The following is a 57,671-nucleotide window of genomic DNA, read 5'->3' as shown; positions in this document are numbered from 1 at the left end:
CCCCAAAACAAATCTAATGAACCTAACAATCGATTTATCCTTACGCTATAAATCTGCTTTCGGAATGTTGGCAGCGGGCAAGGCCATAGAAAAAGTGTTCATTGATAAAACCAGTAAACAAAGTCCTTCTTTCGAAACCTATCCGCTTGTTAACTCAAGTGTTGAATATGTGAAAATGGAAATCCCTGGACTGGAGCCGATGGAATTTGATGCGATGTTGCACGGAGACCGAGGTCGAATTTTTGCACCGCCTTTGTTGATGGGCTTTTCCCAAGAGAAAACATTCATCGAAACGGAAGTCAATGACGATGATCCGGTAGTAGTGGAGCGTTGGGGTATGAAGCCGTGGGATATTACCATAAACGGTTTATTGATTGATGTCGATAACCGGGTTTATCCGAGTGACGAAATCAGGAGGTTAAACCAAAACTGGAAACGCCATGTTGTGGCCAAGGTAATTGGGAAGCAATTTGAAGAAAGGGACATCGATAGTTTGTATTTCAGATCAATCAATTTTACAAGTGTGGAAGGTTACCAGGACACGGTACAATTTACCATCCAAGCCAGTTCAATAAAAGCCGTGAATTTCACGCTTTTGAAACCGAATAGTTAAATGAATTACCTGTATCACAACATCAGTTTAAGGATTACGATTGCTGATAATTTACAGTTTACGGTTTGTCAATCTATTCACATCGAGTCGAGTGTTCAAGTTCTTGCAAATAATGCAAAAATTGAGTTACCAAGGGAGTTTAAAAATGCGGTTGACGAGGTGGGTAAATCCATCAATATTTCGGGTAAATCTATTTTAGATTTTATGAAACGTGGCGATGCCGTCAAAATTGAATTTGGATATGATGGAAAGCTTCAGACAGAGTTTGAAGGTTACATCGAAAAAGTAGGTGCAGAAACGCCTTTGCTTTTGGAGTGCGAAGATGAAATGTTTCAACTCAAGAAGGCTCCACGGATAACCAAATTTATCAAGTCCGGGAAACTGATTGACATTTTGAAAGCTGTAGTACCTGCCAAATACACGATTGAATGTAACGGCGATTACAGCATAGGAAAATGGCTTATTGAAGATGCCACTCCTTACAATGTTTTGGAGGAACTTCGAGACAAGGCAGGCATAAGAGCCTACTTCAAAAACCCAACGACATTGTGCGTGGGAATGATAGTGGACTTTAAAGCGGAAACGGTTCATAAATTCAATTTTAGTGAAAATGTTCGACGTGGCAGCAGTTTGAAGTTTGAGCAAAAAGAGAGCAAACCTTTGGAGGTTACGATTAAATCCAAGCAAAAAACAGGAAAAGAATTAACTTATTCTGTTGGCGAAAAAGGCAGCAATACAAAGATTATTACTATGCCTGATTTGACTCAAGAAGAAATGAAAGTTTGGGGTGACCAAACTTATAAATCTTTAAGTGTCGATGGCTTCGAAGGGACGTTGGACGGTTGGTGTGAGCCAAGAACCAAGCCCGGGGATGCAGCGCAATTGTATAGGCCATTTTATAAAGACAGGCATCAGGATGGCCGCTATTTTATTGAAAGTGTAACCATTGATATTAACGCTTCTGACGGCATTAAAAGAGCCAATAATTTAAGTTACAAGTTATGAGTGAATTCGATGAACTTTTTAAACTGGCTGTTAAAGGCGCAAGAGGAAAGAAAGGCAAATTTACCTTAACGGTTGGAACGGTTACGGCGGTTGAAAATGACACATGCACCGTGGATGCTTACGAAGATGTTCGCTTAAATGCCATCGTCGAAGAATTGGAAAGCCAGTTTACGGTTTACCCAAAAGTAGGTTCTAAAGTAGTCATTGGTCGATTGGAAAACGAAGACAATGCCTTTGTATTAGGGGTTTCGGAGATTGAAAAGGTGATCATTAAAATGGGTGATCAATTGTTCGAATTCAAGGAAGGAAATGTCACGATTAAAATCGGTGACCAGGTACTTGAAATGAAGTCCGGAAAGTTCAAGATAACCAATGGTACCGTAAGTCTTAAATCGATTTTGGACAAAGGTTTTGATCAACTGACTAAAGCCATCATAATGACACCATCGGGACCAGGGAAATTTTCCCCTGCAGATATTACGGTATTTACAGATTTGAAGACCAAAACGAATCAATTACTAAGTTAAAATGGCATTAAACGATAACGCATTCAAAACAAAAATAATCGCTCTCCAGGATGAAATGATTCAGGCAGATGATTATAACGCCGCAAAGGTTGTTTATGCCGAAAAGTTGATGCTGGCCATAAAGGAATACATAATGTCGGGAACTGTTTCCGTAACTGTAGCTACCACGGGAACGGCTGTGGCTCAAACAGGAACGGGAACCGGAACAATAAGTTAAAAATGAGACAGGATATATTGAGAGATGAAAGCGGGGATTTGGTATGTATCGATGGTGATTTATCCATAGGTCAAAGTGATCAACAACATGTTGAAGATATTATTGACTTGCAACCGGGCGAACTCAAAGAATTTCCTTTTGTGGGATTTGGAGCCATCAATTATATCAAAAAAACAATTACTGCAGACGAGTTTAAACGTGATTTAAAGATTCAGTTAAACTATGATGGTTATACCGATGCAACGATTGACACCAGTAATGGAATTGAAAATTTAAACATTGAAATATGATGAGAATAATAAATTATTTTTTTAAAGGATTTGGGTTTGTCGATTTGGATGAGTTTCTAAAGAGTGCTTTCGGATTCATTTACACCTCAATTCCAATTATCAAAATCGATTTACTCATGGCTTTTATGCTCTCATCTGTTAGTTTCTTGTTTGGTTTCAATCATTTGTTTTTAATCGCTTACGTAGTGTTGTTGGTTTCGGAATGGTACACGGGTGTACAGGCCTCATTGAAAAGAGGCGAACGCCACGAAAGCCGAAAGTTTGGCAGAATGATTTTGAAAATAGCGACCTATTTAGTGCCAATTTACATTCTGAACACCTTCGCCAAAAACTCGGATTTTCTTAAAATAATGGATGTGGAATTGGATCCTTTTGCGTGGTTGTATTGGGCAGTTTTACTCGGAATTATTTGGCAGTTATTGGTAAGCCTTTTGGAAAATTTGGACAGTCTGGGTGTAAAATATGCCAAGACGTTGATTCGCATTATCAATAAAAAGTTTTACAAACAATTTGAACTAGATGAAGATAATAGCACTACATAATCAAACCTTGTCCGATATCGCCATTAGGCATTGTGGAACGATGGAAGCGGTTGCTGAAATAGCAATTCTAAATAATATGAGTATTACTGATGATCCAATACCTGGACAACTCATTGCCATACCCGCAAAAGACTACGGAAATCAGGAAGTAATCAATTATTTCAGTGCGAACAAAGTGGACCCAGCAACGGCGATGAAAATTCCTCCAATTCCTCCGGGACTTGGAATAGGATTTATGAGACTTGGAATCAATTTTAAAATAGGATAAAATGGCACGAACAATAACGGAAATTCAAAATACAATGTTTACGGCCATTGCTACCGATGCTAATTTAGCATCACTTACTTCTACGAGTAGAGTGGCTATTTATCGTCTGTTTGTTTTTGTGGTGGCTTATGCCATTTGGCTATTGGAAGTGTTGTTTGATGTTCATAAAACCCAAATCGACACAGCACTTTACGAACAAAAATCAGGTACGGCAAGATGGTACCGTAATATGGCTTTGTCTTTTCAGTACGGTTTTGACTTGCTGTATGACAGTGATAAATTTGATAATGCCGGTTATACAATTGACCAAATTGAAGCTTCGCAAATTGTAAAATATTGCTCCGTCAAAGAAAGCTTTGAGAGTAATAAATTGACCATAAAAGTTGCCGGAGAGAATGGCAATCTATTGGCACCGCTGACGGCTCCACAACTTGAAAGCTTTAACGAATTTATGCAGGAAATAAAATACGCAGGTGTTAGGCTTAACATAGTGAATAATCCAGTAGATAAATTGGTTTTGATAATGGCAATTTATCGGGATGTTTTGGTAATTGACGAAAATGGAAATAGTATTTTGGACGGTGGCAAGCCTGTTGAGACTGCCATAAAAGCCTATATGAAAGCTTTGCCATTTGATGGTGAGTTGGTCTTGAATGATTTGATTGCGAATTTGCGAACTGTACCTGGTGTGGATAATGCCCATATTTTTAATGCTACATCCAGTCATTGGAATAGTGTTGGTTTAGGTTTTAGCGATTTTGCACCAATCAATGTCAGAACCACACCAACGTCCGGCTATTTTGAAATTGTGAATTTTGACAACGTGAGCTATGTGGTATGATATAGATTATAAGAAGTTAGCGGTATTGCTCCTCCCCACGTTTTTGAGGAAACCAGTACTTACGGCTTATTTGCAAGCTTTGCTCGTGCCTATTTCGCAATTACATTATACATGGTTGCAGAAAAGATTAGACGACTGGTATGTCTTGAATCATACAGGTAAGGTTTTTTCCTTGCGAAATGTTCTAAACGATAAACTAGATGTTGCCTCAAGGCGAATTTACATCACGGACGGTAATGCTTTTCCTCGAAAGTACATTTATACAAGAGCCGAAAAGAAGCCGGTATTTCTTGGTAAATTATTCATTTACCAAAATTCTGAATACTTGAATACAGGTGTTGATTTTATTGTTTTTGTGCCACAGGAAGTAATTGACACCAAAATAAATGAATTGCACTCACAGATAAGAAAATACAAATTAGCGTCGAAACGCTATCAAATACGACCTATATGAATAGATTCAATTTTATGCAAAGCATTGGTTTTCCAATTGAGTGTGATATTCTCGATGAAATGCAAAAGGCTTATACCCTTTTCAATGCACTGGGCTATATTTCGGGCAATTTTTCAATTATTTCAGGTTGCGGACTCGTTGGAACCACCGTTGCCGATGGTGTTGTTTTTATCAACGGCGAAGTGTTGGAGTTCATAGGAGGAACCGTTCAAACTAACGTGATAATTGTAGAGGCTATTGAGGCTTTGGAATTTGAAGATTTGAGTACACACGATGTTGTTTATCGCCGACACGCCACTTTTGGAACAGCAACCGAGCAATGGCTTTGGGCAGATTTTAAACCATCTTTCCCAACAAAGGATATTTCGGAAGCTCTCGCTTTGAAATTTGATGCAGCTGATTTATCTACTATTACAGATCGAATTACCGAACTCGAAAAGAAAAATGCTGTTTTCCAAGCGGGAGGCGGGATGGTTCTTTGGAACAAACCCGCCGCTGACATTCCTAATGGTTGGCACGAAGTTGTTAATTGGCGTGACCGTATGCCGTTTGGTTGGAATCCAGAAAATGAGGGTGAGAATGTTGGTGATGTTGGAGGCGCCGCCTCGGTTGCAGTTTCCGTTCCATTAAGTGGATATGGAGTTGGCGATGGAACCTCTGGAGGAACTTCGGGACTTTTGATTGTTTCCACGGGAGCCGCTGAAGTTGGCGAAAGCTTTGAGTCCGTTAAAAAAGTTTCAACCGCTCCGACAGCTGCCACCACTAATATTATGAATCCATATCGATTAGTAATGTTTATCGAATATATATACACCGCACCAACACTTTAATATTATGGGATTACAATCTTTAAATACGATAAAAAACTGGTTTAAAACCAATTTTATACCTACTCAAGCCCAATTTTGGGATATGTTTGATTCCTTCCGCCACAAGAGCGATAAAGTAGCCGCAACTGATGTGGACGGGCTTGATACCTTATTGGCTGCTAAAGCTAGTAATGCCGTTTTTCAGGCGCACACGACAGCTGAAAATGCTCACGCTGGGTTGTTTGGAGCGTTGAGAACTTGGGTTGAGAGTCAAATAGAAGGCGTAGTAGTTGATAGTGAAAACCTTGGGGCGTTAACACCTTTGAGTACTATTCCTGATACGATAAATGTTCACGGTTTTGCGGTTGAAGAGGGAACGTATGCGAATTGTGGCGGCGTGGTTGTTCCGGCTACTTCTTATGCTTTTATTTCAAGGGTTGCTGGAGTTTGGAAGATTACGGTTACGGAGTTGGATTTGGGGGGCTATGAAAAAACTATTGATACAAATAAAAAATTAAGTAGAAAGGCGAGCACTATTGTTGGTAAAAATAAATACAATAAAAACACGGTATATCTAAACCATTTTATGGGGGAAGATGGCACCATTTACGCAGGAGATGGTTTTTCAATATCTGACTTTATTGAAGTTAATCCGTTAACAACTTATACTCCAAGTGGTATGTTAAGATTTACGACATATTTTGATATAAATAAAAATGTTATAGTAGGTGGCGGCTCTTTTGTGAATTCATTTACAACTAGTGTTGATACAAAATATGTAAAAGTAACTTTATCACTAGAGGCGCAAATTCTTACTATGCAATTAGAAGAAGGAAATGCGGTAACTGCGTATGAAAATTACAAATACATTATAAAAAATGAGGAAAATATACCTATTGTTTTAGAAAAAGAAACCGTAGCACCTGAGCAAACGAAAGGAATATTGATACCTTCAAAAAACTTGTTTAATCCTGAAACATCTACGTTTAATTCGTTCATAAGTTGGTTGGACGGAAATATACAGGGAGGTTATCCTGATGGCGTTGCATCTGATTTTATATCTGTAATTCCGGGTAATATTTATTCTTGCAACTCAAATCAAACGTTCAAGGCTTTTTATGCTGCCAATAAAGTTTTTGTTTCCGGTTCACAATTCGGAACTTTTCCGGTGACAATTCCAGCAGGCTGTTACTACATTAAAATTACGGTAGGTTCTGGACAATTAAATACCTGTCAATTTGAAGAGGGAAGCACTCAAACAGAATATCACGTTCCGGGTTGGACATCTAAATACCCATATTATGGTACTTATACCCCTCCTGTTTTAAAAAAACTTGTAACAATCGGCGATAGTATAACTGAAATGAATGCGTGGCAGCCTAAAGTTGCAACTAAATTAGAACTTATACATACAAATTTAGGTATGAGCGGAACTTCATTAAGTGGTTTCGCGGATGGAGGTGCGCCCGGTCAAGGAATGTGGACAACTCAAAGAATAGCACAAATACCAGTTGATACTGATGTTATTATTTTAAATGGAGGTATTAACGATTATGCAAGAAGCTACGTTATTGGTAGTATTGATAGTACCAATACTGATGAGTTTTACGGAGCACTAAATAAATGGGTAGAAAGGGCTATGGAAAGAGCACCAAGTGCAAAAATTTTTATTGCTACGACTACATACGGAGAATATGGGGCTTTTTCGAGTAATCCAAATTACCAAGATAATAACGGTAAAACTAGTAAAGATTTTGCAGATGCAATGCGAAATATTGCTAATAAATACGGATTTCCGGTAATTGATTTCAGTAGAGAATGTATGGTGAATAAATGGAATAGACCTGCAATGGCACCAGACAATTTACATCCAAATGCTGATTATGCCGATAGAATGGCAAATGTTGCTATTAAAGCTATGACCAATTTAATATAGTTAAATAAATAATTCTCAGGAGGACAGGAAGTAAAAATAGTCCTCTAATAATCAAAACAAAAAGAATGAAACCACAATTATTTGTAGATAAATATCTACCACATGCAAGGAAAGTAGAGGAAAAAACAGGGCTTTCGGCCGTGGCCACATTGACACAGGCGGCACTTGAAAGTGCTTGGGGTGATGTTGCACCAGGGAATATGTTTTTTGGAGTGAAAGATACCGACGGAATCAACGGAAACGAACAGCTGATTACGACAACGGAGTACACTAGAAGCATCAATAACCCTATGCCTATTCCCATTTCTTCGACTCCTGTAGTTAGAAATGGCATTAAAATGTTTAAGCATAAAGGGAAAGATTATTTTAGAAAATATGCTACTCCTGAAGACTGTTTTAATGATCACGCCCAGTTCTTTTTCAAGAATAAACGATATGCCAAAGCTTTAAAAGTTTGTCGAGACTATAACAAATTTTTTGATGCCATTGCCGAAGCGGGTTATGCCACTGATCCAAATTATGCCGATACGCTAAAAGCCGTGTCTAAATCGATTGTAAAATTTGTAAAATAAAAGTATGAAAGCATTAGGATATATAGCGTTGGCGTTGTTGGTTCTCGGTTGTAAAACGAAAACCGTGACCCTTGAAACATCGAGACAAAAGGAACTGGAAGAAATGAAAAGGCACTTCGATTCGATGTTTCAGCAGTCGGTTAAACATCAATTGGATTGGCAAAAAAGCCAGCTGGCCATCAATAGTAATTTGGTTTTAACAAGTGTTTCGGAACTGGATAGTTCCGGTACCAGGAAACCATTTCATTATAAACATTTTGTTGATGGTGACCTGAAAGAAGAAATCTATTTAGAAGGTGGCGAAATCAACTCCCAAACCGAAAAAAAAGAGACTGCAGCAACCGAGAAAAAGGATGAAACCAAAGTCGAAAAAGGTAGAATTGAAGTTGATGTCGGCCAAAAGAAAGCGACTGATAAAAGCAAGGCAAAGAAAGCAAAAGTAGCTAAAGTAAAAGGCTTTCAATTTGGGTTTTACCTATGGTTGTTCGGCATTATAGTAGTGATTATAATTCTTGCTTGGATTGGTAAAAAGTTTAAACTTCCTGATAAGTTTATATCGCTTTTCAGTACAAAAGGAGGGTAAAAAAGCCTTCCAACATTTAAAAAAAACTCTCACATTCGTTTTAAATTAACACACCCAAGGTCGTTGGAAGGCATAAGTCTTCTAATGGTCTTGGGTGTTTTATTTATGAATGTGAGAGCAGCAAAGATACAATCATTAATCATCAATCAAAAAACGAATATGAATAAATATCATCAAATATTAGATCAGATTTTAAGTAAAGGCAAGAACCAGGATAACAATAAAGGTTCTATAAAATACTTATTGAATCAAACCCTTGAACTCAAACCAATTGACTTGCTTCAATTGTTCGAAGGGCATGCAGTGGCTCGGAAAAAATTAAAAGATGAGTTGGGCTTATTTATGGCCGGTGAACGTTCTACAAAAGCTTATAGGGATGTTGGAGTTTCGTGGTGGGATTACTGTGGTCCTATATTGGTCAATAGTTACCCTACTTATTTTGAGCAATTGCCAAAGCTTATTGAAAAGATAAATCGTGAAAAGCGCACATCAAAAAATTATGTACTGTTCTTGGGTTCTAACAACACCGAGAGCAATCAACAGCCGTGTTTAAGCCTGATTCAGTTCCAAATAGAGAAGGGAAAGCTTGTGGTTAGTGCTTATCAAAGGAGTTCGGATGCCAGTTTGGGATTACCATCGGACATCTACCATTTATACCTGATAAGCAAGCAAATAAACCTTGAATTAAAGAGTATTACGCTGTTCTTGGGGAACGTACATATATACGAGAACAACATCGAAAATACTAACCAATTATTAAGAGGAGAAACAGCAACTTTTACCCTAAATACCGGTATTTAGTCACTGCCCTATACACTATAAAGATAGTGTATAACAATCAATTACGCAAACATTTAAACAAAAAAATGCAAGAAAAAAGCAAAAAAATTACGCAGGCACCATTGCCATTTATGGGGCAAAAGAGACGATTTTTAAAACAAGTTAAGGCTGTACTGGACAACTGTCCGGATGATGCCACATACGTCGATTTATTCGGTGGTTCCGGGCTGTTATCGCATACAATAAAGCAACATTACCCAAAAGCAAACGTGGTGTACAATGATTATGATAATTATAGGTTGCGACTGGAGAATGTTGGTGCCACAAATAAGTTAATTAGTGACATTAGGACTATCTTGGTAGGCTGTCCAAAGGATAAAAAGATTGTGGAACCTCAAAAAAGTTTGATTATTTCAAGGGTGCTGCAGGAAGAACAAACAACCGGATATGTTGACTATATTACTTTGTCAAGTAACATAATGTTTAGTATGAAATATGTGCTATCCTGTGAACAACTGGCAAAGGAAACGCTGTACAATTGCGTTAGAATGAGTGAGTATAATACCGATAACTATTTGGATGGCGTTGTCATTGAATCACTTGATTATAAGGAATTGTTTTCGAAGTACCAGGACAGCACGAATGTCGTGTTCTTGGTTGACCCGCCATACTTGAGTACAGACGTTGGAACGTATAAGAATTACTGGAAACTAAAGGATTACCTTGATGTTCTTGACGTGTTGGACGGCACGAATTACATTTACTTCACATCCAACAAATCAAACATAATTGAGTTGTGCGAATGGATGGCCACCAAGCCGGCATTGTACAATCCTTTTGCCGGATCAACAACCAGTACGGTAAACAATCAAGTGAACTTCGTGTCGAGTTACACTGATATAATGTTACACAAGGTAAATTATGAGTTTAAATAGGTTTTAAACCACGTTTAAACTAAATGAAGAAAGCACTCGATATGAGTGCTTTCTTTTTGTATTTTTGCGGGCAAACCTGTTGCAAAATTCTGCATATTTGGTTTTGCCGATTATATTGGCTATTGGTTGATTAAAAAAATGGTTAAGTCAGTAAAATTGCTATTTATTAATACAGGAGGAATATGCTAGGTAGAAAACCATTTTTGTATAGTAAAGCTTCCACATAGGAAGCTTTTTTGTTTAAAAAAAAAATAATATAATACTGATAATCAGTATTATTTTGTAGTTTTAGAAAATGATAAAACACTACTTGCTTTTTTTATTTTTCTTATTTCAGGGTTTTACCTGTTTTTCCCAATCAGGTGCAATTGCCGAAAACAGTATGCAAAAAGGTGTTTTGGCTTATTCAAAAGGGGATTACAAAGAAGCTCTTGAGCTATTCCAAAAATGTGCCATCCTTTATAAAAAATCCAAAAATATAGAATTATTAGGCAAAACTTACAACAATCTGGGCAACACATTTTCAAGAATTGGAAAATCGGAACAGGCACTCACTAATTATTTGTCGGCAATAGCTTTTTCAAAACAAAGTCGTGACAGTCTGAATATTGCAAAAACATATAAAAATATTGGTACTGTATATGAGGAACAAAAAGATTTCAAAAGTGCCATGTATTATTATGATCTGGCCTATGATTTTGCCAAAAAAGTAAACAATGATTTGTTGATGGCTGATTGTGAAAACAATATGGGGATTGTTTACGAGCAACAGTACAATTATGTAAAAGCTTTGAAAATGTATTCCAATGCATTTGAAATTTACAAAGCCAAAAAGGATGAAGAGAAAATTGCCATGGTACTCAATAATCTGGCGATTGTTTACAAATATTTGAAAGACTACCCCAAAGCCGTAAAAAATTATGAAGCAGCAATTCTGTTGTCCAATAAGTTGGGTGACAAGTTTATGGTTGCAGCCAACCAAAACAATCTGGGCAATGTATATGAGCTTATGGGGAATCATTCAAAATCGCTTGAATTTTGTCTCCTTGCCAATGCCAATGCAAGGGCTATCCAGGCGCAAGAAGTGATCATTGAATCCTACGACGGTATTTCGACAGCTTATGAAAAATTACATCAATACCCGAAAGCCATTAAATACAGGAAATTATTCGAAGAGGAAAAATCCAGTTTTATAAATACGCAACGCACGACCCAACTTTCTGAAATGCAGGTGAAATTTGAAACACAAAAGAAAGTGGATGAAATTCTTGTATTGCAACAAGAGAGGAAAATTAGAAATCTAAAAATCAAGGAGCAGAATTTTCAGTTGACACGAAAAAACAACCAGATGATTGTTTTTTTTCTATTTGTATTTGGTCTTGTCGTAATTGCCTTGATATGGAAAAGCAGGCAGAAATTGAAATATCAATTGATACAGGAAAAAATCATTAGAGAAACTGAAGAGCAGGAAAGATTGCGGATTGCCAAAGACATCCATGATGATTTAGGTTCAGGTTTGTCCAAAATAAATTTTTTGAGTGAAATCATTTTCCAAAAGACGGAACACCTACCCGACATTAGAAATAGCAGTGAATCGGTAAAAGAAACGGCCAAAAAAATGATTGAAAACATGCGCGATTTGATATGGTCGTTGAATTCAGACAACAACACCATCGCCAATTTGGTTGCTCGAATGCGGGAATATACCACGGATTATCTGGAAGATTTTTCGATAGATTTAAAATATTCTTTTCCGGATGAATTGCCGCAAACCAATATTACCAAGGAAGCGCATCATGAATTATTCATGGTGGTGAAAGAAACCTTGAACAATATTGCCAAACATTCTAAAGCCACGGCAGTTTTTTTTGCGATAGAGATTTCATCGCAGAATCTGGTACTTTCCATAAAAGACAACGGAATCGGCTTAGATGAAAAGAACAAAAAAGGAAATGGATTGCGGAACATGAAAAGTCGGTTGGAAGCAATAGGAGGGACTTTTGATCTTGTTTCAGAAAAAGACCTTGGCACTGAAATTAGGGTTGGTGTGCCACTTCAAAAAATAGTGAAATAATGATTTGGGTTTTTAATGGTGATGATACATATACCATTTTAGTAGTAGTGTTGAATTTAGGGAAATAGCTAATTTTGTGTTGATGATAATACATGTTGGAATCGTTGAAGACGAAAAGGAAATAAGGGAAAGCCTTGCAGTTTTAATAAACGGCAGCGAAGGCTTTACTTGCGTGCATACTTTTGAAACTGCCGAAGAAGCCATAATTGCTATTCCGACATTGAATATAGACGTTGTATTGATGGATATTCACCTTCCGGGAAAAGATGGCATTCAATGTATTGCTGAATTAAAACCACAAGATGCTGCTGTTCAATATTTAATGTGTACTTCTTTTGAAGACACCGATTCTGTTTTCAAAGCGCTTAAAGCGGGAGCATCAGGCTATTTGACAAAAACCACCCAACCCTCCAAAATATTGGATGCCATTGTCGAAGTTTATAAAGGAGGATCTCCCATGAGCAGTCACATTGCCCGAAAAGTGGTTGACTCTTTCCATTCTTCCAATCGTGAAAACAGTGAAATGAAAAAACTATCCGAACGGGAGAAAGAAATTCTGCATCTTCTTTCGCAAGGACTTCGTTACAAAGAAATTGCCGACAAACTGTTTTTGAGCACGGAAACCGTCAGGACACACATTCGGAACATATATGAAAAGCTTCAGGTAAATTCCCGCACCGAAGCCTTGAACAAGACTTCTTCGAAATAATTCATTCTATTTTTATCTTTCATAAATTACTACTTTTTGGTTATTGTCTGGCTTGCGGTTCCAGTCTAAATTTGGCTATGCAAAAGTTGCAATGTCGGATTTAATTAATTGCTAACCAATAAACTAAAGTATTATGAAAAATTTAAAAAGATTAATTGCGTTATTGATTCTTCCTGTTTTTTTTACGGGAATGATTTCTTTACTATTTTCCTGTTCCAAGGACGACGATGCTCCTGCCGTAAATTATGTATGTGCAACTTGTAAAACTACACCCGATGCTTTGGCAGCAAATGATGCCAGTGTCAAAGGAGTTTATAAAGGAATTGTCGTGGGCTCCACAGGGACGATTTCCATCAACATCCAAAACGGAAGCAGTACCATAACAGCAACAATGGTACTTGATGGAGTTTCAGTTGCTTTGACCTCCAATGTTGCCGTGGTTAACGGTCAAGCTTATGTTGCGCCTTTTACGGGAACTTTCAACGGTAGTCCCATTTCCATGACATTTTCTGTTGGAATGAGTGGAGGCTCGCCTACAATGGTGTCTTCCAGTATTCCAGGACATCCCAACACTGTTTTTCAACTGTTTAAAGAAACGTCAACATCAATGATTGAAAGTTTTGAAGGTACTTATGCTGTTTCTGATGGCGAAAAAGGAACGTTCAACATCTTGTTGTCAAGATCATTGATGAAATGGGGATATGTTGTCAAGGAAAATGGTCAGACAAGTACGGATTCTGGATCTGGCACCATCAACGGAAGCAGTCAATTGATTCTTGATTCAAAAGTGATAGCAACAATTGCCGGAGACGCATTGGACGGTTCATTCAAGGATAGTAACAATAAAACGATAACCATAACCGGTAAAAGAACTTTATAATTGTTTTCACATCAGAAAAACCAAAAATTAAGCAAAAAGGCCTTTCAATCATGGAAGGTTTTTTTGTTTTGAATAATGTATAATGTATAATTTTGATATTTAATGGGGGTTGGAAAATGCTTTTTAGGCGCTAAATTTTGGAAAGAAATAAGTACAGTTATTAGCCTAATCAGGCACAAAATAAGCGTTGAAAATTATATGACATTTCTTTTAAAACCAAATCAAAATAAGGAATGTTTAGTTTTTGTTAACTCTAGATAATCAATCAATAATATCGAGTGGCTTAATTCTCATAATCTTCTAATTGTTAGTATTTTAACAAAATTACAACATTTGTAAGTTGTTGTAAATCAAGTAAATACGAAATCGATGTTTAATACGATTAATTGGCTTATTTTTTTTAAAAACTTTTCCCTTAATTTTACTTCAGGATTTAATTTTAAGGTTATGAAAAATATTATTATTTCCAATTTCCATCCCATTTTAGTTGGGAAATTATTTGACCAGACAAAGCTCAATCAATACACCAAGTTTTTATATTATCATTTCCAAAATCTTCCAAAATTTGATAGCACAGGAAGTGATTTTATGGACAATGAATTAGTTAATTTTGGGTATATATCTGATCAGGTCGACAAGTATTCTGTTTCATCCGAAAACATTAATTTCAGGCAATGCATCATTTTTGAAGAGGTTGAGGATTTCATTGAAAATATAATGGAAATTACGTCACCTTCGGAATATCATTTTCCCATTGGTTTTGAGGTTAAGAGAGGACATTCTTTTGGTCCTAAAATTGAGGTTCGAATGGAATGGTTTAAAAGAAAAATGGGGTATGTTTTTGATCAATTTTATTCCAAAACGGCCACCAGACCCGAGAATCTTGTTCATGTTACTTGTTCGGGCTATTCTTCTCCCAGTGTTGCGCAGGAAGCGGTAATAGAAAGGAATTGGGAAACGGTACAGGTTACCCATTCCTATCATATGGGATGTTATGGTGCTTTTCCGGCCATTCGCACGGCCAGCAGCCTCATTTGTGCCAGTCCAAACAATGGGAGGTCAGACGTGGTTCATACTGAATTATTGACGGCACACTTAAATTTGACTGAGTTTTCTCCCGGAAATACCATGATTTGTTCCCTTTTTTCGGATGGTTTTATAGGCTATTCTTTATATGAAGAAAAATCATTCATGGCTGATACTTCCATTAAGGAGAAAAAAGGATTGCGAATAATAGCTTCCCACGAGGTCATCATTCCAGATTCATTGGAAGACATGTCCTGGGATTTGGGAGAATACAATTTTTTGATGACTCTTTCTAAACGAGTTCCCGTTTTTATTCGTAAAAATATTAAATCTTTTTTATCCTTTCTTTGTGATAAAGCCGGACTAGATCTTGAAGAACAGAAGTCCAAGATGCATTTTGCCATTCATCCCGGTGGCCCCAAAATTATTGATTATGTGGTTAGTGAATTAGGAGTTGAAAAAGATCAGGCTCGATGGTCTTACGAAGTATTGCGTCTCCATGGCAATATGTCTTCTGCCACAATACCTCATGTTCTGGATGAAATTATAAATGATTCCACCATCGAATCAGGCACAAAAGTCGTAGCGATGGCATTTGGTCCAGGGCTTACGGCTACAGGATTACTGCTTGAGAAAATATAATTTTTCAAGATAAAAACTTATTATTGCAGCTATATGCCCATCGGTATGTAGCTTTTTATTTTACCCCCCTTTGATTCAGTATTTAATACAAAAAAAAATATTTAAATACTCCCTTCAAACTTGCCATTTTGGCTTTCCAAATAGATGCCGTGGTTTCGAATAGACTCCAAAAAATTCTCCCAAAAGGATTCCTTCTTCATCAGAATCGGGAATGACTCTTTTATGAAGGATTAGTTTTTAATCGACTTTTTCTGATGTGTTTTTAGCTTGGCTTAGATTTGTCCAAAAAGTTGTTTTTTAAGTTAAAAAGTTGTCTTTTTTTAGGTAAAACAGCGTTAAGGATAACAATGTCCACAATGGGCTGTTTTTTTTGGTTTTTTTTATAAAATATTTGTATGTAATTAATTGAAAATTAACAAGTTATGTTAATTTTTTAGTTTTAATTTTTCTCATTGATTATGTGCTTATATTCTTAATGACAGTGTTTTTTATCGTTTATAATTGACTTTAATCGTTATTTTTATTGTTTTTACAGCCTCGTTATTTTTAAATGAATTAATTTTGATTAGTCATTTTTTGAACAGGTTTTGATTGTTGAAAATGACGGTTTTAGGGTAAAAGAAAAGATTGGTTATTAACCTTAAATAACGAAATCTTTTGAAGATGTTCTACTTCAATAAGTTATTTTTTGAAGGTATTCTTGAGACTGAAAGTTGTATATTATATGGTATGAACTTTTAGTTTTTTATTCTAGTATTATTTTATTTTCTTCTATTTATTTTTGGACAAAATTTTACGCTTTTTAAAACTAATTTTTGTTATAAAAAGAATCTGATTGCTCCCCGCAATAGATTGTCTTTTTGAGGATAGTAAACTTCATAAGTTTGTTTATGAGGATGGTGTGTGAGTTTCCTTGATTTTATGCTCCAGTCTGTAAACTTCCAGTAATTTCTAATTTTATGGTGTTAAATTACATTATATGAAACAACTTCTTTTGGATTTCTCGAAAACCCAATTTCTATCTATTCTTCCTTTATAATACTATGGTCATAAAACCATATTATTATGAAAAAATTTATTTTTTATACGATAAAAAGTGTACAAGAAAATTGTGACACTTTTTCCTGCCGTTTCAAAGCAGGCTTCTTGTCAAGGCTATGGCTCCTAGTATTGGGAACAATTCTAATGACGGATTATACTGCCAAAGCCCAAAATATTTTAGGAACGGCGCCAGTTGTTGCCCCCAAGGGCGGTTTTGCCATTGATGGGAATGCATTTGTCAATTATTCCGGAGAAGCTGGCGGAGACTTTTTATTTCAGGTGGGCGTAACAGATGCATCAGCTAATCCCGGAGGGATATTTAAACCTGTACCACCCCTATTTAATGGTCAGCCTTACACTTACCCAGACGGACCATTACCAACACCCGGTCAAACAGGTGCGGATAGTTTCTATGTTTATCCCCTCACTACTTTTTTCAGGGATAATATCACAATTAATGATCCAACTATTTTCACCAGTACCAATAAGATCAATGATAATATTTCCTCTTATAGCTGGGGTATGGGTTCTTCACCAAACAAAAATGAAATTCAAAATGCAATTGCTCATTTTACTCATGGGGATCCAATTAATTTCCCAGGACAAAATCCCCCAGTATTAGCAACCGATTTATGGCTGATTTTCGCTGCAGACCGGCAAGTAACTGACGGTAGCAGTTATATCGATTTTGAGATTCTGCAAAAAAAATTAGAAATGACCGTGACAGGAAAGGACTCAAAAGGGTATGATAAGGGTGTGTTTACCTCTTATGCGGGTACTCCCAGCGGGCGTTTGCCTGGAGATCTTTTAATAACCGTTGAGTTTACCAAAGGTGGGGTATCTGCAAATGTTGTTGTTAGACGATGGACTGGAACTGCTTATGGCGATCCAATTACCCCTCCTACAGGTGCTGTTTATGGTACAAATAACACGGCTCAAACTATAGTGCCTTATCCTATTTATAATCAAGCTCCTTTTGCCACCAATCCTAATGTGTGGGCATATGAGCCAAATCAATGGGCAGAAGGGGCAGTTAATATAACTCGAATTTTTGCAGATTTTTCTACTCCTGATGCTTGTTTTACAATCAGTACCTTATTTGTAAGAACTAGAACTTCTGGTTCTTCCGGTCAATCAGAGTTAAAGGATTTTCCCGGAGCACCTTTTCAAGTGAATTTGTGTTCGGATCAAGTTAAGCCGGTGATTTCAACTACAGCCACCAGTGGAGCTTTAGAAGGTTGTAATCCAACCGTGACACCACCGACCTTTACGGGTTTGGATAACTGCGATGGAGTATTTACACCAGTTGTAACCACAACGGGACCAACTAATATTGGATGTGCATACACTCAAACATGGAATGCGAATTACACGGATAAATGTAATAATGTAGCTGATCAGAAAAGTATCACTTATACTTGGACAAGTGATACGACATTGCCGGTTATAGCCGACAAACCTGATTATACTTTAGCAGGATGTAATCCAGACTGGCCGGCAGTGGTGACCACCACCTACACCGATAATTGTGATGCAGGCGGAAGCATAAATGGTGTTGCGGGCGATGTACAAACCAGTCAAGACGGTTGTACCCAATACCGCGATTACACCTTTAATTTCACTGACAGTTGTTTGAATGTGGCATTGACACAAACCACCAGGGTAAGCAAACATTATGATTTGACTGCACCGGTTATAGCCGACAAACCCGACGTTGTCTTGGAAGGATGTAATCCAGCTTGGCCAACAGTGGTAACAACTACCTACAGCGACAATTGTGATGCAGGCGGAAGCATAAATGGTGTTGCGGGCGATGTACAAACCAGTCAAGACGGTTGTACCCAATACCGCGACTACACCTTTAATTTCACGGACAGTTGTTTGAATGTGGCATTGACACAAACCACCAGGGTAAGCAGACATTATGATGAAACTGCACCTGTTATAGTTGACAAACCCGACGTTGTCTTGGAAGGATGTAATCCAGCTTGGCCAACAGTGGTAACAACTACCTACAGCGACAATTGTGATGCAGGCGGAAGCATAAATGGTGTTGCGGGCGATGTACAAACCAGTCAAGACGGTTGTACCCAATACCGCGACTACACCTTTAATTTCACGGACAGTTGTTTGAATGTGGCATTGACACAAACCACCAGGGTAAGCAGGCATTTTGATGAAACTGCACCTGTTATAGTTGACAAACCCGACGTTGTCTTGGAAGGATGTAATCCAGCTTGGCCAACAGTGGTAACAACTACCTACAGCGACAATTGTGATGCAGGCGGAAGCATAAATGGTGTTGCGGGCGATGTACAAACCAGTCAAGACGGTTGTACCCAATACCGCGACTACACCTTTAATTTCACGGACAGTTGTTTGAATGTGGCATTGACACAAACCACCAGGGTAAGCAGACATTATGATGAAACTGCACCAGTGCTTATATGTGCAGCAGATAAAACTGTGGCTTGTGGAACAACTGTTGTATTCGAACCTCCAACAGCAACTGATAATTGTACTGGAAATATTACCATTAATGATTTAGGTGATGGTATACCAGTTACTAATGCAGATGGCTCAATAACATATAGCCATAGCTGGAGTGCTACAGATGAATGTACAAACATTTCTATTCCATGTATTCAAATGGTAACGGTTGGCGACTGCGGTAACGGATGTACTCCTGGATTCTGGAAAACACATCCAGAACTTTGGGATAATTGTAATGATCCTGTAGTGAAAGCAATTCCTGGCGATACATGTGGTGCTGCAGGAGGCGAGTTTACAACTAGTACAGGATTTGTAGCATACTTTGGCATTACTACTAATTGTGGGCAAGGTTGCAATATCAGTAATTTGCCTACCACAATGGGTGCTGCAATGGGTGCCGGTGGTGGAGGTTGTAAGAAACTGGCAAGAACCGGTGTAGCAGCATTACTGAATGCCTCAGCATTGGGCTCTAAGTATCTTGACTTCTTAGGCTTAGACTTCAACCAATTGTATATGGCTATCAAAGAAGGCTTTAATACCTGTAATTACGAACCGTTGGCAACTCAGCTTGATAATGCCAATAACCAGAATCATGATTTGTGTAGTGGTTTGCCGGGTACAATACAAACAGATGCCATTTCTCTGATAGAAGCAACTGCTAAAACCACAAGTAATGCAGTTTTCGATGCTTATCCGGTTCCTTTCAAAGACCAGTTTACCATTAGATACAAATTTGATTATGTATCTGATGTAAAAATCGAGGTGTTCAATGCGCAAGGGATATCAGTACTTACAAAAACTGATACCAATAGTTATTTGAACAAAGAAATAACACTGGATCTTAAAACAAGCAAAGGACAAGAGCAAGTGTATATTGTGAAAGTGACCACTAATAGAGGAAGCAGTACGAAAAAAGTAGTGTCCTCCAGATAATTTTCTATAATCGTCTAGTCCAAAAAATGAAAAGGATTGGAATTTAAAGACAAACCTCGGAAATGAAAATTTCCGAGGTTTTTTTATGAGCTCACAATTAAATGGAAATACCAGTATTTATAAGTCGACAATTCTGATAATTAAATTCATGATTTATTATAATAAAATGGAGGTTGGTGTTTGTGTAAGATAAAAAATTAACATATTTAATACTGATTTAATAGTCTTGATTGGATTAAAAGTGTATTTAATCGATAAAATCTGATAGTTCATGGGAAAAGTTGTTTGAATTCAAATGACTTGAATAACTTTAACATCCTCAAAGAATTTTTTGTTTAAACCTACGACAAATTCCCTCCAATCTACAAATTTAATTTCCAATAATGTGGTGTTAACTAACACTTTAACATTATGAAAAGATTTACGTTACCAGGTTTTTTAAACCTTTTCACTCCCAAAGACTTGATCTTTGAAACCAGTGAAGAAAGTAGCTTTAAGTTTGATTTTTCCAAAGACGACTTAAAGGAGAATGGGTACTCGAATCGGTCGAGTAGTGGCAGAGGTATAGGCAGTTTGATTTTACTGTTTATGCTTTTTTTGTTTTCCAATTTTTTATCGGCGCAAACAATTGTTCCGCCACCAACAATTGTTATTGATGGAAAGGCAAATGAATGGTCGTACAATAGTAGTGTTGTTCATTTTCAAGATCCATTTGGCAATGGTACAATCGACAATCAATTCACGGAAGGTTCCAAGGATTTCCTTTTTGCCAATGCTCAAGTATGGGCCGATGGCCAAACTAAAGCCAAAAATGATATTGCCAATGGTGCTGCCGGGTTGGTTAATACAGTTAGTTATTATGATCAAGCTACTAATAGTATTAAAACATTAACTGGTGGAAACTATTTGGTTTTTGCGGGTGATAGAACTTCCAATAATGGGGATGCCCAAATAGGATTCTGGTTTTATCAGAATGGCACAGGCCCAGTTGAAATAAATGGCAATAAAATATTCGATCCAGAACATTCTCGAGGAGATATTTTGGTTCTTGCTGATTTTACCGGTGGTGGTCGTTTAGGTACCGTAAAAGTATATAGATGGATAGGCGGAGGAGATGTTACTGATGAATCTAGCAGCATTGTTCCTAATACAAATGGCAACTTGGAAACTACAAATATTGCCAGTATCGTTGCTGAAAATAATACTGCAGGAGAACCTATACCCGAGGGTTGGGATTTTTTGTCAAAACGTGTTCCAAAACTATATGAGCAAAATGAATTTTATGAAGGATTTGTTGATTTATCGGCACTTGGGGATAATGTCAACAAATGTTTTTCAACAGTCTTGCTTGAGACAAGATCTTCACAATCTGTAACCGCATCACTTGATGATTTCATTGGTGGGAAATTAGCAGGTGTTCCATTGGTAACTGTAGATTCAGCAAATATTCTTTGTGTAGGGCAAAGTGCAACAATTACCGCCACTCCAAGCCCTGGTTCTCCTGGTGATTACACTTATTTATGGTCTCCTGGTGGTCAAACAACTCAAAGTATTACAGTAACTACAGCAGGAACTTATACTGTTACGGCATACAATAAAGACGGTTGTCCTACCGCTCCAGCCTCTGGAACAGTAACAGCAACTCCTTCAATACCTATTGTTGTTAATTGTTCTCCAGATGTTTCAAAAAGTGCCTGTGATTATGCAAGCCAAAATGCTTTAGATACAGCATTTGCTGCCTGGGTAGCTGGATTCACTGCTTCAGGTGGAAATGGCACATTAGTTCCTTCAGGATTATTGAACCTAAAAGCACCAAATTTATGTACTGGAGGTAGCGTAACCGTTAATTTCAGTGTAACGGATGCTTGTGCCAAGCAAGCTTCTTGTACTGCTACTTTCAGCATCAATAAAGGAGAAGCTGTTGCTGTTACAGGACCAGCAAGCATCAACAAAGCCGTTTGTGATTACACAGACCAAGCTGGATTGACGGCAGCCTACAATGCTTGGTTGGCCGAATTCAAGATAACCAATGCAGGTTGTAATGCAACAGGCGATTTCTTGACAACACCTCCAACAGTAGATTTCTGTGCAGGAGCCGACATCACGTTGACCTACAGAGCCGCTGACGCCTGTACCAATGCTTCTGTAACCAGAACATTCAAAGTAACCAAAGCTGACGCAGTAGCCGTTGCAGGACCAGCAAGCATAGACAAAAAGGTTTGTGATTACACGAACCAAGCCGGATTGACGGCAGCCTACAATGCTTGGTTGGCCGAATTCAAGATAACAAACGCAGGTTGTAATGCAACAGGCGGTTTCTTGTCAACACCTCCGACAGTTGATTTCTGTGCAGGAGCCGACATCACCTTGACCTACAGAGCCGCTGACGCCTGTACCAATGCTTCAGTAACCAGAACATTCAAGGTAACCAAAGCTGACGCAGTAGCCGTTGCAGGACCAGCAAGCATAGATAAAAAGGTTTGTGATTACACGAACCAAGCCGGATTGACGGCAGCCTACAATGCGTGGTTGGCCGAATTCAAGATAACAAACACAGGTTGTAATGCAACAGGCGGTTTCTTGACAACCCCTCCAGCCACAGTTGATTTCTGCGCAGGAGCCGACATCACCTTGACCTACAGAGCCGTTGACGCCTGTACCAATGCTTCTGTAACCAGAACATTCAAGGTAACCAAAGCTGACGCAGTAGCCGTTGCAGGACCAGCAAGCATCAACAAAGCCGTTTGTGAATACACAGACCAAGCCGGATTGACGGCAGCCTACAATGCGTGGTTGGCCGAATTCAAGATAACAAACGCAGGTTGTAATGCAACAGGCGGTTTCTTGTCAACACCTCCTACTGTTGATTTCTGTGCAGGAGCCGACATCACCTTGACCTATAAAGCCAATGATGCTTGTACCAATGCTTCAGTAACCAGAACATTCAAGGTTACAAAAGCAGCAGCAGTAGATGTAACTGGTCCAATGAACATTTCAAAAACATCATGTGATTATGCAATTCAAGATGATGTAAATACAGCATTTGGAATATGGTTATCAGAATTCAAAACGGTTAATGCAGGGTGTAACGGCATTGCCAAAATGAATCCTGCAACTCCACAAGCACCAATATTATGTGAGGGTGGTAGTGTAACCGTAACTTACAGCATTGAAGACAACTGTACTCAGGATAGTGTTAGTGCAACTTTCAGTATTGAAGCTGCAGAAAAACTGATTGTTTCATATCCTGGAGATGTAGTTGTTAAATGTGATCAAAATAAAGAAGAACTTTTTGCTCAATGGATTACTGGATTTACTTATACTGGAGGATGTTCTAATGCAGTTGTAACTAATTTGGCCCAGTATTCATTGCCAGCTGCAGGTGTTCCATTGTTAGTTGAATATGTTGTTACTGACAATTGTCAAACGGCTAGTCATAAAGCAACATTTTTGATTGATTTCTGTGATGCTCTTTGTACTTATACCCAAGGATATTACGGAAATGCAGGTGGTAAATCATGTGCTGGAGAAGAAAATGGTACTCTTTACTCAACAAAAGGATTAATAGCAAAAGCTTTAAGTTCTTATCCTTTAAATGCTGAACCTATTCCATCAAATATGATGAGAATTGGTTTGCCTGGAAAATCTGTTTTGTTGTCAAACACAACAGCTGATATAAATGCCATCATAGAAGTGTTGCCTGGAGGAGGAAGTAGTTATGTGTTGTCAAATGGTAATCCTCATATAAGTGCATTAACAGCAGCTACCTATTTGAAAAAAGGAAATATCAACAATACTTTATTGGCTCAAACCATTACTTTAGGGCTTAATTTGGGTATTAACGGTAAACTTGGAAATTTTGTTCTGCAATCAGGAAAACTGGCAACTGCTGCGCCATTAGGAGGTTGTGGTTCCAATATTCCTATGCCAAGAAGTTGTTCGTATGACATCTATACTCCAACAATTAACGAGTATAAATATTTTGACATACCAGCTTTTGTAAATGGTAAAACTGTTCAACAATTGTTCGAAATGGCAAATAAAGCATTGGGAGGAGAAGCACTCCCTGCTGGTGTGACATTGTCTGCACTTGCCAATGCAGTTGATGTGATCAATAATGCCTTTGATGGTTGTAGAATCTCAATGGGATACAATCAAACTCCTTTGACTTGTGTTGAAGAAAGAGCAGCTTTTATTGTTAATCCTGTTCCAATTGTTAGTCAAGCTACTGTTACCTATAAATTTAGTTATTCTTCACCTGTAAAAATTGAAGTGAGAAGTACTGTTGGAGGTGCCTTGTTGTTTACTTATAATGATCCTACTCCTAGTTCTTTGAACAAAGAAGTTCTTGTCCCTTATAATTTTACTGCATCGGGGTATTATTTCATAACAGTAATTACTAATATTGGGTCAACTACAAAACAAGTCATAAAAAATTAATTTTAATTTAATCTTTAATAAAAAAGCATCTCGAAAGGGATGCTTTTTGTTTTTATAATGGCTTTAAGCGGCTTGTTTTTGTTCCATTAATATCCAATATGGAATTTAGTATTCTTTTGGGAATGTTCATTTTATGGATTTATTTATCAAAGAGATGGACTGTTGAAAAAAAATATGGTGTTGCTTAGTAAGCTTATCTTTGGGCGTGAAGCCTTGTATTGCCATATATGATTTGCTTTTTTTGATGATTTGAAATGCAATTCAATTTATTTTCAATAAATTTATTGAAAATAATAATTTTGGTTTGGTTTTTGGAATAGCCTATACGAACCCATAAAAAAATAAAAAATTATGAAAAAAATATTTACACTTTTAGCCGTGATTGGAATGTTTGGTTTCCAAGGATGTACAGGACCAGAAGGACCTCCGGGTGCTCCGGGCCAGGATGGATTAATAGGTATTGTCTATGAGAATACAAGTAGTAACTACTATAATTTTACTTCGGGCAACAATTTTAAGGTTAGATTTAATTTTCCTAACACATTATATGATTCAGATGTAGTTTTGGTATATCGTTTAGGAGGAGTAGACAATGGTAAAGCAATTTGGGAGTTTTTGCCGGAAACATATTATCAACTTAACGATGCCCGAGATTTTTCATTTAATTTCAATTTTACCTATTCATACGTTGATATTTATTTGAGTGGAACAGATTTGATAACCGTTCCAAATGAATATAGATTAAATCAAATTTTTAGAATAGTTGTAGTTCCTGCTGATTTTGCTTCTACAGTTAATACCAATAATTATTTAGAAGTTATGAATGCTCTAGATTTAAAAGAAAGTCAAGTGCAAAAGATTAATTTCTAAGAAGTTTGACCCCCATAAAAAAAGGAAATCGAGAGATTTCCTTTTTTTATTTTATGATTTGAAGTTGTATTAGTTATTTTTCCTTGGAAACTTCGTCTTTGCCCAGTTGCAAAGAAACGACGACTCCCGTAATAAGTGAAAGTGCAATAAAACTCAACGATAACCATTCTGGAATTTCCAAAAAGTCTTTAAGCAACATTTTCAGTCCTACAAAAGTCAAAATGGCAATAAGACTGTATTCTAAATGGGCAAATTTCTCCAACATATGGGCCAAAAAGAAATACATCGAACGCAATCCCAAGATGGCAAAAATATTGGAACTGAATACTAAAAAAGGGTCTGAGGTAATGGCTAAAATTGCGGGAACACTATCCAAGGCAAATACGACGTCCATTACTTCAATAACGATTAGTGCCACAAATAAAGGAGTTGCAAAAGTTTTTTCCTTAATTTTTACAAAAAAATGTTCCTTCTCGACGTGATTGGTAATTGGAACTATTTTTCCCAATAGCTTGTAGATCAAGGAGTTTTTTGGTTTGAATTCTTCCTCTTCTTTGGTAAACAACATTTTTAGGGCCGTGAAAATCAAAAAAGCACCAAACAAGTAGGTTGTCCAGCTAAATTTATTGATAAGCATAACGCCAAAATAAATCATTAACCCCCTAAAGACAATAGCTCCCAAAATTCCCCAAAACAATACGCGATGTTGGTATTTTTGTGGTATTTTAAAGGAAGAAAAAATGATGGCAATCACGAATATGTTGTCAATACTCAATGATAATTCGATTAAGTATCCAGTAAGATATTTTATGGATGCAGCTGCAGGTTTTAGTCCATCGGGGTTGGCGATGTAATTGTTTTGATAGAGCCAAAAAATAACTCCAGAAAACAGGAAAGAAATTGTTACAAATACGGCAGTCCACTTACTGGCTTCCTTGGCGCCAATAACATGTGGCGTTTTGTTGAAAACACCTAAATCAAGTCCAAGAAATAGTATTATAGCTGCTAAAAATAGAGTCCAGACAATCATGAAAATAATAATTTTATAGTTCGGTAAAGATACTTTTTGATTGCTTAAGTTTAAAACTTATTTCTAAAATAAAGTATAAATTACATAATCTAGGCATAAAAAAAAAGTGCCTTCATTTCTGAAAGCACTTTTTAGTTATAATTGGATGCGAATTACAATGCTGATTTTACAGTTTTGATAATTCTTGCAGCAATTTTGTATGGATCACCATTAGATGCTGGTCTTCTGTCTTCAAGGTATCCTTTCCAACCGTGTTGTACAGTATATAAAGGGATTCTGATTGAAGCTCCTCTGTCAGATACTCCGTAAGAGAAATCATGGATAGAAGCAGTTTCGTGTTTACCAGTCAAACGTTGCTCGTTGTAAGCTCCGTAAACTGCGATGTGCTCTTCAACAACTGGACGGAAAGCTTCACATATTTTGTCATATACTGCTTTGTCTCCACATGTTCTTAGCACTTCGTTAGAGAAGTTGGCGTGCATACCAGAACCATTCCAATCGGTATCACCTAGTGGTTTTGGGTGGTATTCAATATAGTATCCGTATTTTTCAGTCAAACGATCTAGTAAATATCTAGCAACCCAGATTTCATCACCTGCTTTTTTAGCTCCTTTGGCAAACAATTGGAATTCCCATTGTCCACAAGCAACTTCTTGATTGATTCCTTCAAAGTTAAGTCCAGCAGCAATACATAAATCTGCATGCTCTTCAACTAATTTTCTTCCGTGTGTGTTTTTTCCACCTACTGAACAATAGTACATACCTTGTGGTGCAGGGTATCCACCAACTGGAAATCCTAAAGGCAATAATGTTTTAGTGTCCATGATGAAATATTCTTGTTCGAATCCAAACCAGAAATCATCGTTATCATCATCAATAGTAGCTCTACCGTTTGAAGGGTGTGGAGCTCCATCAGCAAACATAACTTCTGACATTACCAAGTATCCATTGATACGAGTTGGATCTGGATAAATAGCTACTGGTACTAATAAACAGTCAGAAGAACCACCTTCAGCTTGTTTTGTTGAAGAACCGTCAAAAGACCAATTTCCAATTTCTGCCAAAGTTCCTTGAAAATTTTCGTGTTCTTCTACTTTGGTTTTACTTCTAAGATTTTGTGTTGGTTCATAACCGTCTAACCAAAGGTACTCTAATTTAATTTTTGCCATGATATAAAATATATAAATTAATTTTTTGAAATTCTGATGCAAATATATATTAATTTAGTGATGGGTAAAAATAGAGGGGGTATTTTTTATTTATAAGAATGTTATTTTTGGTAAAATTGTAATATTAGGGGGGTATAACTAAAAAATTGTGATTAAAATAAGGTATAAAAATTAAATTCGTAATATGCGGGTTTCGAATAATAACAAATTGTTAAGTTTTTTATTGCTAAAAAATAGGGCTATTTGTTTTTGCGCTATTTGTTTTTAAATTAGATAGTTATATTTTGGGATTATGTTTCTTTAATGATGATTTTTTTTACGGTGTTTTGCCTAATGTTACCATTGTTATTGTAAATAAAACCGAAACCTATTAAATATATTCTATTACTTTTATATTTTTTATATTTGTCTTCTTGTATTTTGCAGGTAAAAATTAATTCAATAAAAAGCAATTATTATGTCAACATTACGTTTTCAAGCTTTGAAAGAAGCTTCGTCCAGAAAGGCGGTACCATTTGAAGAGACCGACAGGAAATCAATCATTTTTGGGTCAAATGTATTCAACGAAAAGGCAATGAAGCAATATCTGACTTCAGATGCTTTAAAAGGAGTACAAGGAGCAATCCAACACGGAACTAAAATTGACAGAAAGTTAGCCGATTATATTGCAATGGGAATGAAAGAGTGGGCTTTGTCAAAAGGGGTAACCCATTATACACACTGGTTTCAACCTCTAACGGGAACCACTGCCGAAAAACACGATGCGTTCTTCGAAACTTCTTATGACGGCAGCGATCCAGTAGAAAAATTTGGTGGTGGACAATTGGTACAACAAGAACCAGACGCATCCAGTTTTCCGCATGGAGGAATCAGAAATACTTTTGAGGCAAGAGGTTATACGGCTTGGGATCCAACATCTCCGGCATTTATATATGGAACGACTTTATGTATTCCAACCGTTTTTATTTCCTACACAGGAGAAGCATTGGATAATAAGATTCCATTGTTGAGAGCCTTGTCTGCCATAGATGAAGCGGCAACTGAAGTATGTAAATATTTCGACAAAAACGTGAAGAAAGTTACTGCCACTTTGGGTTGGGAACAAGAATATTTCTTGGTTGACAGTGGTTTGGCAAATTCTCGTCCTGATTTAATCATGACAGGAAGAACATTGTTGGGTCATACTTCTGCCAAGGGACAACAATTGGACGACCATTATTTTGGTTCTATTCCAACTCGTGCTTTGTCCTATATGAGAGATTTGGAGCAAGAATGCATGTTGCTCGGAATTCCGGTAAAAACGCGTCATAACGAAGTAGCTCCCAACCAATTTGAGTTGGCACCTATTTTCGAAGAAACAAATCTAGCCGTAGATCACAATTGCTTGTTGATGGACGTAATGCAAAAAGTGGCAGAACGTCACGATTTGAAAGTATTGCTACACGAAAAACCATTCAAGGGAGTAAATGGTTCCGGGAAACACAACAATTGGTCACTGGCAACAGATACAGGAGTCAATTTGTTGAGTCCCAGCAAAACGCCAATGAGTAATTTGCAGTTTTTGGCTTTCTTTATCAACACCATCAAAGCGGTAAATGATTATGAATCCTTGTTGAGAGGAGCCATTGCAACAGCCAGTAACGACCATAGATTGGGGGCCAATGAAGCGCCGCCAGCCATTATTTCAGTTTTTATTGGAGAACAATTGACCAAAGTTTTGGAAGAATTGGAAGGTGTAACCAAAGGGAAATTATCGCCAGAAGAAAAAACGGATTTAAAATTGAACGTAGTTGGTAAAATTCCGGACGTTCTTTTGGATAATACCGACAGAAACAGGACTTCGCCATTTGCCTTTACGGGGAATAAATTCGAGTTCAGGGCTGTGGGTTCATCGGCCAACTGTTCGAATGCAATGACGACTTTGAACACGATTGTTGCCAAGCAATTGAAAGACTTCAAAATTGAAGTGGATGCCTTGATTGAAAGCAAGGACATGAAAAAGGATGATGCAATATTCAATGTATTGAGAGAATACATCAAACAATCCAAAAAAATCCTTTTTGAAGGAGACGGTTACAGCGAAGCTTGGGAAAAAGAAGCTGCCAAAAGAGGTTTGAGTAATTTCAAAACAACTCCTGAAGCCTTGAAAGCCAGAGCTTCCAAACAAGCCTTGGATTTGTTCTCGGAAATGGGAATCATGAACCAAGTGGAAGTGGAAGCGCGTTACGAAATCGAATTGGAAGAATACACCAAGAAAATTCAAATCGAGGGTAGAGTTTTGGGCGATTTGTCACAAAATCACGTGATTCCAACGGCTATTCGCTACCAAAATACCTTGATCGAAAACGTAAAAGGGTTAAAGGAAATTTTTGGAGACGAGTTCAAAACGTTGGCCAAAGAACAAATTATTCTCATCAGGGAAGTTTCTGGGCATATCGAAGGAATCAATTCTAAAGTGGAAGCGATGACCAACGAAAGAAAGAAAGCCAATCATTTGGAGAGTGCCCAAAAAATGGCGGAAGCTTATTGCAATAAAGTGAAACCTTATTTCGAAGAAATCAGAAATCACTGCGACAAATTGGAGTTGTTGGTGGATGATGAAACTTGGACATTGACCAAATACAGGGAATTGTTGCTTACCAAATAAAACAGCAATTGTTGCTTATTTAAAGTGCCTATCCAGTTTTGGATAGGCATTTTTTTATGGTTTGATTTGATTATTCTGCAGTTATAGGGTCAATGATTGCAGAAACTGGGCTAACTGAATTTGCCGGAAAACCACCTAGTTTGGCATGTTCACGAACCATTTCTTCGTTTGCGGCATTGTAAATACAATAGATTTTGTCGTTTGTCACATAGCTGTGAACCCACTGGATTTCTGGTCCCATTTTGCTCAATACTCCGCAGGAAGTTTGCGAAATAGCTTTCAATTCATCCGGACCAAGTTTTCCTACGCCGGGAACTTCTCTTTCAATTACGTACTTAGGCATTTTTTATAGTTTTTTGATTTCCTACTCTTATGGCTTTTCGGTTGTGCCCCGTTTTTTTAAGTGGTCGCTGGATTCCACTTTATAAGTAGGTAGGGGTTTGGTTTAAATTAAGTTGTTTAAAGTCAAATACTTATATCAAATATAACGAAAAAAAATCGATTTTCAAGAATCAACCATAAAATTCCTTGCCCCCTTAAAAACTTGATGCATTAGTATTTAAAAATTAGTTTCTTCAATTATTTCTGATTTTACAAAATCTGCAAAAATCCGCAAAATCTGCGTGCTCAAATTTTACACAAATCTTTAAAATCTATAAGATTAAGAAATTTGTGTAATTAAAAACTAATTGAAATTTGTGTTTATTAGTGTAATTTGTGGCTAACTTTTTTTTAAAACAATGCTATGCAAAACCCAATAGGCAAAACCCAAAAAAATAATTATATTTGCGCCACAACTACACACCTATAAAATGAGTTCAGATTCTAGCAAACGTTATGCACAAAGAGGAGTTTCAGCATCTAAAGAAGATGTGCACAACGCCATAAAAAATATCGACAAAGGATTATTTCCACAGGCTTTTTGCAAAATTGTACCGGATTATTTAACCAATGATTCCGATTATTGTTTGATAATGCACGCAGATGGCGCAGGTACCAAATCGTCTTTGGCGTATATGTATTGGAAAGAAACGGGCGATATTTCAGTTTGGAAAGGCATTGCACAAGACGCTTTGATTATGAATATCGACGATTTATTGTGTGTGGGAGCAACCGACAATATTTTGCTTTCATCCACAATTGGAAGAAATAAAAACCTGATTCCTGCCGAAGTAATTTCAGCAATCATCAACGGAACCGAAGAACTGATCAAAGAATTGGATTCTTTCGGAGTGACTATTCATTCAACAGGTGGAGAAACTGCCGATGTAGGTGATATTGTTCGAACTATCATCGTAGATTCAACTGTTACGGCTCGTATGAAACGTTCTAAAGTTATTGATAATGCCAACATAAAAGCTGGAGACGTAATCGTAGGATTGGAATCTTTCGGTCAGGCGACTTACGAAAAAAGCTATAATGGCGGTATGGGAAGCAACGGACTGACATCAGCACGTCACGATGTTTTCGGTAAATATTTGGCAATCAAATATCCTGAAAGTTACGATGCTGCCGTTCCTGAGGAACTGATTTATTCCGGTCAGGTAAAATTGACCGATGCTGTCGAAAATTCCCCAATCGATGCCGGACAATTAGTACTTTCACCAACCAGAACATACGCGCCAATCATCAAGAAAATATTGGATAAATATTCGTCCAATGAAATTCACGGAATGGTGCATTGCAGTGGAGGAGCGCAAACCAAGATTTTACATTTTGTAAATAATCTACATATCATAAAAGACAATTTATTTCCGGTTCCGCCATTGTTTCAGTTAATTCAGGAACAATCCAAAACCGATTGGAAAGAAATGTATCAGGTATTCAATTGCGGTCACCGTATGGAAATTTACGTTCCCGAAGCCGTTGCCCAGGACATTATTTCGATTTCAAAATCGTTCAATGTCAACGCACAAATCGTGGGCAGAGTAGAAGCATCCGATGCTAAAAAACTAACTATTACCAGCGAATACGGTACTTTCCAGTATTAATTTTGTAGATAAATCCAATTGTCAGTTCGAGTGCAGTCGAGAACCCAGCATCTCGACTGCGCTCGATGTGACAAAAAAACAGTATTTTTCAATTCTTTAGCTTTTTCCAATGTACGAACTACTTTTTTGGCAATATCAGGACGGAATCTATCTCAACCATCACTTGGTTTATGAAGCTTTGGTCGAACAACAAGAAGTAGAAGGACTAGAAACACTTCCTGTTCAAGTTATTTTGAATCGTATTAATTCAGTTTTTTCAAATTGGGAAAAAGTAGATGAAAACAGCTGGAAAAACACCAAAGGAAAAGGTGCTTTTCACGTCAAAACCACTCCACAAAGCATCCAAATCGATTGCTACGGAACCGAAGGCAAAACGATGGATCTTCTTGCCGATACTTTGGAAGAATTCAAATGCCCATTATACGACCCACAAGTTCCGGTACGATACGATGAAATGAACGAATAGATTTTCTTCATTCCATTCAATCAAAAAATCCGTGTCCTGAGACCAAGGGTCGAACAGACGAAGTAAAATCAGTTTTATCTATGCCATCCGTGGCCCATTTTTAAAATTCCCGCAATGAAAGAAATTTTCGAAATCCCGCAAAATACAATCCTCGAAGACGACTTTGTCCTGCTTCGTCCATTACAGGAATCTGACGTTGAAAATTTATTGGAAATTGCCATCAACGAACCCGAAACCTGGAAATATTCGTTGGTTCCGGCACACGGAAAAGAAAACCTAACGAATTACATTCAGCATGCTGTAAAATCCAGAGAAAATAAAACCGAATTTCCTTTTATAGTTTTCGACAAGAAATCAGGGAAATATGCCGGAAGCACCCGTTTTTACGACATTCAGTTACCGTTCAAAACCCTGCAATTGGGCTACACTTGGTACGGAAAAGATTTTCGTGGAACAGGATTAAACAAGCATTGTAAATTCCTGCTTTTGCAATTCGCTTTCGAAACCCTTGGAATGGAACGAGTGGAATTCCGTGCCGACAACAACAATGAGCGAAGTATTGCCGCAATGAAAAGCATCGGCTGTAAAGTAGAAGGTATTTTTCGCAGTCACATGCCTGTGTTTTTAGGCGAAGAAAAAAGACGCGATAGCATAATATTAAGTATTCTTCGTGAGGAATGGTTCAACGAAGTGAAAGAAAATCTGAAAAATAAATTATAATCTACAACTGCTAATTTATGGGAACTTTCGTTATCAGTAAAAGATTTGATGATCGGTACAAATTTGTATTTACGTCCAGAAAAGGGAAAACGATTTTTACGAGTCCTTCCATGGAACTCAAGATGGAGTGCGAAGACAGCATCGAAGCGATAAAGGCCAACATCGAAAAATACACTTACGTGAAATCCAGGGCGGCAAACGGAAAGTATTTTTTCAAAATGATGCTCGAAGAAATCGTAATTGCCACCAGCCGAAAATACACCACGCCATTATTACTCGAAAAAGGCATCGACGAAATCATTCGCACCGCCGTAAAATCGGATGTTTTGGATTTTACGATGAATGAATTCGTGTTTCCGGATTAGATCATCGAAAAAGAATAATTAATTCTTGGATTTATTCAAGGTATAGATTCCTCCAAAAAAAAGAATGGCTGCCAACCCCAGAAACAGATAACCTTCTTGCTTTCCGGATTCATCGGATGCTTCGATTTTTAGGCCCAACAAATTTACTTCATTCGTGCTCTCTGCTATTTTATTGTAGCCAAGATATCCAACTCCGAAACTTGCCAAAATCAATAGTGTTGCAATTATTTTTGATGTATTCATTTTAACTTTTTTAATGTTAGTTAATCTAAATTTAGTCAATAAAATTCGCATAAAAGGAATTGGTAAATACTTTTGGGTAAAGTTTGTGATAACTGCTTAGGTCTTTCAATCATACCGCCGTAAAATCATATGTTTTAGATTTTACGATGAATGAGTTTGTGTTTCCGGATTTATATTTCTGTCGCGAAATCTTAAACTCCCATAGTGCCAGTTTTGACTTTTCCGGCTCGCTTGTAATGGGCAAGAAATACTCCGCTTGGGGTAATAGTGCTTTCTGTTAATGTAAATGCTGCTGGAATCGCATCATTGTCAAATAACTTTTTTCCTTTGCCAAGAATCAACGGGTGAATTTTGAGACTGAGTTCGTCCACTAAATCATTCTTGAGTAGTAGCTGAATAAGCTTACTGCTCCCCCAAACTTGAATATCAGGGCCTTCCGAATTTTTGAGTTTTTCGATATCTGCCAAGCTTTCGATAAATACGGTATTTTTCCAGTTTGTTTTTTTCAAGGTTTTGGACATAACGTATTTTGTGCCATCATTGATGCCTGGCCAAACGTCTTCATGTTCAGGCCAAAAGGCCTCCCAAATTTCAAACGTTTTTCTGCCCAAAAGATAATCTGCCGGTTGTTTTAACTCTTCTTGCACGACCTTACCACTGGCTTCGTCAGCATAAGGTGCGCTCCAACCACCATATTTGAAACCTTCCGATGTATCTTCCTCAGGCCCACCAGGTGCTTGCATTACTCCATCTAATGAAATAAATGACAAGATGATTATTTTTCTCATTGTCTTAGGTGTTTTTGTTTATCAAATTTACTAAAAATAGGAACCAAAAGTTAAGTTTATTAATGATGGAAATCTGAATGAAGTAGTGAGACTTCGCAAAGCAGGGGTTCATAACAACTGACAGCTAACGTTTCTTAGTAGTAGCTGCTATGCCTCGTTTTTTTCTAGCTTTTGAAGTTTGAAAAGCCATACTCCAATAACAGTTGTTATGGAATATACTATCACCCAAAGCATTTGCTGGAAACCACGCTCAACAAATCCTTTGTCAAAAATATAAAATGTAATCCAAACTGAAATAAATGAATACAGACTTAATATCAGTTTCACTTTGTTGTCATTTAAAGTAGTTGTTAGTTTTCGTTGAATTAACCAAAAAATCAATATGGCAGGTATCGATAGGACTAATCCATATACCATCATGATGGATAATATTAGCCAAGAGTCTAATATTTCATTCCATTGTGCTGAGTTTGCAGTTAACCCTAAAGTTAAAAATAGAAGTAAAGGAGAAATTGTAACTGTAAAAAGCCAAACTTTGATACTATATTTCATCATAGGTTTATTTGTTGTTTTAATTATGTAAAAACGTTTGATCGTTTGGATAAGTGATTGAAATCTTGGCATAAATATTCAGTTTCGCACAAAAGTTCAATCGAAGAAGTCCTGTTATGAGCTGGCTTTTTTAGTTACATTTTCTGTTTCTAAATCATTTAGAAAATCCAATTCATTAAGTAGACATGCTCCATTACCACCTTTTGGATTTCTATAACCAATCACAATTCCATATTTTGATTCTTCCGCTTGAATTGCTACGATTAATTCTTTTTCGTTTGTTTCTTCGTTTATCAAGTAAGCCATTTTCGGCAACTCAATTTCAAAAAAATTATGTTCGTCGCCAGCATTTTGTAAACAGAAAACCGCAATGCCTTTTCGGGCTTCTTCTTCGGTTGCAATTCGACGAGAAATTACTGGAATATGTTTCCAGTTTCTTATATCAAATTCAGGCCAATTATTTTTGGATTCCTTTTTCATATTTATTTTAAAAGGTTGTATTGAAGCTTGCTCATAACGTTGTAGTATATGTTAGCGGGTGCCGGAATATGTGGTTTAAGTCAGAATTCTAATTATAATCCAAAACACCAAAAAGATTCCTCCAATTATTAAAATTCGATTTCCCTGCTTTCTGTCATTTTCAGAATAGGCATAAATTCGGCTTCCATTTGGAAGTGTTTTTTTATAAGTTAGCAAGTGCCATCCAATAAAAATCCCCAATAATCCACCCAAAAAGGCGCTTAAATATCCTAAAATTATATAGATTTTTTGACCCTCTTCGGGTTTTGACAATTCTAAAATTCTTTGCTGTTTAATTACTTCGATTTCTTCGGGTGTAATTTCTTTGCCTTTTTCTTTAAGTAATTTTTTAGCAAGTGAAACGTCAAATTTATTCCATTCATCACTTTTTGAAATTACGTCAATTAATTCATCCTCAGAAAAACTCAATAAATAATAATCTTTATCAATGTCATTAATTTCGGTTTCCGATTTATCAGCTAATATTTTATTAGCTTTTTCAAAATCACTTTTTTTGAGTTTTATGCAATATTCTTTTTCAAAACCATTGTTAGCAAAAGTTGGGTCGAAACTCAAAGAATTGTCTTCTAACAAAAATTCAATGTTTTGTTCAGCTATTAATTCGCCTAATTCTTTTGCTGAATTTTGGTCATTAAATTTTTCAAATGTTATAAATTCTTCTTTCATACATACTTTGTTTTTCAACTGGTATCCGCTAACTTGCATATACTTGCTATAAAGTAGCAACTATATACCCAAAATCAGGTTGATTCTCGCTACTGAGTAGCGTTTGTGATTTATCAAAGATGACGATTTTTATTACAAATAATTAAAAATGAACTTGTTTCAAATCACCTAAACTTTCTCTGTTGAAAAACAAACAAATCCTGTAGTTGGATTAAAAAAGTTTATCCCAAGGATTATCGCTTCTGAAAGGAACGGCGGGTAGCCCTTCTTTGTTGATGAAATTGGATTGGGCAGCTTCGTTCCAACCAAAACGCACCGAAACAGGATGTGGAACTTCGGGAGCAGAAACGATTACCTTATTGTCGATTATTTCCGCTTTTGCCGATACGAATTTTCCATCAGCACCCGCTATGCTAAACCAGCTAAGCGGTTTTCCATTACGGCTTGCCAAACCACTTCCCGTGTTTGAAAAAGAGACTTCGATGGTATTGTTTACGACTTTCATTTTTTGATATGTGGGGCCGGAACAAACGACATTTTTTTGTCCGTAAGCCTTGTTGGCGGCCACTAGGCTCAAACGACGACCCACTTCCCATTTGTAACCCGGATGCAAATCGGCAATGCTGTCGACCAAATCGGTAATGGCAATCGTGTTGGTGTTCTTTAAATGCAAGGCCAGCCTTTGTGCTTCCCAGAATTCGGGAAGGTTTTCATTGCTGAGAGGACGATCCTTAGATGCAGAATAATTGTAGGGCGCAATTTGGACAAAATAAAAAGGCATTTTTTTGTCATTCCAATCGGTACGCCAACTTTCTATCAGCGTTTTTAACTTGTAGGCATAACGGATGTTTTCGTTCAGGAAACAATTGGATTCTCCCTGATACCATAGCATTCCTTTCAAGGCAAAAGGAATTAGCGGCTGTATCATCGTGTCGTAAAATTTACCGGAACCGCCATCATCGGCACTCAGTTTGTCCAGTGTTTTTCCGTTTTTCATTACAGGAGCCACATCCATTTTGGAAGCTTGAATCCATGGTTCAATCCTGCTGCCGGGCACTGCCGCAGAAATCATTCCAATGGGCACGTGTAATTTGGCATACAAGTCTTTCGCAAAATAATAACCCACAGCCGAAAAATCAACCAAAGGTCGTCCCATTGCCGCGTCCCAACCAAGGTGTTCCGGACTGGGTTCCATGTATTTTCGACGATCCAGAAAAATGCGGATATTGGGATTGTTTGCCGTGTTCAGGTCATCTTCGGGCGGTCTGTTTCCCTTTACCGCTGTTTGGAATTTGCTGTATTTTCGCATCGCATATTCCATGTTCGATTGGCCTGAACAAAGCCAGACTTCACCAACCAATATGTTTTTCAGCACGATGATGTTTGTCCCTTTAATGGTCATTTCGCGTGGTGTGAAGGATGCTTTCATCGAGCGGAGTTTTACCGACCATTTTCCGGACTTGTCGGCAACGGTTGTTTTGGTTTGTCCGGCAAAAGAAACCGATATTTTTTCGCCTGCACTGGCAGTTCCCCAAACAGGTACTTCTTTCTGTTGTTGCAACACCATGTTGTGTCCCAGAATTTTCGGAAGCGTGACTTGGCTAAAAAGATTGAAACTAAAGACAAGCAAAACGCTCAATGACAAGAAAGTCAGTTTTTTGGAACACATATTTTTATATTTTAAAAAATCAAGAGATGACTAAAACTGATGGAACACAATTTTGTTGTTATCGTTAAGAATGCATTTACTTGTTTATTTACTAAAAAATATACCCAATTCTTAAGTTCAAATAAGGAACATATTGAAGTTGATTTTCGGGGGAATCGTCTACATTTTGTATGTTGCCATTCTGGTAATTCGGTTTCAAATACACTATTCTGAGACCTAATCCTAATCCTGTTTCGTAAGTGAAATGATTGCCTATTTGGCGTTTTATGCCCCAAGTTGGAACAATAGCTAAATCTGCAGTTTTGGTTGTGTTTTCATCTAAATTTATAACAAACCAATCTGGATGATAACTTGTTTTTAGAGATAAATAATTTCCGCTATTGTTGGATATGTTTTTCCCTTTGGCATTTCTTTTTTTTAAATTATAGTAATATCTGGGTTCCAATGTTAAAACCGGTTGAAGAATAAACCCGGCACCCTCGTAATGGCTTCCTACTGAAAAGTCATTTTCAATTCCAATTTCGCTTCTTAAAGCTAAACTGTTTGTAAGTTTGATTTCATTGTTTAACCAAATTCCCATAAATCCAGTTTGTATTCCAAAAATTGATTTTTCAACGCTAATGTCTTGGGCGTTGGCATTAAAAAATAATCCCAAAAACAGGATTGCTAAAATGTTTTTCATTTAATTTTTATTTTTTTATTCGAAGAGTTTCTGTCTGATCAAATATAAGGATTTTTATTACAGAAAGGCCAAAATAATTACTTACCTATTCCAAATCTTCCAAGCTTTATCTGCTTGAAAAACAAGCATGTCCTGTCCGTTTTTGGTTTGTGCTCCTCTTGCTTTCGCTTTTTTGAGGAATTGGGTTTCCGCAGGATTGTAAATCAGGTCGTAAGCAATGTGTTTTTCGGTAAAGTATTCGTAGGGAATCAACGGAAAAGCATCGGTATTTGGGCTTGTTCCCACTGGAGAGGAGTTGATGATGATTTGGTAATTGTCAAAAGTGGTCGCATTGATGCTGTCGTAATCGATGATGCCTTCTTTGGCTTCCCTGGATACAAAAGTGTACAAAATCCCCAATTCTTTCAGGGCATACGCCACGCCTTTGGAAGCACCGCCAGTTCCCAGAATCAGTGCTTTTTTGTGATGCGGTTGCAACAAGGGTTCCAATGATTTCATGAAACCATAATAGTCCGTGTTGTAGCCTTTCAATTTTCCTTTTTTGGTGAATTTTAGGGTGTTAACGGCGCCAATTTCCGTTGCTTTTTTTGATAGTTTATCCAAATATGGAATCACGACTTCTTTGTATGGAATCGTCACGTTCATTCCTTTTAGATCCGGCGTGTTTTTTATGATTTCGGGGAAGGCGGTTATTTCTGGAATGTCAAAATTCTCGTAAGTGCAACCTTCTAATTTCTCGTTGTTGAATTTCTCTGTAAAATAACCTTTCGAAAAGGAATAACCGATGTTGCGTCCCAACAAACCAAAGCGTTTTCTTATTGTATCCAGCATTTTTGTATGTAGTTTATTAAAACACAAATTTCACGAATTTACACCAATTAATTAGTGTGAATTCGTGAAATTTATAGGAAATATTAATTTTTATTTTTTATGTTTTGCAATGTAGTTTTGAACCATTTTTCGAGTCCAAACCACGGGAAATAAATCTTCCAAAATGATGTAATTGTCAAAATTCAAACGCAAAGCATTGCTCAAATGAAACTTAGCTTTGGTAGTATCCTGAATTATGAAATACAATCCTGCCAAACGATATTCGATTTCGTTCTCTTCCGGAAAATATTCCGTTGCTTGCAACAAAGATTGAATGGCACTATCGAATTCACCCAAAAATTGCAGGATATCAACCCAGAACAACCAAGTGTCTAAAGCGTAATCGCCAAATTCCACCGCTTTTCGGTATCCAAATTCGGCTTCTTCAAAGAAGTTCATTTGTTTGTTGATGGTCGCGTATCGTTTCCAATACAAGCGATTTTGATTGTCGATGGCCAATGCTTTATTGACAAAAAACAAGGCCTTTTGGAAGTTCTTTTGACGAACGTAAAAATCGGTAATGGCAATCCAGCCTTTGTCCAAAAGCGGGTCTTCATGAACCGTTTTGTTGAAGTATTTCAAAGCCTGGACTTTGTTGCCCAATTTTTCATAACATTTTCCAATTCGAAGCAAAGCATAAGAAGTGGCATCGTCTAATTCGATGGTTCTATTGTAGCTTACAATGGCTTCTTCGTATTTTTTCAATCGTTCCAAAGCCTTGGCTCTTTCCATGAAAGCCCCCAGGAATTCGTCGTCGATAAGTGTGGCATAATCAAAAGCACGAATGGCACTTTCGTATTCTTTCACGCCATAATGCAGGCGTCCCAGCTGATGCCAAGCGATTTCGCTGTATGGATTTTTATCGATGTATTGGTTCAAATAGATGATGGCTTCTTGGTTTTGATCCAAAAATTCGAAGCAATACACCACGTTGTACAAGGCTGATTGGTCTTCGAAATCTTCTTCCAAACATTTGATGAAGCTTTCTTTGGCCATTTCGAGATTGTCCATAAACAGGTATTCCATACCAATCAAGTTATAGACATCGGCATAATCATCCGTGAATTTCAAAGCAATTCTGAGCAATTCGACCGCCTTTTCGTGTTGGTCTCTTTTGGAACAAATGTTTGCTTTCTGGATGTAGATTTCTTCGTTGTTGGGTTCGATGGCATACAATTCGTTGAGCAGCTTTTCAGCTATTTCAAGTTTGTCGTCATAGATTAGCATTTCAACTTGAACCAGTTTTAGTCCGGTTGATCTTGGGTGTTGTTCCAATGCTAGTTTCAATGCTTTTTTAGCCAAATTGGCTTTCCCCATATCGAGATAATGAAGGATGATGTCTTCGAATTCCTCGGAGTCAAAAAAGAGCACTTTGTTGGTTTTCAACATCGACTCAAATTTGGATAGGGATAGGTTATAGTCTTCTTCCTCGTTGCTTAATTGCATACTTTTGTTTTTTGAGTTTGCCCAAAATAAAATTAGGCAACCTTGTTGTTAATGTGAGGAAAAGTTGGAATTGTTGTGAACAATTTAATTAACAGTTTTTTAATGGGAATTTCAAATAACATTGACAATATCAGTCTGCAATCTAAATCCTTATTTCATTCATCACTTCAATTAGTATCGCACAACCTTCCCGAATTTCATCTTCCGAAATGGTTAATGGAGGTGTTATTCTGATGGCATTTGGCTCGAATAAAAGCCAAAATAAAATCAGTCCTTTGTCTTGGCATTTCAGGATCACTTCATTTGTAATCTCGGCACTTTCCGTCATTGCCGCCAACATTAATCCTCGTCCTCTAATTTCTTTTATCAAAGGATGTACCAAAAGTGATTTGAAGAGCTTTTCTTTCTCCAAAGTTTCTTCCATCAGTTTTGTTTCCGTAATTTCCTGCAAAGTTGCCAAGCAGGCTGCCGCAATGACAGGATGGCCTCCAAAAGTCGTGATATGACCCAGTTTGGGATCGTGGCTCAACAAATCCATCATTTCCGAAGAAGCCGTGAAAGCACCCACGGGCATTCCGCCTCCCATACCTTTTCCCATAACGACAATATCGGGAACGACATCGTAATTTTGGAATCCGAAAAGTTTCCCCGTTCTCCCAAAACCCGGTTGGATTTCGTCGAGAATCATCATCGCGCCCACTTCGGTGCAACGCTCGCGTACTTTTTTCAGGAAATTGTTGTGAGGCTCAATAAAACCGGCACCACCTTGAATGGTTTCGAGAATAATTCCGGCTGTTTTGGTGGTTATTTTTTCTAAATCGGCTTCGTTGTTGAAGGTGATGAAATCGACATCGGGGATCAACGGACGAAAGATTCGCTTGCGTTCTTCAAATCCCATCACGCTCATCGACCCCATGGTGTTGCCATGATAGGCATTGTGGCAAGAAATCAATTGGCTTCTTCCAGTGGTTCTTCGGGCTAGTTTTAAAGCACCTTCAATGGCTTCGGTACCGGAATTGACCAAATAGGTTTTGTCCAAGGGTTTGGGTAGGAGCGAAGCCATCAATTTGCAATATTCCACGGCTGGACTTTGCGAATATTCGCCATACACCATCACGTGCGAATATTTGTCCAATTGGTCTTTTATCGCCTGATTGACTCTTGGCGGTTGGTGTCCAAGTGTGCAAGCCGAAACGCCAGCCACTAAATCCAAATATTTCTTGTTGTTGGTATCGAAAATATAAGACCCTTTGGCGTGTGAAACCTCCATTCCCAAGGGATAGGGCGAAGTTTGGGCTTGGTATTTTATGAAATCGTTGTCCACGTTTTATGTTTTTAACCGAAAAGTTTACGGAGTTTTTTTTATGAGATTGCTCTATCCTACGTAATGACATCTGCAATCTGAAAACTGCGACTGAATACTGGGAACTGATTACTTCTTTTTCTTCTTTTTGTCGTAATTCAAGGTTTCCTTCCGGATTTTCATTGGGACATTTTCCTTGGCTGCTTCTTTTTTTCCTTCTTGGACCAGTTTGTCGTTTTCTATATTTTCTTCCGGTGGAAAAATATCGTCTTTCGATTTGATTTTTTCATCGCCACGCCAGACCAGTCCACGTAGTTTTCGATCGGGTTCGGGCAGGTCTTTTTCTGGATAAATCGTGCCATCTACTTGCTTGAAAAAAGTGATGGTTTCTATTTCTTTGTTATCAAAAATAATGTTGATTTTGCTGCTCACGTTTTTGTTGATGCCAATGAGTTCTTGGGCATCATTTCGCATGTAATAAATAACTTCGGTATTTTTGATGATGTCCACATCGTGGAGTTTTCCCTCCAGAAATTTCCCGAACAGATTTTGTCCCTTGACTTGGTTGAAACCGGTTCCAAGCGTGTCTTTGGAGACGATAAAAGTGTTGTTGAGGACTTTGAGCGAATCGAGTTTTTGTGTCGTTTTGTTGCCGATAAGGTGCATTATGTCGCCCGTAATCTGGCTTTCCCCGTTCCAGAGGATCGGATTTCCAATTAATTTTGTCAAGGCTATTTTTGAACTGGAATGTATCGAATCGCATTTGCCGCTCATGTCGGTTTTAAAGAAACGCACATTGTTGAAAGCGCGAATAATTCGGTCGCCTTCTGGGCCGGTAACCATCAGTTTTTTTCCGTGGATATAGACCGAATCGTTTTCGACAAAGTTGATTGCCACGGCTCTTTTGGTTACATACATTGAATCCTTGTTCTTGTAAACTTCGGCATAATGACCTTTGACGACACCTCGATTGATGGAGTCGGTTATTTTTACGTTTCGCGTTGCCGAGGCAAATTCCTGGTTTCGGTCATAATACAAACTGTCGCCTTCTATCAAGCGATCATCGTATTTGATGTAGGATTTCCGAAGAAAATGGGCCAAGTTTCTTTTGGTGTCATAAAACCCTTTTTCGGTGTAAATATAATTGGTTTTACTGGTTATGGTTGATGGGCCAAAAAGATAGGAATGCCCTGAATTGCTGTAATAATCCAAATGATTGGACTTGATTACGTATTTGGGATTCGTGATGGTGACTGCCGTGAGGAATTGGAATTTTTTTTCGGCAACATAATATTTTCCGGACTTGCTTTTTAGCGTGTTGTCTCGGTTGGTAATGGTTCCATTCGAATTGTAATAAACTTCTTGGGTATTGCGGTTAAAGTTGATGGTATCGGTAACCAAGGTAGATTCTGGCGAGCGCATTACGGCGTCCCCCGTGGCATAGGCTTGTTTCACGTTGCCGTTATATTCGGCATATTTACTGTTTAAATATAAAGTGTCGCCTTGAACCAGTTGCACGTCTCCAAAGGCCTTGATGTAGTTTTCCTTTTGAAAATAGTAGGCTTTGTTGCAGGTCATGATTACGCCGTCGTGATTAATACGGACATTTCCGGTCAGTAATGCAGCATCGGGAGCCTCGATTTGGTTTACATCAAAATAATCAGAATGTTCTATCAAGATTTTTTTTGGTGCTTGTGCCACAAGGTTTTGCGTGAGTAGAATTGTTAAACAACAACTTATGAAAAGGAGTAACTTCTTCAATGGATTTATTTTTTGCCAAATTTAAGAAAAACCAAACAACCTTAATCCATATTATGATTTATTTATAAGTATTCGATTGGTCTTGTGATGTTTGTTTAAATTGTATAAAAAAACAGGTGTAATTTTGATTTTACACCTGTTTTTATATATTTGAATCGACTACTTCTTCAGCGCTTCTTCGTAATTCTCGCTTATCTTGTTCCAATTGATTACGTTGAAAAAAGCATCCACGTAATTTTTTCTTTTGTATTGATAATCCAAGTAATAGGCGTGTTCCCAAAGATCCAAGGCCAGGATTGGTTTTCCGGGAACTAGAGCATTTCGCATTAAGGGATTGTCTTGGTTTTGGGTACTTGTGATTTGGAGGTTTCCAGATTTGTCCACAATCAACCAAACCCAAGAAGAACCAAATTGTTTTGTGGCTTCGGCTTTGAATGCAGAGGTGAAATTGTTGAAAGAACCAAAATTTTTGGTGATGGCACCGGCCAAAGTGTCTTTGGGTTGTCCGTCAGATTTTGTTCCCATACATTTAAAATAGAGGGAGTGATTGTAATAGCCACCCGCATTATTCTTGATTTCGAGAACACTTGGGTCAAGTTTGGCCAGGACTTCTTCAATCGTTAGATTCTCCAATGGAGTTCCTGCAATGGCTTTGTTCAGGTTGTTGGTGTACGTCAAATAATGTTTGGAGTAGTGCATTTCCATTGTCAATGCTGCTATATCAGGTGCCAAGGCATCGTAATTATAGGGTAGTTTTTCCAGTTGGAATGAACCTTCATCCGATTTTACATCTTCTGGCATTCCCATGGTCACTTTTTCTTGGGCAGTAGGCAAGGGAACTTCGACAACTTCGGTATATTTCTTTTTGTTGCAGGAAAGTAAAATGGTTGCCAAGAGTAAATTCAATAATAGAACACGAACATTTTTCATGACGACAATTATTTTTGTATTAAGGAATTTATGATTTCTATGTATTGTTCTTTTGCTTCTTCAATAGTTAAATGACTGATTTGAATCCAGGCATTGGTTTTGAAAGCATTTCTCAAATCAAAATTATCAGAAAGATTATAGTTTAACGTTCCATAGGTTGCCTGTTTGTAAAAGGCATACAGTCGTAGCTGGACATCTTGGGGCAAGGATGCCTGTGTCATTTGTGAAGCTATGGCTACGGCTTCTTGAAATCGTGTATCTAAATCTTTTTTTGTCATTAAGCTTTTGTTGCAATGACGGTTTTGCCACCAACTGCTTTTTGGTTAAGTACAACATTAATAGGCGTTCCAAGAGGTAAAAATACGTCAACTCTGGATCCAAATTTTATGAAACCGGCATCTTCGCATTGAACAACCTGCGTTCCTTCTTTGGCATAATTGACAATTCTTCTTGCCAAAGCTCCTGCAATCTGACGGTAAAGTATTTCTCCAAAAGTTTTGTTTTCGATAACAATAGTTGTTCTTTCGTTTTCCTCGCTTGCTTTTGGATGCCAAGCCACCAAGAATTTTCCTGGATGGTATTTGCTGAATTTCACAAGACCGCTAAGTCCATAACGTGTTACGTGAACATTTATTGGCGACATAAAAATAGAAACTTGAATGCGTTTTTCCTTAAAATATTCACCTTCATATACTTCTTCAATTACAACCACTTTTCCATCCACGGGAGATAAAATTTGGTTTTCATCAAGAATATAGTTGCGTTTTGGATTTCTGAAAAATTGTAAAATGATAATCAATAGCACAAATGCCGCTATTTGAACTGCTTTTTGAATCCAATTGGGATCCATGAATTTGTCAGTTAATAAAAGTACGACAGCCGTGAAAACAGTGCCTAGTAAAATAGATTGAGCTCCTTCTTTATGAAACATAGTTTAGAATTTGGTAAAATAAAAATATTATTGGTGCTACAAAGATAACACTATCTAGTCGATCTAGTATGCCTCCATGACCAGGCATGAAAGATCCGCTGTCTTTTACGCCAGCGATACGCTTGAATTTGGATTCGATTAAATCTCCAATTGTTCCCATAATCCCGACAATAACGGCAATCGAAGTCCAAATCAAGATTGATTTTTCGCTGAATTCAGGTTTGGCTCGAATGTAGTATTTGGAGATTAAATAACCCGCTAAAGCAGCAAAAACGATTCCGCCAAAGAATCCTTCTATTGTTTTTTTAGGGGATATTTTTTCAAATAATTTGTTTTTGCCTATGGATTTTCCAACTATATAAGCAAAGGTGTCGTTTGTCCAAATCAAGATCAACAGCCCAATTATAATTTTAGGATTGTAATCATTTATTCCAAACGAGATTTTGGTGATAAATACAAATGGCAGAATGACATACCCCAACAAATACAAGTATTTTGACGAAGTGCTTATTTTTTGGATGTTGTCATAAAACAAGAAAAGAATGCATTTTATGGAAACGACCAATGTGATGACCAATAAAATAATATCCAATTGCTGTATGTTTATGGCAATTTTTATATCAGTATCGAATAGCTGATTGATGGTGTCTTCAGTGATTTTATTGTAATGACTCACTAAAGTTACCGTGGTGTATAAGATAGACCCAAAAAGAATGGGGAATAACTTGTTTACTTGGATTAAATTGCAAAATTCATAAATCGCAATTATGAGAAATACTCCAAATAAAACAAAAAAACTTTCAGTGGAAAACAGTATTGAAGACAGTAATAAAATTACATAAACAGCACCAGATATAGATCTCTTGAGTGTTTCATTCATATTAAAGATCTTCTAAAAGCAATAAATATAGGTTTTTTGCCGAACTTCCGTATTGTGTAAAATCTTCTTCAGCCGCCTTTTCAAAATATTTCATGGCAGTGATGTTTGTAGGGTAATCTTTTACGTATTTCTTTTTTATAAAGCTCAGTCCATCGCTTTTAGTTCCGATGATTTGACTAGTGGTGGCGATAACAACTATGTTTGAAGGTAATTCGTTTGGTTTTCGTTGCTTGATTTGTTTGGACGAAAACAAGATGGAGCCTTCGTCGCCAATCAGGTTTTCACAACCTGACAAAAGAAAAGTAGGATTTGTGGGTTTGTCAAAAGCAATTCTGTTTTCTTCGAGCAAATTAAAAAGCTCCGGTTCATAACACAAAGCTTCGCTTTCGAACCAATCGTTTTCTTCGAGAATATTTTCTAGTTGTTCTTTTACTTCAGTTTCGTTTTCGCAATATAGAAATTTACCGCCATTTTTCTTGAAATTGTAGACAAATTGCTCTTCTATGGGCGCGTCATTGTCCGGCATGAATTTGCTGTACTCATTATTTTTATCTTCCTCAGAAGCCGGATTATTTGAACCGAAAAATTTTCTAAAAAGACTCATATTTTTCTATGCTGCTTAAAATGTTATTTGAAAACGTCCAAAGATAAAAAAATCTTAATTCAAAAGTGGATTTTGAATTAAGATTTTAAAATAATATATGATTTTGCTTATTAAGATACTACTTCTTCAAGATTGGCGTCAAAAGTTCTTTTTCCGAAAATGGTTTCCAAGTCGTCTTTGAAGATGACCTCTTTTTCGATCAGGATGTCTGCCAATTGATTCAATTTGTCTTTGTTGTCTTCCAATATTTTGATGGCTCTTTCGTATTGGCTTTCTATCAACATTGAAATTTCGGTATCAATTACTTTTGCAGTTTCCTCTGAGTAAGGTTTGGAAAAACTGTACTCGCTTTGTCCGCTTGAATCATAATAAGTAACATTTCCGATTTTGTCATTCAATCCATAAATGGTTATCATGGCACGAGCTTGACGGGTAACTTTTTCTAAATCACTAAGTGCTCCAGTCGAAATTCGGTCGAAAGTTACTTTCTCGGCAGCTCTTCCTCCCATGGTGGCACACATTTCGTCCAACATTTGGTCGGTTCTCACGATTTGTCTTTCTTCAGGAAGATACCAGGCAGCTCCCAAACTTTGTCCACGAGGAACAATGGTAACTTTGATAAGTGGCGCAGCATGTTCCAACATCCAGCTTACGGTGGCGTGACCAGCTTCATGAATAGCGATGGCTTTCTTTTCTTCGGGAGTGATAATTTTGTTTTTCTTTTCTAAACCACCAATAATCCTGTCAACGGCATCAAGAAAATCTTGTTTGTCTACTGCGGTTTTGTTGTTTCTGGCAGCAATCAAAGCCGCTTCGTTACATACATTGGCAATGTCGGCTCCAGAGAAACCAGGAGTTTGTTTGGCAAGAAAATCTAAATCCAGACCTTCCACTTTTTTTAATGGAGCAAGGTGAACTTGGAATATTTCGGCGCGTTCGCGAATGTCCGGTAAATCAACAAATATTTGTCTGTCAAAACGACCCGCACGCATCAAGGCTTTGTCCAGAACATCGGCTCTGTTGGTTGCCGCCAAAACGATTACGTTTGAATTGGTTCCAAAACCATCCATTTCCGTCAGCAATTGGTTCAAGGTGTTTTCACGTTCGTCGTTTCCACCTGACATATTGTTTTTTCCCCTGGCTCTACCCACGGCATCAATTTCGTCGATAAAGATGATGGCAGGAGATTTTTCTTTGGCTTGTTTGAATAAATCACGTACACGAGAGGCACCAACTCCAACAAACATTTCAACAAAATCAGAACCTGACAAGGAGAAAAATGGAACTTGGGCTTCGCCGGCAACGGCTTTTGCCAATAAAGTTTTACCTGTTCCCGGAGGGCCAACGAGCAAAGCTCCTTTTGGGATTTTTCCACCAAGGTTGGTATATTTTTCTGGGTTTTTCAAGAATTCAACAATTTCCTGTATCTCTTCTTTCGCACCTTCTAGACCCGCAACATCCTTGAATGAAGTTTTGATGTCTGTTTTTTCGTCAAAAAGCTTGGCTTTTGATTTTCCAATATTGAAAATCTGTCCGCCACCGCCACCGCCGCCAGACATTCTTCGCATAATGAATATCCAAACACCCACAATGATGATGATTGGCAATAATTGGATAAAAAGATCACCCCAATTGCTGCTTTCTTGAAAGTCATAATCGGTTATTTTCTTTTCAGTTTTGGCAACGTCTAGTTTTTTCTCAAAATTCCCTACATCACCAATTATAAAAGTGTAATGTGGACCTTTGTTTGGTTGGTCAAAAACATCTTTGGCCACTTTTTTATTGGCCTTATTTTGTAATGCTGCTTTACTAAGGTATATTTCAGCTACTTTTTTGTTTCGTATGATTACCTTTTCAATTTGTCCTTTTTCAAGAAAACTGTTAAAATCGGATGATTTCATTTGGGCAGGTTCTTGAAAACTTGATCCACCAGTTATATAACTAATGAACAAGAAAATCAATAGTATTGAAGCATAAACTAACCAAGGACTTACTTTAAATTTGTTTGAATTTGGATTATTATCTTTAGCCATTACAGTATATTTCTTTAGTATTTATTTTGGATTGTGGTAATTTTGGCATCGCCCCAAAGACTTTCGATATTGTAGTATTCGCGAATGTGTTTTTGGAAAACGTGTACCACGATGTTTACATAGTCCATAAGAACCCATTCCGCATTATCGGAGCCTTCAACATGCCAAGGCTTGTCTTTTAATTCTTTTGAAACTGTTTTTTGGATGGAGTTAACAATGGCGTTAACCTGGGTGTTTGAATTTCCGTTGCAGACGATGAAATAGTCGCAAACAGCGGTGTCTATTTCTCTTAAGTCAAGAATATCGATATCATTCCCTTTTACTTCTTCTATTCCCTTGATGATGTTTGCTAGTAGAACATCATTATTTATAGTTTTTTTAGCCATGAATTATTTTTAAAATAAGTTTGTAAAGTTACCATTTTTTGTGATTATTTTTGAACCTTAACATAATATTAAATTTCTATTTCACAAATAATTTCTCATGAAGCTAATCAAACTCGATGCCATAGATTCTACAAATGAATTCCTCAAAGGATTATCGAGTACCCAAACTGTTGAAAACTTTACCGTTGTCACTGCCGAAACCCAAACTAAAGGCAAGGGACAAATGGGCGCTGTTTGGGTTTCTGAATCCGGTAAAAATCTAATAATGAGTATTTTGGTGAAAGATTTTTTGTTTGATAACAATGCCATTTTTGATATTAACATTGCTACGGCTGTCTCTGTAATTCAAGCTTTGGAACTATATAATATTCCTGAATTGAGAATCAAATGGCCAAACGACATTATGTCATATAATAAAAAAATAGGCGGTATTTTGATAGAAAACAGCCTGAAAAGCGAAGGAACCATTGTGTCAATTGTGGGTTTGGGATTGAATGTCAATCAAATGGATTTTGAACATTTGCCAAAAGCATCTTCCTTGGCGGCTATTTGCAAGACCACTTTCGACAAAGAGGACCTGCTTTTCAAGATTGTTCAAAAGTTCGAAGAAAATGTCCAGTCCTGGAAACAAAACAAGGATTTATTGTGGGCGTGTTATTCCAATTTACTTTTCAAAAAAGGAACTCCAATGCCATTTGCAGACGCAAATCAGCAAAATTTTATGGGAATAATTCAAGGGGTGACTTCCATAGGGAAACTCCAAATTCTTTTGGAAGACGATTCGGTTTCGGAATTTGGGATTAAAGAAATTCAAATGTTGTATTGAATACCCATTTGAAATAGGTCATAAAATAAAGAAACCTTGTCAATGCAAATTGAAAGGTTTCTTTATTTTATGTAAAACGGAGTTATAGTTTTGTCATGTTCAAGGCTAATGTCTCGATGAATTTTCCAATCGGGCCTTTTATCATCATGCCCATCATGGCATTAAATTCGCCGTTAAAAAGCAGTTGCACGTTAGAAGAACTCTCCGAAACAGATTTAATGTCTGCTTCCAAAGTAAAAGGTAATTTATCGCTTGCCGCACCTAGGATTACTTTGTTTGGTGCAACTTTTTCTTTCATTTTTAATTGGATTTCAGGCATTCCTTTTAGTCCAAAAATAAAAGAATCACCTCCAATAACTTCAAATTTTGCAATGTTCTCAGGCATTAATTTTTCAAAGTTTTGTACATCACTCAATAAGTCAAATAATTCTTGCGCTGATTTTTCGACAGTAACTCTGGGGCTTTCTAGGTTCATTTTATAATTTTATTTTAATCCCAAAGTTTTGGGGTGAAAGAAGGTTTTTGTCGATCAATTTATACTTCGATGCTCCAGGTTGATGGTTTTGAACTCCAATCTCTCAGGGTTTCTTCTTCTTCCTCGGTAATGTATTTTTTGGCAACTGCCAAGTTCAATAGATTTTGATAATTGCTCAAGGTAAGCAAGTCAACATTGGCTTTTTTGAAGTTTTCTTGGGCAACGTCAAAGCCATAAGTAAATATGGCAGCCATTCCCTTGATGTTGGCTCCAGCAGCACGCAAAGCTTCCACGGCAAGCAAACTACTGTTTCCAGTACTGATTAAATCTTCCACGATTACCACATTTTGTCCTTTTTGCAAAAAACCTTCCACTTGGTTCTGGCGACCATGTTTTTTGGGTTCCGGTCTTACATAAACAAACGGCAAGCCCATACTTTCGGCGACCAAAATACCAATTCCGATGGCTCCAGTAGCCACTCCGGCAATAACATCTGGTTTCCCAAATTGTTTTTCGATGTGTTTGGAAAATTCGTCTCGAACATAATTTCTTATGAGCGGAAACGACAGTATTAGTCGGTTATCACAATAAATAGGTGATTGCCATCCCGAAGCCCATGTAAAAGGATTTCTTGGATTCAATTTAATTGCATTTATTTGCAAAAGCAATTCGGCAGTTTTCTCGGCGGTATCTTTATTAAATATCATAATACAAATGTATAAAGTTTTTGTGAACGACAAACCACTTTTTTTGACAAATGAAATCTCAAAAGAGACTAATTTTCAATTGTTCTTATTAGAAAGTGTAGATATAGAGCAACTTATAGTAAAAATATTTCAAAATAAAATTCAGAAAGCCTATCTTTATCATCCCGATGAAAAGGAAATTATGAAAACTTTGAAATCCAAAATTCCTGTTTCCAAAGCGGGAGGAGGATTGGTTTACAACAAAAAAGGGGAGGTTTTATTTATTTTTAGGGGTGGAAAATGGGATTTGCCAAAAGGCGGAACCGAAAAAGGAGAAGATATTGAAGCTACTGCCTTACGGGAAGTGGAAGAAGAAACCGGTGTCAACAAATTAAAAATCACCAAAAAACTGCAAAAAACCTACCATGTTTTCAAACGAAATGGCGTTTATAAACTAAAAATCACCCAATGGTTTGAAATGTTTTCTGATTTTGACGGCATTCCTGTTGGACAAATCGAAGAAGGCATAGAAAAAGCCGTTTGGCTCAGTCCAAAAGAAATGCCCGAGGTCTTGAAAAAATCCTATGAAAATATCAAGCTTCTGTTTGAAGAAGAAAAAATAATCTAATAAATCGTTGTTGGTTGAGTAATTTGAAAATTTTATAAATGCTCTTTTTATTGGATTTAAAATCTTTATAAGCCCAATCCAAAATTGGGCTTTTTTTTGTTAAAAATAAATTCTTCGAGCAAATGTCTATATGATATATTCATTTGAGAATTAACGGATTTATCTAAAAAAATAAAAGCATTTTTAAATTTGTTTATGCTATTTTTGAGAATTGAGTTTTTGCAATTAGTATTTATTGTATCCAAATTTAATTTCAGATGAAAAAAAGCTACTTACTCCCTGCATTTTTATTTTGTACTTTTTATGTTTTTTCATTTTCAAATACTGAAAAATCGTTGCTTTATAAAAAGTCAATGCTTGCGCCAATGCCGATTGCCATTTTGGATACCGTTAAAAAGGTAGTTGCCGTTGAAAAAACTGATACCATCAAAAAGAAAGAAAAGAAATTTGCTTTTATGCCCATGCCCACTTTGACTTATGATCGTTCTCAGGGAGCGGGAATTGGGGCAATAGCCATGGGACTTTTTAAGGCAGACAATTCAAAAGATGCGCCGCTTTCCAGGGTTATGGCTGTTGGTAATTATGCTACAAATGATTCTTACTACATTATGTTGGGAACACGTCTTTATCTTATGGAAGATTACTGGAGAATACTTACTGCAGTTGGATTCATAAACTATAATTTTCAGGCCTTTCAAACTTTTGAAGATGTAGATGGAGGCCAGGCAGGAGTGTATGAAACGCCTTATACCACAAAGGGAGCTTTATTTGCATTTGCATTACAACGAAGGGTTTTCGAAAATTTTTATATGGGAGTCGGTGGATTCATGATGCGGTCAGATGTAACTATCACGCTTCCTGATAATAGTGAAGTAGTACAGCCCAATAATACTAATTCACTGTCCGTGCCAATTAGTTATGATACTCGGAACAGTATTTACAATCCGAGTGATGGGATTTTTATTGACGGAAGATTTTCAATTGTACCCGAATGGTTGGATAACGACAATGATTTCATTAAAACGATGTTGTATGTGAACCACTATAAAAAATTGGCTGACCACAAAATCCTGGCCAGTCGTTTTGCCATGAAAGCCAATTTTGGCGACGTTCCTTTTGCTTCCCAAGATTATATTGGTCAAACAGATTTAAGAGGTTATACCCAAGGGGAATATAGAGGGAATCAAACCTATACTGTTCAATCTGAATTTAGGAATAATTTTTACAAGAAATGGGGATATGTCGGGTTTGCCGGTCTTGGAATAGCGTATAGAAAGTCTGAAACTGGAGCCGCCGCGGGTGATTGGTACAAATCTGGAGCGTCGTGGAGTAAACTATTGCCAAGTATAGGTGCCGGTGCCCGTTATCAGGTAATTGAAAAGGCCGGCCAAAAAGTAAATGCAGGAATTGATGTTGCTGCAGGACGAGGAGATTGGGGTTTTTATTTCAGGCTTACAGAAGCTTTTTAAGTGCCTGATTTTATTTGGAATTGATCGAGATTTTTTACTGTGATTGGACGATTCCACTATTGAAAATAAAGCATTATTTTTGATTACCTTTGCAAAATGAACAAGAAACACCATTCCAACAATATACTTCTCAATTTAGGTATCGAAAACCTAAATGAAATGCAGGTAGCTGCCCAGGAAACTATTTTAAGCGACAACAATATTTTACTGCTTTCTCCAACAGGTTCCGGGAAAACATTGGCTTTTCTTTTGCCAATATTCGAAATGCTGAAACCCGAAATTCTTTCTGTTCAATGTTTGATTCTGGTTCCATCACGCGAACTGGGATTGCAAATTGAGCAAGTTTGGAAAAAAATGGGAACCGATTACAAAGTAAACGTTTGCTACGGCGGGCATTCCATTGAAACAGAAATCAAGAATTTGAGCAATCCTCCGGCCGTTTTAATTGGAACTCCAGGGAGAATTGCCGATCATATTGACCGAGGCACTTTTCGTTTGGACAAAATAGAAACCTTGATTTTGGATGAATTTGACAAGTCTTTACAGTTGGGCTTTCATGAACAAATGTCTTTCATTATTGGAAAACTGTCTAAACTAAACAAACGTGTTTTGGTTTCGGCAACTTCCGATATTGAAATTCCAAAATACACCAGAGTGGTCAATCCCACGATTTTGGATTTTATTCCAAATGAAGAAGAAGAAACCAATCTTGCAATGAAAATGGTGGTTTCCAAAGAAAAAGACAAAATGGGAAGTTTGTTCAACCTGATTTGTTCGTTGAAATCGCAATCGGCTATCGTGTTTTGCAATCACAGGGATGCTGCAGAAAGGATAAGTGATATCTTGAACGAAAAAGGAATTTACGCCACGTATTATCACGGCGGAATGGATCAGGACGAGCGTGAACGCGCTTTAATCCAGTTCAGAAACGGAAGTGCGAGTTATTTAATCACGACGGATTTGGCTGCCCGTGGATTGGATATTCCCGAAATGAAACACGTAATTCACTATCATTTGCCTTTAAAGGAAGATGAATTTACCCATAGAAACGGAAGAACCGCTCGTATGCAAGCTTCAGGAACGGCTTATCTTGTTATAAACGAGAGCGAAAAAAAGCTGGATTATGTTGATTATGGCATGGAAGTCCTAAAAGTGGAAAATGCTACCACTTTACCAAAACCACCTGAATTTCAAACTATCTACATTAGTGGCGGAAAGAAAAATAAATTGAATAAAATAGATGTCGTAGGTTTCTTTTCCCAAAAAGGAAAACTCGAAAAAGGGGACTTGGGGCTAATCGAAGTAAAGGATTTTATTTCGTTTGCCGCCGTAAAATTCAATAAAGTGAAAGACTTGCTTCACAACATCAAGGACGAAAAAATGAAAGGCAAGAAGTTTAAAATTGAAGTTGCCAGAAAAGTAATCAAGAAAGAAGAGGAGTAGATTTCAGATTTCAGATTTCAGATTTCAGATTTCAGATTTCAGATTTCAGATTTCAGATTTCAGATTTCAGATTTCAGATTTCAGATTTCAGATTTCAGATTTCAGATTTCAGATTTCAGATTTCAGATTAAGAATATTAAACATCCATATAAAAAAAAAACGAAAATGTCTTGATTTCTCAAGACATTTTCGTTTTTTTGCTAACTGCTAACTGCTAACTGCTAACTGCTAACTGCTAACTGCTAACTGCTAACTGCTAACTGCTAACTGCTAACTGCTAACTGCTAACTGCTAACTGCTAACTGCTAACTGCTAACTGCTAACTTCCCCTCGATGCGGTTTCAAGGCATCACGTACCTTTATCATCGTTTCATCGGTGACGACCATAAAAGCAGTGGCATACATTTCGTTATGGATTTTAAAACCGGTAATATTGGGAGATAAATTTTCAGCAACGATATATTCCTTTAAATGAATTTCGTGATGTTCGGCCGTTTTTCCAGAAGCTGGACCACGAAAATCCCATATCAATTTAATTTGTCTGGACATTTTGAATGTTTTTAGATGGTAAAGTTACTAAAGTCTGATTTGAAAAGACCAAATCCCTTTATCAAAGTTCCAAACTTTGGAAAAGGTTCTCCATTTGGAATAAGTAAAGTTCACTTCAAAATACTATTTTTGCATTTCGTTATTGTTTTCAAATAACCCAATCAACTGCAACAATGCCACAAGAACTTCTTTTTCAAGTATCTCCAGAAATAGCCACAAATGAACTGTTGCTCAAACAACATGTTTCCAAATTAATTCGGGTGGATGCCAAAGAAATCCAACATATTTCCATCCTGAAACGTTCGATTGATGCGCGCCAAAAAGCGGTGAAATTCAATTTGAAAGTGACTATTTATTTGGTTGGTGAACCTATTCAGGAAGCTAAAATTGAACTGCCGGAATACAAAAATGTTGAAAACGCTCAAGAAGTTATTGTTGTGGGTGCAGGTCCTGCGGGATTATTTGCCGCTTTGCAATTGATAGAATTGGGTTTGAAACCCATAGTAATCGAGCGTGGAAAAGATGTTCGCGGTCGTCGTCGTGATTTGAAAGCCATCAACAGGGATCATGTTGTGGACGAAGATTCCAATTATTGTTTTGGAGAAGGCGGAGCAGGAACCTATTCTGACGGAAAACTATATACCCGTTCCAAAAAGCGTGGCGACGTAACCCGAATTCTGGAATTATTTGTTGCTTATGGAGCTTCACACGATATTTTGGTTGATGCCCATCCGCACATTGGAACCAATAAATTACCGCAAATCATTCAGGATATGCGGGAGAAAATCATTGAAATGGGAGGTCAGGTGCTTTTCGAAACCCGATTGACCGATATCATCATCAAAAACAATGAAGTGCAAGGCATCGTGACCAAAAAAGGCGACACGATTCTTGCCAACAAAATAATCTTGGCAACAGGACATTCTGCCCGCGATATTTTTGAATTACTCGACAGAAAACAAATTTTTATCGAAGCCAAAGCTTTTGCCTTGGGCGTTCGAGCGGAACATCCACAGTCGTTGATTGACAGTATTCAGTACAGTTGCGATTATCGTGGGGAACATTTGCCGCCATCGCCTTATTCCATCGTGAAGCAGGTAGGAGGCAGGGGAATGTATTCTTTTTGTATGTGTCCCGGCGGCGTGATTGCGCCTTGTGCGACAAGTCCCGGTGAAGTGGTTACCAATGGTTGGTCGCCATCCAAAAGAGATCAATCTACGGCCAATTCTGGAATCGTGGTCGAATTGAAACTCGAAGATTTCAAGCCGTTTGCCAAATTCGGTGCTTTGGCAGGAATGGAATTTCAAAAAAGCATCGAACAAAAAGCTTGGCATTTGGCAGGACAAACCCAAAAAGTGCCTGCCCAGAAAATGGTCGATTTTACGCAAAACAAAGTCTCTTCCAATATCCCAAAAACGTCTTATGTTCCCGGAACAGCTTCTG

Annotated in this window: 57 protein-coding genes (2 of these 57 cut by a window edge); 33 read left to right on the top strand and 24 right to left on the bottom strand. The window is 37.4% G+C overall.

Annotated elements, in window-relative coordinates:
• The 23 genes from BUC16_RS17945 to BUC16_RS16160 all read left to right on the top strand — a co-directional run.
• Positions 1 to 17 carry the 3' portion of a hypothetical protein gene (locus tag BUC16_RS17945; protein ID WP_262987421.1) on the top strand. The gene continues 106 nt to the left of window position 1, outside the view, so the window shows 17 of its 123 coding nt (coding positions 107–123); the start codon falls outside the window, past its left edge; it ends in the stop codon at positions 15 to 17.
• Complete coding sequence (locus BUC16_RS16265) at positions 17 to 613, top strand: DUF6046 domain-containing protein (protein ID WP_073371872.1); 597 nt, start codon at positions 17 to 19, stop codon at positions 611 to 613. Before BUC16_RS17945 ends, BUC16_RS16265 begins: the two co-directional genes overlap by 1 nt.
• Positions 614 to 1,618: a hypothetical protein gene (locus BUC16_RS16260; RefSeq protein WP_073371871.1), complete on the top strand. Its 1,005-nt coding sequence runs from the start codon at positions 614 to 616 to the stop codon at positions 1,616 to 1,618.
• Complete coding sequence (locus tag BUC16_RS16255) at positions 1,615 to 2,145, top strand: hypothetical protein (protein ID WP_073371870.1); 531 nt, start codon at positions 1,615 to 1,617, stop codon at positions 2,143 to 2,145. The genes BUC16_RS16260 and BUC16_RS16255 overlap by 4 nt, the downstream gene beginning before the upstream one ends.
• A 1-nt stretch (position 2,146) precedes the next feature.
• Positions 2,147 to 2,362, top strand: a complete 216-nt coding sequence (locus BUC16_RS16250; RefSeq protein WP_073371869.1) for a hypothetical protein — start codon at positions 2,147 to 2,149, stop codon at positions 2,360 to 2,362.
• Positions 2,363 to 2,364: 2 nt separating this feature from the next.
• A complete protein-coding gene (locus BUC16_RS16245) occupies positions 2,365 to 2,652 on the top strand; it encodes a hypothetical protein (protein WP_073371868.1) in 288 nt (95 codons plus the stop codon).
• Entirely contained in the window at positions 2,649 to 3,194 is a 546-nt protein-coding gene (locus BUC16_RS16240; protein WP_244534383.1) for a phage holin family protein, read from the top strand. Before BUC16_RS16245 ends, BUC16_RS16240 begins: the two co-directional genes overlap by 4 nt.
• A complete protein-coding gene (locus BUC16_RS16235; protein WP_073371866.1) occupies positions 3,172 to 3,462 on the top strand; it encodes a LysM peptidoglycan-binding domain-containing protein in 291 nt (96 codons plus the stop codon). The genes BUC16_RS16240 and BUC16_RS16235 overlap by 23 nt, the downstream gene beginning before the upstream one ends.
• A 1-nt stretch (position 3,463) precedes the next feature.
• Positions 3,464 to 4,303, top strand: coding sequence for a hypothetical protein (locus BUC16_RS16230; protein ID WP_073371865.1), 840 nt, complete (start codon positions 3,464 to 3,466; stop codon positions 4,301 to 4,303).
• A gap of 43 nt (positions 4,304 to 4,346) precedes the next feature.
• Complete coding sequence (locus BUC16_RS16225) at positions 4,347 to 4,757, top strand: hypothetical protein (protein ID WP_141226189.1); 411 nt, start codon at positions 4,347 to 4,349, stop codon at positions 4,755 to 4,757.
• On the top strand, positions 4,754 to 5,587 hold the full coding sequence (locus tag BUC16_RS16220; RefSeq protein WP_073371863.1) for a hypothetical protein: 834 nt from the start codon (positions 4,754 to 4,756) through the stop codon (positions 5,585 to 5,587). The genes BUC16_RS16225 and BUC16_RS16220 overlap by 4 nt, the downstream gene beginning before the upstream one ends.
• Positions 5,588 to 5,591: 4 nt before the next feature.
• On the top strand, positions 5,592 to 7,502 hold the full coding sequence (locus BUC16_RS16215) for an SGNH/GDSL hydrolase family protein (RefSeq protein WP_073371862.1): 1,911 nt from the start codon (positions 5,592 to 5,594) through the stop codon (positions 7,500 to 7,502).
• Between the two features lie 65 nt (positions 7,503 to 7,567).
• Positions 7,568 to 8,074 (top strand): glycoside hydrolase family 73 protein, encoded by a 507-nt coding sequence (locus BUC16_RS16210; protein WP_073371861.1) that lies wholly within the window; start codon positions 7,568 to 7,570, stop codon positions 8,072 to 8,074.
• Between the two features lie 4 nt (positions 8,075 to 8,078).
• Positions 8,079 to 8,657, top strand: a complete 579-nt coding sequence (locus BUC16_RS16205) for a hypothetical protein (protein WP_073371860.1) — start codon at positions 8,079 to 8,081, stop codon at positions 8,655 to 8,657.
• 105 nt (positions 8,658 to 8,762) lie between these two features.
• Positions 8,763 to 9,458, top strand: a complete 696-nt coding sequence (locus tag BUC16_RS16200) for a thymidylate synthase (protein ID WP_396181309.1) — start codon at positions 8,763 to 8,765, stop codon at positions 9,456 to 9,458.
• A 65-nt stretch (positions 9,459 to 9,523) separates the two neighbouring features.
• Complete coding sequence (locus BUC16_RS16195; RefSeq protein WP_073371859.1) at positions 9,524 to 10,372, top strand: DNA adenine methylase; 849 nt, start codon at positions 9,524 to 9,526, stop codon at positions 10,370 to 10,372.
• Between the two features lie 295 nt (positions 10,373 to 10,667).
• A complete protein-coding gene (locus BUC16_RS16190) occupies positions 10,668 to 12,446 on the top strand; it encodes a tetratricopeptide repeat-containing sensor histidine kinase (RefSeq protein WP_073371858.1) in 1,779 nt (592 codons plus the stop codon).
• A gap of 82 nt (positions 12,447 to 12,528) precedes the next feature.
• Entirely contained in the window at positions 12,529 to 13,155 is a 627-nt protein-coding gene (locus tag BUC16_RS16185; protein ID WP_073371857.1) for a response regulator transcription factor, read from the top strand.
• 133 nt (positions 13,156 to 13,288) lie between these two features.
• The gene (locus tag BUC16_RS16180) at positions 13,289 to 14,035 is read left to right on the top strand and encodes a hypothetical protein (protein WP_073371856.1); all 747 of its coding nucleotides are present in this window, start codon (positions 13,289 to 13,291) and stop codon (positions 14,033 to 14,035) included.
• A gap of 447 nt (positions 14,036 to 14,482) precedes the next feature.
• The gene (locus BUC16_RS16175; RefSeq protein ID WP_170860888.1) at positions 14,483 to 15,703 is read left to right on the top strand and encodes a 3-oxoacyl-[acyl-carrier-protein] synthase III C-terminal domain-containing protein; all 1,221 of its coding nucleotides are present in this window, start codon (positions 14,483 to 14,485) and stop codon (positions 15,701 to 15,703) included.
• 1,065 nt (positions 15,704 to 16,768) lie between these two features.
• Positions 16,769 to 20,170 (top strand): T9SS type A sorting domain-containing protein, encoded by a 3,402-nt coding sequence (locus BUC16_RS16170; RefSeq protein ID WP_073371854.1) that lies wholly within the window; start codon positions 16,769 to 16,771, stop codon positions 20,168 to 20,170.
• Positions 20,171 to 20,581: 411 nt separating this feature from the next.
• Complete coding sequence (locus BUC16_RS16165) at positions 20,582 to 24,610, top strand: hypothetical protein (protein WP_073371853.1); 4,029 nt, start codon at positions 20,582 to 20,584, stop codon at positions 24,608 to 24,610.
• A gap of 351 nt (positions 24,611 to 24,961) precedes the next feature.
• Positions 24,962 to 25,480 carry a hypothetical protein gene (locus BUC16_RS16160; RefSeq protein WP_073371852.1) on the top strand — a complete coding sequence of 173 codons (519 nt, stop codon included), beginning with the start codon at positions 24,962 to 24,964 and terminating at the stop codon, positions 25,478 to 25,480.
• 73 nt (positions 25,481 to 25,553) lie between these two features.
• On the opposite strand, the gene BUC16_RS16155 is transcribed toward BUC16_RS16160, so the two are convergent.
• Positions 25,554 to 26,510 (bottom strand): TerC family protein, encoded by a 957-nt coding sequence (locus BUC16_RS16155; RefSeq protein ID WP_073371851.1) that lies wholly within the window; start codon positions 26,508 to 26,510, stop codon positions 25,554 to 25,556.
• 152 nt (positions 26,511 to 26,662) lie between these two features.
• Positions 26,663 to 27,679 (bottom strand): glutamine synthetase beta-grasp domain-containing protein, encoded by a 1,017-nt coding sequence (locus BUC16_RS16150; RefSeq protein ID WP_073371850.1) that lies wholly within the window; start codon positions 27,677 to 27,679, stop codon positions 26,663 to 26,665.
• A gap of 457 nt (positions 27,680 to 28,136) precedes the next feature.
• Here BUC16_RS16150 and BUC16_RS16145 point away from each other — a divergent pair, with 457 nt between their 5' ends.
• Positions 28,137 to 30,326: a glutamine synthetase III family protein gene (locus tag BUC16_RS16145; RefSeq protein ID WP_073371849.1), complete on the top strand. Its 2,190-nt coding sequence runs from the start codon at positions 28,137 to 28,139 to the stop codon at positions 30,324 to 30,326.
• A 70-nt stretch (positions 30,327 to 30,396) separates the two neighbouring features.
• Here the strand turns inward: BUC16_RS16145 and BUC16_RS16140 are convergent, their stop codons facing one another.
• Positions 30,397 to 30,669 (bottom strand): DUF4242 domain-containing protein, encoded by a 273-nt coding sequence (locus tag BUC16_RS16140; RefSeq protein ID WP_073371848.1) that lies wholly within the window; start codon positions 30,667 to 30,669, stop codon positions 30,397 to 30,399.
• A 469-nt stretch (positions 30,670 to 31,138) separates the two neighbouring features.
• Here BUC16_RS16140 and BUC16_RS16135 point away from each other — a divergent pair, with 469 nt between their 5' ends.
• From BUC16_RS16135 to BUC16_RS16120, 4 genes are all read left to right on the top strand, one after another.
• The gene (locus BUC16_RS16135) at positions 31,139 to 32,317 is read left to right on the top strand and encodes an AIR synthase related protein (protein WP_073371847.1); all 1,179 of its coding nucleotides are present in this window, start codon (positions 31,139 to 31,141) and stop codon (positions 32,315 to 32,317) included.
• Positions 32,318 to 32,426: 109 nt separating this feature from the next.
• Positions 32,427 to 32,783 carry a hypothetical protein gene (locus BUC16_RS16130; RefSeq protein ID WP_073371846.1) on the top strand — a complete coding sequence of 119 codons (357 nt, stop codon included), beginning with the start codon at positions 32,427 to 32,429 and terminating at the stop codon, positions 32,781 to 32,783.
• Between the two features lie 114 nt (positions 32,784 to 32,897).
• Entirely contained in the window at positions 32,898 to 33,503 is a 606-nt protein-coding gene (locus tag BUC16_RS16125; RefSeq protein WP_073371845.1) for a GNAT family N-acetyltransferase, read from the top strand.
• Between the two features lie 17 nt (positions 33,504 to 33,520).
• Positions 33,521 to 33,868: a DUF1508 domain-containing protein gene (locus BUC16_RS16120; RefSeq protein WP_073371844.1), complete on the top strand. Its 348-nt coding sequence runs from the start codon at positions 33,521 to 33,523 to the stop codon at positions 33,866 to 33,868.
• Positions 33,869 to 33,886: 18 nt separating this feature from the next.
• Here the strand turns inward: BUC16_RS16120 and BUC16_RS16115 are convergent, their stop codons facing one another.
• From BUC16_RS16115 to rsfS, 18 genes are all read right to left on the bottom strand, one after another.
• Positions 33,887 to 34,111, bottom strand: a complete 225-nt coding sequence (locus BUC16_RS16115) for a hypothetical protein (RefSeq protein WP_141226188.1) — start codon at positions 34,109 to 34,111, stop codon at positions 33,887 to 33,889.
• 191 nt (positions 34,112 to 34,302) lie between these two features.
• Complete coding sequence (locus tag BUC16_RS16110; RefSeq protein WP_073371842.1) at positions 34,303 to 34,899, bottom strand: dihydrofolate reductase family protein; 597 nt, start codon at positions 34,897 to 34,899, stop codon at positions 34,303 to 34,305.
• A 147-nt stretch (positions 34,900 to 35,046) separates the two neighbouring features.
• On the bottom strand, positions 35,047 to 35,523 hold the full coding sequence (locus BUC16_RS16105) for a hypothetical protein (protein WP_073371841.1): 477 nt from the start codon (positions 35,521 to 35,523) through the stop codon (positions 35,047 to 35,049).
• A gap of 42 nt (positions 35,524 to 35,565) precedes the next feature.
• Positions 35,566 to 35,931 (bottom strand): hypothetical protein, encoded by a 366-nt coding sequence (locus BUC16_RS16100; protein WP_073371840.1) that lies wholly within the window; start codon positions 35,929 to 35,931, stop codon positions 35,566 to 35,568.
• A 75-nt stretch (positions 35,932 to 36,006) separates the two neighbouring features.
• The gene (locus tag BUC16_RS16095) at positions 36,007 to 36,657 is read right to left on the bottom strand and encodes a hypothetical protein (RefSeq protein ID WP_073371876.1); all 651 of its coding nucleotides are present in this window, start codon (positions 36,655 to 36,657) and stop codon (positions 36,007 to 36,009) included.
• Positions 36,658 to 36,868: 211 nt separating this feature from the next.
• Entirely contained in the window at positions 36,869 to 38,326 is a 1,458-nt protein-coding gene (locus tag BUC16_RS16090; protein WP_073371839.1) for a sialate O-acetylesterase, read from the bottom strand.
• 91 nt (positions 38,327 to 38,417) lie between these two features.
• Positions 38,418 to 39,008 carry a hypothetical protein gene (locus BUC16_RS16085; RefSeq protein WP_073371838.1) on the bottom strand — a complete coding sequence of 197 codons (591 nt, stop codon included), beginning with the start codon at positions 39,006 to 39,008 and terminating at the stop codon, positions 38,418 to 38,420.
• Positions 39,009 to 39,089: 81 nt separating this feature from the next.
• A complete protein-coding gene (locus tag BUC16_RS16080) occupies positions 39,090 to 39,839 on the bottom strand; it encodes a shikimate dehydrogenase family protein (RefSeq protein ID WP_073371837.1) in 750 nt (249 codons plus the stop codon).
• Between the two features lie 90 nt (positions 39,840 to 39,929).
• Positions 39,930 to 41,324 (bottom strand): tetratricopeptide repeat protein, encoded by a 1,395-nt coding sequence (locus BUC16_RS16075; protein WP_073371836.1) that lies wholly within the window; start codon positions 41,322 to 41,324, stop codon positions 39,930 to 39,932.
• Between the two features lie 142 nt (positions 41,325 to 41,466).
• A complete protein-coding gene (locus BUC16_RS16070; RefSeq protein WP_073371835.1) occupies positions 41,467 to 42,648 on the bottom strand; it encodes an aspartate aminotransferase family protein in 1,182 nt (393 codons plus the stop codon).
• Positions 42,649 to 42,756: 108 nt separating this feature from the next.
• Positions 42,757 to 44,328 carry an OstA-like protein gene (locus BUC16_RS16065; protein ID WP_073371834.1) on the bottom strand — a complete coding sequence of 524 codons (1,572 nt, stop codon included), beginning with the start codon at positions 44,326 to 44,328 and terminating at the stop codon, positions 42,757 to 42,759.
• 219 nt (positions 44,329 to 44,547) lie between these two features.
• On the bottom strand, positions 44,548 to 45,318 hold the full coding sequence (locus BUC16_RS16060) for a superoxide dismutase (protein WP_073371833.1): 771 nt from the start codon (positions 45,316 to 45,318) through the stop codon (positions 44,548 to 44,550).
• A gap of 8 nt (positions 45,319 to 45,326) precedes the next feature.
• Positions 45,327 to 45,596 (bottom strand): acyl-CoA-binding protein, encoded by a 270-nt coding sequence (locus BUC16_RS16055; protein WP_073371832.1) that lies wholly within the window; start codon positions 45,594 to 45,596, stop codon positions 45,327 to 45,329.
• A complete protein-coding gene (locus tag BUC16_RS16050) occupies positions 45,596 to 46,249 on the bottom strand; it encodes a phosphatidylserine decarboxylase family protein (protein ID WP_073371831.1) in 654 nt (217 codons plus the stop codon). Before BUC16_RS16050 ends, BUC16_RS16055 begins: the two co-directional genes overlap by 1 nt.
• Entirely contained in the window at positions 46,239 to 47,129 is an 891-nt protein-coding gene (locus BUC16_RS16045) for a phosphatidate cytidylyltransferase (RefSeq protein ID WP_073371830.1), read from the bottom strand. The genes BUC16_RS16050 and BUC16_RS16045 overlap by 11 nt, the downstream gene beginning before the upstream one ends.
• Before the next feature lies 1 nt (position 47,130).
• Complete coding sequence (locus BUC16_RS16040) at positions 47,131 to 47,733, bottom strand: LUD domain-containing protein (protein WP_073371829.1); 603 nt, start codon at positions 47,731 to 47,733, stop codon at positions 47,131 to 47,133.
• 110 nt (positions 47,734 to 47,843) lie between these two features.
• The gene (ftsH, locus tag BUC16_RS16035; RefSeq protein ID WP_073371828.1) at positions 47,844 to 49,766 is read right to left on the bottom strand and encodes an ATP-dependent zinc metalloprotease FtsH; all 1,923 of its coding nucleotides are present in this window, start codon (positions 49,764 to 49,766) and stop codon (positions 47,844 to 47,846) included.
• Between the two features lie 14 nt (positions 49,767 to 49,780).
• A complete protein-coding gene (rsfS, locus tag BUC16_RS16030; protein WP_073371827.1) occupies positions 49,781 to 50,152 on the bottom strand; it encodes a ribosome silencing factor in 372 nt (123 codons plus the stop codon).
• A gap of 97 nt (positions 50,153 to 50,249) precedes the next feature.
• Between rsfS and BUC16_RS16025 the strand changes: the two genes are divergently transcribed.
• Complete coding sequence (locus BUC16_RS16025) at positions 50,250 to 50,978, top strand: biotin--[acetyl-CoA-carboxylase] ligase (protein WP_073371826.1); 729 nt, start codon at positions 50,250 to 50,252, stop codon at positions 50,976 to 50,978.
• An 82-nt stretch (positions 50,979 to 51,060) separates the two neighbouring features.
• On the opposite strand, the gene BUC16_RS16020 is transcribed toward BUC16_RS16025, so the two are convergent.
• Both BUC16_RS16020 and pyrE read right to left on the bottom strand, forming a co-directional pair.
• Complete coding sequence (locus tag BUC16_RS16020; protein ID WP_073371825.1) at positions 51,061 to 51,453, bottom strand: orotate phosphoribosyltransferase; 393 nt, start codon at positions 51,451 to 51,453, stop codon at positions 51,061 to 51,063.
• A 59-nt stretch (positions 51,454 to 51,512) separates the two neighbouring features.
• On the bottom strand, positions 51,513 to 52,160 hold the full coding sequence (gene pyrE, locus BUC16_RS16015) for an orotate phosphoribosyltransferase (RefSeq protein ID WP_073371824.1): 648 nt from the start codon (positions 52,158 to 52,160) through the stop codon (positions 51,513 to 51,515).
• Positions 52,161 to 52,167: 7 nt separating this feature from the next.
• On the opposite strand from pyrE, the gene BUC16_RS16010 reads away from it, so the two are divergent.
• The 3 genes from BUC16_RS16010 to BUC16_RS16000 all read left to right on the top strand — a co-directional run bounded on the left by BUC16_RS16010 (position 52,168) and on the right by BUC16_RS16000 (position 55,679).
• The gene (locus tag BUC16_RS16010) at positions 52,168 to 52,767 is read left to right on the top strand and encodes an NUDIX hydrolase (protein WP_073371823.1); all 600 of its coding nucleotides are present in this window, start codon (positions 52,168 to 52,170) and stop codon (positions 52,765 to 52,767) included.
• Between the two features lie 257 nt (positions 52,768 to 53,024).
• Positions 53,025 to 54,236 (top strand): BamA/TamA family outer membrane protein, encoded by a 1,212-nt coding sequence (locus BUC16_RS16005; protein ID WP_073371822.1) that lies wholly within the window; start codon positions 53,025 to 53,027, stop codon positions 54,234 to 54,236.
• Between the two features lie 96 nt (positions 54,237 to 54,332).
• The gene (locus tag BUC16_RS16000; RefSeq protein WP_073371821.1) at positions 54,333 to 55,679 is read left to right on the top strand and encodes a DEAD/DEAH box helicase; all 1,347 of its coding nucleotides are present in this window, start codon (positions 54,333 to 54,335) and stop codon (positions 55,677 to 55,679) included.
• A gap of 312 nt (positions 55,680 to 55,991) precedes the next feature.
• On the opposite strand, the gene BUC16_RS15995 is transcribed toward BUC16_RS16000, so the two are convergent.
• On the bottom strand, positions 55,992 to 56,228 hold the full coding sequence (locus BUC16_RS15995) for a hypothetical protein (RefSeq protein WP_073371820.1): 237 nt from the start codon (positions 56,226 to 56,228) through the stop codon (positions 55,992 to 55,994).
• Positions 56,229 to 56,401: 173 nt separating this feature from the next.
• Between BUC16_RS15995 and BUC16_RS15990 the strand changes: the two genes are divergently transcribed.
• Positions 56,402 to 57,671, top strand: partial view of an NAD(P)/FAD-dependent oxidoreductase gene (locus BUC16_RS15990; protein WP_073371819.1) — the 5' portion only. The gene runs 299 nt beyond the window's last position; only the first 1,270 of its 1,569 coding nucleotides appear in the window; its start codon is at positions 56,402 to 56,404; its stop codon lies beyond the right edge, outside the window.

The sequence above is a fragment of the Flavobacterium fluvii genome (genome assembly GCF_900129545.1).
Classification (GTDB): domain Bacteria; phylum Bacteroidota; class Bacteroidia; order Flavobacteriales; family Flavobacteriaceae; genus Flavobacterium; species Flavobacterium fluvii.
The sequence above is the reverse complement of the archived record's forward strand: the minus strand, read 5'-3'. Positions and strand labels throughout refer to the sequence as shown.

Excerpts from the sequence above, each read along its gene's own strand:
- BUC16_RS16235 (WP_073371866.1), top strand. The coding sequence starts at position 3,172 with ATGAAGATAATAGCACTACATAATCAAACCTTGTCCGATATCGCCATT.
- BUC16_RS16100 (WP_073371840.1), bottom strand. The coding sequence starts at position 35,931 with ATGAAAAAGGAATCCAAAAATAATTGGCCTGAATTTGATATAAGAAAC.
- BUC16_RS16120 (WP_073371844.1), top strand. The coding sequence starts at position 33,521 with ATGGGAACTTTCGTTATCAGTAAAAGATTTGATGATCGGTACAAATTT.
- BUC16_RS16040 (WP_073371829.1), bottom strand. The coding sequence starts at position 47,733 with ATGAGTCTTTTTAGAAAATTTTTCGGTTCAAATAATCCGGCTTCTGAG.
- BUC16_RS16245 (WP_073371868.1), top strand. The coding sequence starts at position 2,365 with ATGAGACAGGATATATTGAGAGATGAAAGCGGGGATTTGGTATGTATC.
- rsfS (WP_073371827.1), bottom strand. The coding sequence starts at position 50,152 with ATGGCTAAAAAAACTATAAATAATGATGTTCTACTAGCAAACATCATC.
- BUC16_RS16095 (WP_073371876.1), bottom strand. The coding sequence starts at position 36,657 with ATGAAAGAAGAATTTATAACATTTGAAAAATTTAATGACCAAAATTCA.
- BUC16_RS16140 (WP_073371848.1), bottom strand. The coding sequence starts at position 30,669 with ATGCCTAAGTACGTAATTGAAAGAGAAGTTCCCGGCGTAGGAAAACTT.
- BUC16_RS16175 (WP_170860888.1), top strand. The coding sequence starts at position 14,483 with ATGAAAAATATTATTATTTCCAATTTCCATCCCATTTTAGTTGGGAAA.
- BUC16_RS16045 (WP_073371830.1), bottom strand. The coding sequence starts at position 47,129 with ATGAATGAAACACTCAAGAGATCTATATCTGGTGCTGTTTATGTAATT.
- BUC16_RS16090 (WP_073371839.1), bottom strand. The coding sequence starts at position 38,326 with ATGTGTTCCAAAAAACTGACTTTCTTGTCATTGAGCGTTTTGCTTGTC.
- BUC16_RS16075 (WP_073371836.1), bottom strand. The coding sequence starts at position 41,324 with ATGCAATTAAGCAACGAGGAAGAAGACTATAACCTATCCCTATCCAAA.
- BUC16_RS16165 (WP_073371853.1), top strand. The coding sequence starts at position 20,582 with ATGAAAAGATTTACGTTACCAGGTTTTTTAAACCTTTTCACTCCCAAA.
- BUC16_RS15995 (WP_073371820.1), bottom strand. The coding sequence starts at position 56,228 with ATGTCCAGACAAATTAAATTGATATGGGATTTTCGTGGTCCAGCTTCT.
- BUC16_RS16195 (WP_073371859.1), top strand. The coding sequence starts at position 9,524 with ATGCAAGAAAAAAGCAAAAAAATTACGCAGGCACCATTGCCATTTATG.
- BUC16_RS16115 (WP_141226188.1), bottom strand. The coding sequence starts at position 34,111 with ATGAATACATCAAAAATAATTGCAACACTATTGATTTTGGCAAGTTTC.
- BUC16_RS16125 (WP_073371845.1), top strand. The coding sequence starts at position 32,898 with ATGAAAGAAATTTTCGAAATCCCGCAAAATACAATCCTCGAAGACGAC.
- BUC16_RS16190 (WP_073371858.1), top strand. The coding sequence starts at position 10,668 with ATGATAAAACACTACTTGCTTTTTTTATTTTTCTTATTTCAGGGTTTT.
- BUC16_RS16180 (WP_073371856.1), top strand. The coding sequence starts at position 13,289 with ATGAAAAATTTAAAAAGATTAATTGCGTTATTGATTCTTCCTGTTTTT.
- BUC16_RS16230 (WP_073371865.1), top strand. The coding sequence starts at position 3,464 with ATGGCACGAACAATAACGGAAATTCAAAATACAATGTTTACGGCCATT.
- BUC16_RS16005 (WP_073371822.1), top strand. The coding sequence starts at position 53,025 with ATGAAAAAAAGCTACTTACTCCCTGCATTTTTATTTTGTACTTTTTAT.
- BUC16_RS16050 (WP_073371831.1), bottom strand. The coding sequence starts at position 46,249 with ATGTTTCATAAAGAAGGAGCTCAATCTATTTTACTAGGCACTGTTTTC.
- BUC16_RS16185 (WP_073371857.1), top strand. The coding sequence starts at position 12,529 with ATGATAATACATGTTGGAATCGTTGAAGACGAAAAGGAAATAAGGGAA.
- BUC16_RS16020 (WP_073371825.1), bottom strand. The coding sequence starts at position 51,453 with ATGAACCTAGAAAGCCCCAGAGTTACTGTCGAAAAATCAGCGCAAGAA.
- BUC16_RS16250 (WP_073371869.1), top strand. The coding sequence starts at position 2,147 with ATGGCATTAAACGATAACGCATTCAAAACAAAAATAATCGCTCTCCAG.
- BUC16_RS16060 (WP_073371833.1), bottom strand. The coding sequence starts at position 45,318 with ATGAAAAATGTTCGTGTTCTATTATTGAATTTACTCTTGGCAACCATT.
- BUC16_RS16010 (WP_073371823.1), top strand. The coding sequence starts at position 52,168 with ATGTATAAAGTTTTTGTGAACGACAAACCACTTTTTTTGACAAATGAA.
- BUC16_RS16105 (WP_073371841.1), bottom strand. The coding sequence starts at position 35,523 with ATGCCAAGATTTCAATCACTTATCCAAACGATCAAACGTTTTTACATA.
- BUC16_RS16220 (WP_073371863.1), top strand. The coding sequence starts at position 4,754 with ATGAATAGATTCAATTTTATGCAAAGCATTGGTTTTCCAATTGAGTGT.
- BUC16_RS16155 (WP_073371851.1), bottom strand. The coding sequence starts at position 26,510 with ATGATTGTCTGGACTCTATTTTTAGCAGCTATAATACTATTTCTTGGA.
- BUC16_RS16080 (WP_073371837.1), bottom strand. The coding sequence starts at position 39,839 with ATGCTGGATACAATAAGAAAACGCTTTGGTTTGTTGGGACGCAACATC.
- BUC16_RS16205 (WP_073371860.1), top strand. The coding sequence starts at position 8,079 with ATGAAAGCATTAGGATATATAGCGTTGGCGTTGTTGGTTCTCGGTTGT.
- BUC16_RS16255 (WP_073371870.1), top strand. The coding sequence starts at position 1,615 with ATGAGTGAATTCGATGAACTTTTTAAACTGGCTGTTAAAGGCGCAAGA.
- BUC16_RS16150 (WP_073371850.1), bottom strand. The coding sequence starts at position 27,679 with ATGGCAAAAATTAAATTAGAGTACCTTTGGTTAGACGGTTATGAACCA.
- BUC16_RS16085 (WP_073371838.1), bottom strand. The coding sequence starts at position 39,008 with ATGAAAAACATTTTAGCAATCCTGTTTTTGGGATTATTTTTTAATGCC.
- BUC16_RS16135 (WP_073371847.1), top strand. The coding sequence starts at position 31,139 with ATGAGTTCAGATTCTAGCAAACGTTATGCACAAAGAGGAGTTTCAGCA.
- BUC16_RS16055 (WP_073371832.1), bottom strand. The coding sequence starts at position 45,596 with ATGACAAAAAAAGATTTAGATACACGATTTCAAGAAGCCGTAGCCATA.
- BUC16_RS16200 (WP_396181309.1), top strand. The coding sequence starts at position 8,763 with ATGAATGTGAGAGCAGCAAAGATACAATCATTAATCATCAATCAAAAA.
- BUC16_RS16145 (WP_073371849.1), top strand. The coding sequence starts at position 28,137 with ATGTCAACATTACGTTTTCAAGCTTTGAAAGAAGCTTCGTCCAGAAAG.
- BUC16_RS16025 (WP_073371826.1), top strand. The coding sequence starts at position 50,250 with ATGAAGCTAATCAAACTCGATGCCATAGATTCTACAAATGAATTCCTC.
- BUC16_RS16265 (WP_073371872.1), top strand. The coding sequence starts at position 17 with ATGAACCTAACAATCGATTTATCCTTACGCTATAAATCTGCTTTCGGA.
- BUC16_RS16260 (WP_073371871.1), top strand. The coding sequence starts at position 614 with ATGAATTACCTGTATCACAACATCAGTTTAAGGATTACGATTGCTGAT.
- BUC16_RS16000 (WP_073371821.1), top strand. The coding sequence starts at position 54,333 with ATGAACAAGAAACACCATTCCAACAATATACTTCTCAATTTAGGTATC.
- BUC16_RS16215 (WP_073371862.1), top strand. The coding sequence starts at position 5,592 with ATGGGATTACAATCTTTAAATACGATAAAAAACTGGTTTAAAACCAAT.
- ftsH (WP_073371828.1), bottom strand. The coding sequence starts at position 49,766 with ATGGCTAAAGATAATAATCCAAATTCAAACAAATTTAAAGTAAGTCCT.
- BUC16_RS16210 (WP_073371861.1), top strand. The coding sequence starts at position 7,568 with ATGAAACCACAATTATTTGTAGATAAATATCTACCACATGCAAGGAAA.
- BUC16_RS16130 (WP_073371846.1), top strand. The coding sequence starts at position 32,427 with ATGTACGAACTACTTTTTTGGCAATATCAGGACGGAATCTATCTCAAC.
- BUC16_RS16110 (WP_073371842.1), bottom strand. The coding sequence starts at position 34,899 with ATGAGAAAAATAATCATCTTGTCATTTATTTCATTAGATGGAGTAATG.
- BUC16_RS16170 (WP_073371854.1), top strand. The coding sequence starts at position 16,769 with ATGAAAAAATTTATTTTTTATACGATAAAAAGTGTACAAGAAAATTGT.
- pyrE (WP_073371824.1), bottom strand. The coding sequence starts at position 52,160 with ATGATATTTAATAAAGATACCGCCGAGAAAACTGCCGAATTGCTTTTG.
- BUC16_RS16240 (WP_244534383.1), top strand. The coding sequence starts at position 2,649 with ATGATGAGAATAATAAATTATTTTTTTAAAGGATTTGGGTTTGTCGAT.
- BUC16_RS16160 (WP_073371852.1), top strand. The coding sequence starts at position 24,962 with ATGAAAAAAATATTTACACTTTTAGCCGTGATTGGAATGTTTGGTTTC.